Origin of the sequence: Mucilaginibacter sp. 22184 (assembly GCF_052045695.1) — a bacterium.
Taxonomy (GTDB): domain Bacteria; phylum Bacteroidota; class Bacteroidia; order Sphingobacteriales; family Sphingobacteriaceae; genus Mucilaginibacter.
Genome location: NZ_JBQEPI010000006.1, coordinates 403,699 through 461,369, shown reverse-complemented (window position 1 = coordinate 461,369; position 57,671 = coordinate 403,699). Strand labels below are relative to the sequence as shown.

Sequence of the window (57,671 nt, the reverse complement as noted above, 5' to 3'; positions counted from 1 at the left end):
CGAAAAAAATTAAAAGGGAATGATAGCTTAGCTGTCATTCCCTTTTTTTGTTAAAAGCACACATATAAAATAAAGGCAGATAAGTAAAATATATGATATGAATAAAATAATGCTATACCATTTACAATTGGATTTTATAACTTAGTGAACCCAATTATATAGTGTAATATAAACACCTAATCCATGCGTAATAAAATACAGTTTTTGTTTTTTAGCCTGCTTTGTTTTATTATTCTTGTTAACCAAAAGGCAATTGCTCAGGCTTCCGCAATCGGGATATTTGACGGGCATACCGATGTAGGTCTGGTAAAACACCAGGGCAATGTGCAATACGATCCTAAATTGCAGCAGTATCACCTCGAAGGATCAGGCGCAAATATCTGGGCCACAAGCGATGCTTTTCATTTTGTGTGGAAACGCATAAAAGGCGATTTTATATTACGCACCAATGCCGCTTTTATAGGCAAAGGTGTTGAGGATCATCGCAAAATTGGACTGATGATACGCAGTACGCTCGATTCTAACTCCAAACATATCAACGCGGTTGTTCATGGCGATGGTTTAACATCCTTACAATACCGCAAAACGGTAGGGGGGATCACCGAAGAGAAAAAATCAACAATAACCGCTGCCAATGTGATACAACTGGAGCGGAAGGGTAATACCTATACCATGTCGGTAGCGCGCAAAGGCGATATGTTTGTAACCGAAGAAGTAAGCGATCTTGACCTGGGCGACGAAGTATACGTAGGCATATTCATCTGCTCGCACAATGCCAATGTTACCGAAAAGGCCATCTTTAATAATGTACGTATTGTAGTGCCTGCCCCGGCAACGCTTGTGGCATACAAACAATACCTGGGCAGCAGTATCGAATTGCTCGATCTGGCTACGCAAAACAGTACTGTCGTTTATCAATCCCCCAAATCATTACAGGCGCCAAACTGGATGCATGACGGGCAATCACTTATTTATAATAGCGAAGGCTCTTTGTATAAATTCAACCTTAAAACAAGGCAGCCTGTTGTGCTGAACACCGATCCGGCAAAAAATAACAATAACGATCACGTTTTATCTTTCGATGGAAAAATGCTGGCCATCAGTAGTGGAGATGGCGGGCCGTCCATTGGGTATACTGTGCCGGCTACGGGAGGTAGGGCCAAGAGGATATCTGCTGTAGGCGTTGGCGCGAGCTATATGCACGGCTGGTCGCCTGATGGAAAGTACATCGTTTTCTGCGGCGAACGTAATAGGGAATTTGATGTATACCGAATTCCTTCGGTTGGTGGCAAAGAAGTAAGGTTGACCAATAGTCCGGGTTTGGATGATGGTCCGGAGTATACACCCGATGGTAAATACATTTATTTTAATTCGGTACGCAGCGGACTGATGCAGGTTTGGCGTATGAAAGCCGATGGCAGCGAACAAACGCAGATCACCAGCGATGATTATAACAACTGGTTTCCGCATGTATCGCCCGATGGTAAGTGGATCTGCTACATCACCTTCCTCAAAAACGAGGTAGAACCCGGCGATCACCCTTTTTATAAACATGTATTCATCAGGGTGATGCCTGCAGGTGGTGGGCCTTCCAAAGTGGTGGCTTATTTGTATGGCGGACAGGGTACTATCAACACACCTTCGTGGTCGCCAGATAGTAAACACATTGCGTTTGTGAGTAACTCTCAATAAAGAGGCAAGAGATAAGAATCAAGAACCAGGAAAAGAATAGAATAATCAAGAAAAAAAGGCAAGAGATAAGAATCAAGAACCAGGAAAAAATTGAAGATTGAAAAATATGCGAAAATCACCTTTATGATGACAGAATGATAAATTGAATTAAATGCAATTAAAAAGAAAAATATGTAGTTATCTTGTCTCTTGATTATTGTTTTCTTGACTCTAATCAAATATCCCAATTATAACCTTAAATATATCATTTCCATGCAAACCTCCCGCAGATCATTTTTAAAAACAAGTGCAGTAGCCTTAGCTGGCGCAGCTTTATTACCCGATAGTTTACTAGCATCACAAAAACGCCTGCAACGTGTGGGTGTACAGTTGTACAGCGTACGCGATGCCATGAAGGTAGACCCAAAAGGAACGCTAAAAAAGCTGGCCGACGCCGGTTATCATCATGTAGAGCATGCCAACTATGTTGATCGTAAATTTTATGGTTTTACCCCCAAGGAATTTAAAAAGATACTTACCGATCTGGAACTTAAAATGCCAAGCGGCCATACGGTAATGACTGCCCAGCACTGGGACGATGCCAAAAACGATTTTACCGACGCCTGGAAATATACGGTAGAGGATGCCGCCACTGTTGGTCAGCGTTATGTAATCAGTCCATGGCTGGATGAAAGTCTGCGCCATGATACCGATAAATTAAAACGCTTTATGGAGCAGTTTAACAAAAGCGGCGAACTGTGCCAAAAGTCGGGGATGAAGTTTGGCTATCATAACCATAACTTTGAGATCAGCACCAAGGTAGGGGATATTACCCTGTATGATTTTATCATCCAGAATACCGATCCAAAACTGGTAGCTCAGCAAATGGATGTTGGCAATATGTTTAGCACCGGTGGTGTAGCGCTTGATTTTATTAATAAATATCCGGGTCGTTTTGAATCGCTGCATGTTAAGGACGAGATCAAAGTAGCACCAAGAGCCGATGGTGATGATACCGAAAGCACGATACTGGGTCAAGGGGTATTGCCGGTTAAAGAAATTGTAAAGGCGGCTAGCAAAAAAGGGGGCACGGTTCTGTTTATCATTGAGCAGGAAGCTTACCAGGGAAAAGACCCGGTTGATTGTGTAAAAATTGATTTACAAACCATGAAAAAATGGGGTTATTGATATTATTAAGGTAATTTCACCAAGGCAATAAATTTCCAGACCTACTCTTTTTTTAGTAGTGAAAATTATTAAGTTTGGAAATCTTTTATAGGCCCGACACCCCAGTTAAATAATAAAAAATGTTTGCATCAAATGGTCACTGACATATTTAACAAGGTTTTGCTAAAACAATTTACCAAAATATGTACAGGCGTATGGCTGCCAAAAAATGTAGCTTTTACAGTTTATGCAACCAAAATGCTGTTAATGAAGTAAAAAAAGAGGATATACAGGTGAAGATACAGCTTAAATTGTATTTATATTTTTTTGATCCTGTTTTTTTAAAACTTATTGATATATAATACTTTGTGTTTTTTAAATGTGTTTTTATTTTAAATTTTCGGTATACAAATAGGTAATATAATAGAGTGATTTTACTTTAGGCTTGTGGGAATATGAGTTCCTAAATGCCAGGCCAAAAAACTTAAATTGATAAACCGAATTAAATTATTTCAATGTGTAAAAAAAACACAATGACATATTGTAAAATAATTTTTATTCATACATTTAGCCGGATAACCAAGTATTAAACAATTTCATTTTAACCGAATAAATATGTCTGCAAACACTTATGACGCTATAGTCATTGGCTCAGGAATCTCAGGCGGGTGGGCTGCCAAGGAACTAACAGAAAAAGGTTTAAAAACCATTATGCTGGAGCGTGGTCGTAATATCGAGCACATTAAGGATTATGTGAACGCTAACAAAGCGCCGTGGGAATTCCCGCATCGTGGTGGGCGTACGCAAAAAATGATCGAAGATTACCCGGTATTACAGCGGGATTATCCGCTTAATGAAACCAACCTTGATTATTGGGCAAGTGATAAAGACAGTCCATATACCGAGGTTAAAAGATTTGACTGGTTCCGTGGTTATCACGTGGGCGGCCGTTCACTCATGTGGGGCAGGCAATCATACCGTTGGGCCGATGTTGATTTTGAAGCCAACCTGAAAGATGGTATCGCTGTGGATTGGCCTATCCGTTATAAAGATATCGCCCCGTGGTACAGCTATGCCGAAAAGTTTGCAGGTATATCTGGCAATAAAGATGGCCTGGCCATTTTACCGGATGGCGATTTTATGCCGCCCATGGAAATGAACGTGGTTGAAAAAGATGTAGCCAAACGTTTAAAAGAATATTATAAAGAAGAGCGGGCCATGATCATTGGTCGTACAGCCAATATCACCGTGCCACATAATAACCGTACTAATTGCCAGTACCGTAACAAATGTTGGTTGGGTTGTCCGTTTGGCGCTTATTTCAGTACACAATCGGCTACTTTGCCAGCGGCTATGGCTACGGGTAATTTAACCGTTCGGCCGTGGTCAATCGTAACCAAAATCTTGTATGATAAGGATACCAAAAAAGCCAAAGGTGTAGAGGTACTGGATGCCGAAACCAACAAAACCTATGAGTATTTTGCCAAAGTTGTGTTCCTGAATGCATCTACCATTAACTCTGCCTGGATCCTGATGAACTCGGCAAATGATGTTTGGGAAGGTGGTTTAGGCAGCAGCAGCGGCGAACTGGGTCATAACCTGATGGATCACCACTTAAATGTTAATGCCTGGGGCCATGTAGAGGGCTATGAGGATAAGTACTACTTCGGGCGCCGTGCAAACGGATTTTATATTCCCCGTTTTGCCAATCTGGGTAACGATAAACGCGATTTTATACGTGGTTTTGGTTACCAGGGTGGTGCAAGCCGCGAAGGATGGAGCCGTGACATTGCCGAACTGAGCATTGGCGGAGCCTTTAAAGATGCCTTAACCGAACCAGGCTCATGGTCTGTTGGTATGGGTGGTTTTGGCGAAACCCTGCCTTACCATGACAATAAGGTTTTCATCGATAAAACCAAAAAAGATAAATGGGGCCTTCCGGTTATCGCTATTGACGCGGAACTGAAAGACAACGAGAAAAAAATGCGTATCGCTATGGAAAGCGAAGGTAAAGCCATGCTGGAGGCCGCAGGTGTTAAAAATGTACAAACAAGCAGCAAAAACCCATACCTGGGCCGTGGTATTCATGAAATGGGAACCGCACGTATGGGCCGCGATCCAAAAACATCGGTACTGAACCAGTGGAACCAGGTTTGGGATGCCAAAAACGTATTTGTTACCGATGGTTCATTCATGACCTCGGCCGCATGCCAGAACCCATCACTTACTTATATGGCCATGACCGCCCGTGCAGCCAACTACGCGGTTGAGGCCTTAAAGAAAAACGAGATCTAATTAACCGGATATCCAAAATATACAAACCAATGACTGAAGAACAGGACAAAAGTACTCCCGACGCCTCCAGACGGGATTTCCTTAAAAAAGGCACATTAGCCGCGGCAAGTTTTATGATCGTTCCACGTTTTGTGTTGGGCGGCAAAGGCTTTACAGCACCCAGCGACAAACTGCTTATTGCCGGTGTAGGCGCAGGCGGTAAGGGCCAGAGTGATATTGCCAACTTTTACAAAAGCGGAAAAGCCGAGATCGCTTTTCTGTGCGATGTAGACGACAGAAGATCAGCAAATTCACGTGCTAAATTCCCTAAAGCCAAGTATTACAAAGATTGGCGCGAGATGTATGATAAAGAGTCGAAGCATTTCGACGCGGTATCAGTGTCTACACCAGATCATAACCACGCTTTAATTGCCTACCATGCTATGCAACTGGGCAAACACGTGTATGTTCAAAAACCATTAACGCATGATATCTGGGAAGCTCGTTTATTAACCGAGGCTGCCAAGAAATATAAAGTAGTAACCCAAATGGGTAACCAGGGATCATCAAATGATGGTACCCGTTTAATGTCGGAATGGTATGATGCCGACCTGATTGGTGATGTGCATACTATTTACTGCTGGACAAACCGTCCGGTATGGCCGCAGGGTATTGCCTGGCCTCAGCCGGCAAAAGAAATCCCGAAAGAACTGGATTGGAACCTGTGGTTGGGTACAGCGCCTAAAAAAGATTACGTAGATAAACTGGTGCCGTTTAACTGGCGCGGATGGTGGGATTACGGAACCGGCGCCCTGGGCGATATGGGCTGCCACTTGGTTGAAGCTCCGTTCCGCGTTTTGGGTTTACAATATGTAAAAGATGTACAAGCCAGCGTAGGCAGTGTGTATGTGGATGAGTTTAAACAAGGCCACTTCCCTGAAAGCTGTCCTCCATCAAGCCACATTACCTTAACTTTCCCTAAAACCGAGAAAACAAAAGGTGATGTTACCATGCACTGGATGGATGGCGGTATTACACCAGAAAGACCTATTGAATTAGAAGCCAATGAAAAATTTGGTGGCGAAGAAGGTAATGGTACATTATTTATCGGTACAAAAGGTAAAATGTATGCCAGCACTTATTCAGATGCGGCTACACTGTTACCGAAATCATTAACTGCAAGCGCCAACGCGCCTCAGAAATGGAAACGTGTACCGGGCGGTGCCGAAGGCCACTATGCGCAATGGGTTGAAGGTTGTTTAGCCGGATATGGTAAAACCGAACTGAGCTCATCATTTGATAAGGCTGGTCCGCTTACCGAGGCCTTGTTGATGGCTAATTTGGCTGTTCGTGGTCATGATCTCCAGGGCGGTCAGGTAAAACTGTTATGGGATAACAAAGCCATGAAAGTGACCAACTTTGACGCCGTGAACCAATACATCCAAAGGGATTATCCTGATGGATTTAAACTGAAAGCATAAATTAATTTTGAATTAGCGATTTAGTGAATTAGTGATTGGAAAAAGTAAATTTTACCGATCACTAATTTTATATTTAGGCTCACTAATTCAATATTAAAATTCACTAACTCACTAATTCAATAAATCAATAAATACCATGAATAGAAGAGAAGCTTTAGGCAGGGTTGGATTGATACTGGGAGGTACCATTATCGGCGCTGAGTTTTTTATCTCGGGCTGTAAACCAAGCTCCAAAAAAGTGAACGAATTGTTTGATGAAAACAACGTTGCTTTATTTGATGAAATTGGCGAAACCATTTTACCTGCTACCAGCACCCCAGGAGCCAAAGCCGCCGCTATAGGCAAATTTATGGCCCTGATGGTTCAGGATTGCTATAAACCAGAGGATCAGAAGATATTTGTAAAAGGTATATCTGATCTTGATGAGGCCAGCAAGAAAAAATTCAGTAAATCGTTTATGGAAGCCGATGCTAAACAACGCACCGAATTGCTTACCGAGCTGGATGCCGAACAAAAGAACTACACCAAAAACAAAAAGCCCGAAGATCCGAACCATTACTTCCGTATGATGAAAGAGTTAACCCTGCTGGGTTACTTTACCTCGGAAGTTGGTGCAACTAAAGCCCTGCGCTACATTGCTGTACCCGGACGTTATGACGGCAACGTGCCCTACAAAAAAGGTGATAAAGCCTGGGCTACCTGATAAATTAGTTTTTAGTTTCAGGTATCAAGTAGCTAGTATCAAGTATCAAGACGAGGAAAACAACGTCTTGATATTTGACATTTATAGCAGATCCTGATACTTGGTACTAACTACTTGATACTAACACATTAAACTACAAATGAAACTAAGATTAGGAATGATCGGTGGTGGTCAGGGCGCGTTTATTGGCGCCGTGCACCGCATAGCCGCACGTATAGATGGTGAATATGAACTGGTTTGCGGCGCTTTTAGCAGCAATGCCGAAAAATCACAAGCCAGCGGTTTGTTATTGGGATTACCCGCCAACCGCATCTACAACTCATACACCGAACTCATCGAAAAAGAAAAACAACTGCCAGAGGACCAGCGCGTACAGGTGATCAGTATTGTAACACCCAACCACGTACACTTCGCCCCAACAAAAATGGCGCTGGAAAATGGCTTTCATGTTGTTTTAGATAAACCCATGACTTTTTCTTTAGCCGAAGCCAAAGAGCTGGATAAAATAGTTAAGGCTACAGGTAAATTATTTTGCCTTACCCATACCTATACCGGCTACCCGATGGTAAAAGAAGCCAAACAATTAATAAAAGCAGGAAAATTAGGGGCCATCCGTAAAGTGTATGTAGAATATCCGCAGGGATGGCTCAGCAGCTTTTTGGAAGGCGATGATAATAAACAGGCTTCATGGCGCACCGATCCGGGTAAAAGTGGCATAGCAGGCGCCATGGGCGATATCGGTACCCACGCCTTTAACTTGGCCGAATATGTGACTGGTTTAGAGGTTACTAAAATTTGTGCCGATATAAATATCGTAGTTGAAGGTCGCAAATTGGATGATGACGGTGCCGCGCTGCTTAAATTCAACAATGGTGCGAGCGGCGTACTAACCGCTACCCAGATTGCCGCTGGCGAAGAAAATAACGTTAAAATACGCGTTTACGGCGAAAATGGCGGACTGGAATGGCACCAAAGCGATGCTAACTCATTAACCGTGATGTACACCGACAAACCGATGGAGGTATGGCGCACAGGCGGTGGTTACACCAGTTCGTTCGCGCAGCATAATACCCGTACACCCGCTGGTCACCCCGAAGGTTACCTGGAAGCCTTTGCCAACCTTTACCGCAACTTTGCGTTAACCGTTAAAGCTGGTATTGAGGGCAGAACTGCAACACCCGAAGAACTGGATTTTCCGGGAGTAAAAGAGGGGGTACGAGGCATGGCATTTATTGAAAATGTAATAGCCTCGGGCAAATCAGATAAAAAGTGGACTGAATTTTCTATTTAAAAAAACTATGACAACTATAAAAGGACCTGCCATATTTTTAGCGCAGTTTATAGGCGATACAGCGCCATTTAACAGTTTGGAGTCTATTTGTAAATGGGCCGCAGGCCTGGGTTACAAAGGCGTTCAGCTGCCAACCAATGATGCCCGCTTTATCGATCTGCAAAAAGCTGCCGAAAGCAAAACTTATGCTGATGAGATCAAAGGCATTGTGAACGCTGCCGGTTTGGAGATCACAGAACTATCAACCCACTTGCAAGGTCAGCTGGTAGCCGTAAACCCAGCTTATGATTCGCTATTTGATGCTTTCGCACCGGAGGCTGTTCGTAATAACCCGGTTGAAAGACAAAAATGGGCTGTGCAGCAAGTAAAATATGCCGCGCAGGCTTCCAAAAATTTAGGACTAAACGCCTCTGTAACTTTCAGCGGAGCTTTGCTTTGGCCAATGGTTTATCCATGGCCGCAACGTCCTGCAGGTATAGTAGATACCGGATTTGATGAGCTGGCTAAGCGCTGGAAACCGATCCTGGATGTGTATGAAGACAACGGCATCGACCTTTGCTACGAAATTCACCCGGGCGAAGATCTGCATGATGGGATCACCTATGAAATGTTCCTGGAAAAAGTAAACAATCATAAACGCGCCAACCTGTTGTATGATCCATCGCACTTTGTACTACAATGTCTGGATTATCTTGAATATATCGACATCTATCACGAGCGCATCAAAATGTTCCACGTAAAAGATGCCGAATTTAACCCTACTGGCCGCCAGGGTGTTTATGGTGGTTACCAGAACTGGGTAGATCGCGCGGGCCGTTTCCGCTCGCTGGGTGATGGCCAGGTTGATTTCAAGGGTATATTTAGCAAGTTAACTCAATATGATTATAAAGGGTGGGCCGTATTAGAATGGGAATGCGCGCTTAAACATCCGGAAGATGGGGCAAGAGAAGGTGCCACATTTATCAAGGATCATATCATCAGGGTTACCGAGCGTGCTTTCGACGATTTCGCGGCATCAGGTTCTGATGAAGCTTTTAACAGGAAAACGCTGGGGATATAATCACCCCTTGTCCTAAAATACTTTGTCATCCTGAGCGTAGCGAAGTATCTGCTCGTCTGCATACATGTTCACGAATAGATACTTCGCTACGCTCAGCATGACAAAACATAAAGGTGATAAGTGAGAAGGTAAAAGCATTATATTTGGTAACCAATTAACCAATTAAATTAAAACCTAATTATCTTTAAATGCAAACCATTAACCGTACACAGCTTTTCAGGGCCAGTTGTTTATCTCTGTTAGTAACATCACTATCCTTTGGTATCCGTGCAGGTATATTGAACGATCAGGGCGTCAGATTTCACCTTAATGGCTCAGAACTGGGCACTATTGCTGCAACAGCTTTTTGGGGCTTCCCCTTAGCTATCATTGTGGGGGGCTTTATTGTAGATATCATCGGCATGAAAAAATTGCTGGTATCGGCTTTTGTTTTTCATTTGATAGGTATCCTGCTTACCATTTTCGCTAATGGATACTGGACCCTGTTTCTGTCGACACTGATGATCGGTATCGCCAACGGAACGGTCGAGGCTTCCTGTAATCCGTTGGTGGCTTCTTTATATACCGACAATAAAACCACCAAGCTTAATCACTTTCACTTGTGGTTCCCGGCGGGTATCGTGATCGGTACATTGGTTGTGTTTGGGCTGGATACAGCGCTGGCGCATGGTGTATCTCCAAAGCCTTACTGGATATCGCAGTTAGAAGTAGCCATTATGCTTATTCCAACATTGATTTATGGCTTCCTGTTCTCCAAACTGGAGTTCCCGGTTACCGAAAGGGTATCAGCAGGTGTAAGCACAAGCGATATGTATGTTTCTTTGATGAACCCTTTATTTCTGTTCATGATCATCTGTATGTTTGGTACTGCTATAACAGAATTATTTACTAATCAATGGACGGATGTGTTGTTCAAAACAGTTACGGATAATGCTATCCTGATTCTCACTTTCGTGGCATCGGTACAGGTATTGGGCAGGGCGTTTGCTGCTCCTATTGTGCATCGCCTGGCTCCGCAGGGCGTGCTGCTTATTTCGGCCATCTTATCTGCACTGGGAATTTACCTGATGATTCATTTGCACGGTGATGCCATTTATTTTGCCGCTGTTGTTTTTGGATTGGGTGTAGCCTTTTTCTGGCCATGTATGATAGGCTTTGTAGCCGAAAATCTGCCACGTACCGGAGCTGTTGGCTTAAACCTGATGGGCGGTGCAGGCATGTTCGGCGTATCTATTTATATGATATTTATGGGCGGCCATTATGATGCTATCATGGCTCAGAAACTTCCGGCCGGAGCCAGTCTGGACGCTTATCGATCAGCAGCGGCAGGTACGGATATGGCCAAGGCTTTTGATGCTGCCCGGTCAGCCGCCGGTCCCGAAGTACTGAATACCACGCTCATTATTCCTGTAGCATTGATAGTTGCTTTCGGCGGTTTGGTATTATATATGCGCGGCAGAAAAAAAACAACGCCATTAAATACAGTTACCGTGTAAAAAGTACACTGATTATGATAAAAAATTGTATTTTTCGGCCGTATTATTCACCAATCCCAAAAAAACAGAAGTAAACCGGGCAGCTTAGTAAAAATAAAACAGATATGACCCTGCCAGGTTATTATTAAAAAAACAAAAAACTCATGAAAAAGGCTTTTTTTATTCTTTGTATCAGCGCGGTAGTTACAGCTTGCGGTAGCAATTCATCAAACAAAGGCGGTAGCGACAGCACCAGCGCGGCAAACCAAACCGCAAAAGCGGCTGATGCTAATGCTGATACCGTTGTAGCAAAAACAGGTACAGAAGCGGCTGGCGGATCAGCAGGTTCAGCCAAAGGCGAAAGTTTAATTGCTGCAGCAGATTGCAATACCTGCCATAAGGTTGATGTAAAAATAATAGGTCCTGCGTTTCAGGATGTAGCGGCTAAATATCCAGCTACAGAAACCAACATTGAAACCCTGGCTAAAAAAGTTATTGACGGTGGTAAAGGTAACTGGGGCGATATCCCAATGACACCACACCCAACTGTATCTTTAGATGATGCTAAAGAAATGGTTAAATACGTTTTATCCCTGAAAAAATAACCTGATTTCATCTACTTAAAAAACAACTATGACCACTGGAATCAGGGTAAAACTTTCTGCCATGATGTTCCTCGAATTTTTTATTTGGGGAGCATGGTTTGTAACATTAGGAGCATTCTTAGATAAAACACTACATGCCACAGGCGTTCAGGCCGGATCTGTATTTTCTACCCAATCATGGGGTGCTATCATAGCGCCTTTTATTATTGGCTTAATTGCCGACAGGTATTTTAACGCCGAAAAAATATTAGGTATACTGCATATAGCAGGCGCTGTACTCATGTATCAGATGTACAAAGCATCAGATGTAGGCGCGTTTTACCCGTATGTATTGGGTTACATGATATTGTATATGCCAACGCTTGCGCTGGTAAATTCCGTTTCATTTAACCAGATGACCGATCCGGAGAAGGAGTTTTCTTCTATCCGTGTTTGGGGAACTGTAGGTTGGATATTGGCGGGGGTATCGATAAGCTATTTGTTTAACTGGGATTCACCCAATGGCATTGCTCAGGGCTTTTTAAAAAACACCTTCCTCATGGCAGGAATTGCTTCCCTGGTTTTAGGTTTATTCAGTTTCACACTGCCAAACACTCCGCCTAAGGTTGCCAAAGGCGAAAAAGTTAGCGTTTCGCAGGTACTTGGTCTTGATGCATTGAAACTGCTGAAAGACAAGAACTTTGCGGTGTTCTTTGTGGCTTCTATCCTGATCTGTATTCCATTGGCGTTCTACTACCAAAATGCAGGCGCCTTTTTAGCCGATATTAAGGTTGATAACCCAACCGGGAAAATGGCTATTGGTCAGGGTTCGGAGGTGTTGTTCCTGCTTTGCCTGCCTATCTTCTTTAAGAAATTCGGGTTTAAAAAAACAATCCTGGTAGGTATGCTGGCATGGGCGGTTAGGTACGCGATGTTTGCTTACGGTAACGCCGGCGAATTAAGCTTCCTGTTGCTCACAGGTATCGCGCTTCATGGTGTTTGTTATGATTTCTTCTTTGTTTCCGGACAGATCTATACTGATTCAAAGGCGGGTATTCAATATAAAAGCGCCGCGCAGGGTATGATAACCCTGGCTACTTATGGTGTAGGTATGTTGATCGGCTTTTATATTGCCGGGTTAATTTCCGACAGTTATAACAGTCCTGCCGGGCATAATTGGAAAATGATATGGCTGATACCTGCCGGTATAGCGGCTGTAGTGTTTATCCTGTTTGTGCTGTTCTTTAAGGACAAAAAAGATAGTGAAGCTATTAATCAACCTGCAAATAACTAAACAATGGCATCAAACCAAAACCGGAGATCGGCTATCAAAAACATGCTTGCGGGCACGGCGGCAATCACAGCGTCGGGCGTGCTTACCTCATTTACATCAACCGAACAAGATAAACAGATGTTACCTGATACGCTTAAAGGAAATATTAACCACGCGGTTTGCCGCTGGTGTTATGGCGATATAAGTGTGGAGCAACTTTGCATAGCTGCCAAAGATATCGGCATCAAAGGGATCGACCTGGTTGGCCCTGCCGACTGGCCTACGCTTAAAAAGTATGGCCTGTACTCATCTATGTGTAATGGTGCCGAGATAAACCTCACCGATGGTTTTGGTGATAAGCAGTTTCATGCCCAATTGCAGAAGAACTATACGGAAATGATCCCTAAGGTGGCAGCTGCAGGGTATAAAAACCTTATCTGCTTTAGTGGTAGCCGCCGTGGTAAGGATAACGAAACCGGCTGGAACAACTGTGTGGAAGGTCTGAAACCCTTGGTAGCTCTTGCCGAAAAGCATAATGTAGTATTGGTAATGGAACTGCTGAACAGTAAGATAGACCATAAAGATTACCAATGCGACCGTGTATCATGGGGGGCTGAGCTTTGCAGAAGACTCGGCTCCGAAAACTTTAAGCTGCTGTATGATATATACCACATGCAGATAGATGAAGGCGATGTGATCCGTAATATCCGAGACAATCACCAATACATCGCGCACTATCATACCGGTGGTGTACCCGGTCGTAACGAGATTGATGATACACAGGAATTATATTACCCGGCCATCATGAAAGCTATAGTAGGCGTAGGGCATAAAGGCTTTGTAGCACAGGAATTTATTCCGAAGCAGCCAGATCATATCGCTTCTTTACGTAAAGCGGTACATATCTGTGATGTTTAAACCTTATGGTTTGCAGCTGCTCTAACAATACACTAACCAAATAATTATACATGACAACCAGAAGAACATTCTTAGCACAAGCCGGATTAGTTGCGGCAGGTGTAATGATAAAACCTAATTTACTATCGGCCAAAAGCACCAATGGTGTCGGGCTGCAATTATATAGTCTGCGCGATCAATTACCAAAAGACGTAAAAGGCGTGATAGCGCAGGTAGCGAAAGCTGGATATAAAGAAGTAGAAACCTTTGGTTTTAATCAGCAAACCGGTTACTGGGGTTTACAAGGTAAAGATTTTGGTCAGCTGTTAAAAGATAACGGCTTGAGCACACCAAGCGGGCACTATGGTCTTGACCAGTATTTTGGCAGCGGTAAAACCGACGATCTGAAAGCTTATATCGAAGTAGCCAATACCATCGGTCAAACGTATATCATCATCCCTTCGCTGAATCATAACTTCATCAAAACCGTTGACGACTGCAAAGGCGTTGCCGAAAAGATGAATAAGATTGCAGAGATATGCAAGGCATCCGGCTTAAAGCTGGGCTATCATAACCATAATTTTGAATGGCACCCGGTTGGCGATACTACTTTTTATGATGTAGTATTGAACAATACCGACCCTAAACTGGTGAACATGGAAATGGACTTGTACTGGGTGGTTCGTGCCGGTCAGGATCCGTTGGCTATATTCCAGAAACATCCGGGTCGTTTTACCTTTGTACACATTAAGGACCGTGATAAAACCAATGCCGAACTGAACACCGAAATTGGCAATGGCGATATTGATTTTAAAACCATTTTAGGCAAAGCCAAACTGGCCGGCATTAAACATTTTATTGTTGAGCAGGAAAACTATACCAATATCGATCCGTATGTGAGCATTGCCAAAAGTGCATCGTATTTGAAAAATACACTACATGTATAAGAGGGAGGCAAGAATCAAGAGCCAAGAATCAAGAAAAAAGCACTCGCTGCTATATTCTTAAGTCTTGATTCTTGACTCTTACATCTTGATTCTCAATTTAAAACCAACTATAATACTGATATGAAATATCCAATTGTATTAACAGCGCTTTTAGCAGGAAGCTTTTTTGTAGCCAGCGCGCAACAGGCAAAACCAGAAGATACCGAAACCTGGGAACCAATACCAAAAGTAGTTGTTCCGGGAAAAGTATTGGGCGAGGCCCCGTCTGACGCTATTGTTTTATTTGATGGCAAAAATCAGGACGAATGGGTTTCTGTGGCTGATCAAACACCGGCAACATGGGTGGTTAAAGGCGGTATTTTAACCGTTGATAAAACCAAAGGCAATATCGAAACCAAAAGAAAATTCACCAATTACCAGTTGCATATTGAGTGGCGCGTACCTGCCAACATTGCCGGCGAAGGACAGGCCCGCGGTAATAGCGGTATTTTCCTGGCCTCATTAGGCAAAGGCGATGCCGGTTATGAGCTACAGGTTTTAGATTCATACCAAAACAAAACTTATGTTAACGGTATGGCTGGCAGTTTGTACAAACAAGCTATCCCATTGGCAAACCCTTGCCGTAAACCAGGCGAATGGAACGTGTATGATGTAATCTGGACCGCACCAGTATTTAATGAGGATGGTTCATTAAAATCAGCAGCCAAAGCTACCGTATTCTTTAACGGTGTACTGGTTGAAAATAACTTTGAACTATGGGGCCCAACCCAATACATTGGCAAGGCATCATACGAAGGTAAAAAACATGGTGCCGCTCCAATCAAATTACAGGCACACGGTGATAAAAGCGAACCGCTTAGCTTCCGGAACATCTGGGTACGCGAGTTGTAATATCTCATATTCGTTTAAAAAAAATCCAGGGCCCGTAAGCGATAGCTTATGGGCTTTTTTGAATAATAGCCATGATTCATTACTTATAAAAACATGTCATTGCAAGCGCAGCGTGGCAATCTCCTCGCATGCATATTGAACGCGATGAGATTGCTTCGTCGTTCCTTCTCGCAATGACATAAAGGGAATATGCCATGAGTAGTAGCGTCAAAGGGCGACACCCTTTTAATATTGTTTATTCCTATTTTCTACTTATTAAAAAAACAAAAAATCACCAGATTTGAACCTATCTTTACCGCATTTAATAAACTCATGAAATCACTTTACCAAACCCGTTATTCACTGTTCGCGTTGATATTATTTTTTATGCTGGGGCTGTCGGCTTCCTCGGCTATGGCAGCTAAAAGGTCTTATTATCAGCTTAAAATATATCATTACAAAACCGCAGCGCAGGAGGGAAGGATTGAGCGTTACCTGGAGCAAGCCTATGTGCCGGCTCTGCACCGGGCAGGTATAAAAAACGTGGGTGTATTTAAACCGGTTAAGCAGGATACTGCCGATATGCGTATTTATGTTTTTATCCCTTTCGCCACTTTTGATAAACTGGTGAATATGGGTAAAAAACTGCAAGGCGATACCGAATATTTAACCAATGGCGACGACTATATCAATGCCGATTATAAAGATGCACCTTATACCCGTATAGAAACCATTGTATTGCAGGCTTTCCCGGGTATGCCCTCCCCGGCTGTACCCAATTTAACAGGCGCCAAAGCCGACAGGGTATATGAACTGCGCAGCTATGAAAGTGCAACCGAAAAGTATAATTTTAACAAAGTGCGTATGTTTAATGTAGGCGACGAAGTAGGCTTGTTTAAACGCCTTGGTTTTAATGCTGTGTTTTACTCCGAAGTGATTGCCGGCAGCCGTATGCCCAACCTTATGTACATGACCACTTTTAACAACAAGGCCGACCGCGACAAGCACTGGGAAGCTTTTAATAATGACGCCTACTGGAAAAGCCTCGTAGCCAAACCGGAATACCAGAACAATGTATCGCATGCGGATATTATATTTTTGTATCCGGCAGCCTATTCGGATTTTTAAATTTATTTTCCATCATGTCATTTCGACCGTAGGGAGAAACCTTATACGATTAGTTCATCCCGCGCAAAAGATTTTTCGCTCCGCTCAAGAGATAGTTTCTCCTCGTACCTCGTTCGAAATGACATTTTGTTATTTAATTCTTCACACAAAAACAGATTTGTAATGCTGAACGGAGTGAAGCAGCTATTCACCAACAAGCATGTGGATTAATAGATCCTTCGTTCCTCAGGATGACAGAATATTTAAAGACTTACGAAGTTTTCAAAACTTCGTAAGTCTGGATTCCCACTCCCCACACCCAATCCCACCTGTCCATTATCATCAAAAATGTCCGGAATCGATCATTTTTTGAAAATATAAAATCAGTAATTATTTGATAGCCAATATTTTAATATTGGTATAGCTCTTGCAAATCCCTATCCAAAAAGTATCAAAATGGATAAGGAAATAGCCCTTGAAGTAACTACGCAAAAACGCCGGAAAGCCGTACTGATCGTGATGATCGTAATCAGCGGTTTGGTGCTGGCTGTATGGATACTGAGGGGATTCATCAAGTCATCAATAAACAGATCACAAATTACTGCTTCGGCTGTTCAGGTGGGTAATATCGAAAACACTATCAATGCTACCGGTGAGGTTTTACCCGAGTTTGAAGAGATCATCACCAGCCCCATCAATGCCTCCATCAAAAACGCCCTGATGGATGCCGGTAATAAAGTAAATGTGGGGCAATCCGTCATCACACTTGATAAAACCGCTACTCAAACCGAGTATGATAAGCTCAACTTTCAACTGGAATCAAAACGCAACGAGATCAGCAAACTAAAACTCGACCTCGGCAAAAGTTTTTATGATATCAAGTCGAACAACGATATCAAACAACTACACATCAGCAACCTGGCCGATGCGGTTGAAAACGCCAAACGCCTGTATAAGGCAGGCGGCGGTACCCGCGAAAATATTGAACAGGCAGAGCTTAACCTGAAGGTGGCCCAGCTGGAAAAAAAGCAGCTGGAAAACGAGATCAAAAATAAGCAGCAAACCATGCGGATAGAGATCAAGGAGGCCGAGATTGCCGCCGCCATTCAGCAAAGCGACCTGAGCGCCCTGCAACGCAAGCTTAACCTGGCTAACATAGTGGCTACCCGCAAAGGGGTGATTACCTACGTAAACAAAAACATAGGTGCCAATATACATGAAGGTGAAACGCTGGCCCGCATAGCCGATCTGGGCAGTTTTAAGGTGCAAGGCAGCATATCTGATAATTCGGTTGATCAGTTACATGCCGGAATTCCGGTTATTGTGAGGGTGAATGATAACCAGCTGCGCGGTCACGTGACCAATGTATCGCCATCCATTCAAAACAGCATTATTTCTTTTGATATCCAGCTGGACGATCGCTCCAGCAAGCTGCTGCGACCCAATATGAAAGTAGATGTTTTTTTGGTAACTGCAGCACATAGCAAGGTAATGCAAGTGGCCAATGGCCCGGCATTTAAGGGATCATCGCTCCAGGATATTTTTGTGATTAATGGCTCAAAAGCCGAGCGCCGGACGGTTCATATCGGCCTCAGCAATTTTGATTTTGTGGAGATTAAAGGCGGTGTAAAACCTGGCGATGTGGTGATCACCTCGGATATGAGCGAATATAAAAACTCAAAAGAGGTAACTATTAACTGATAAACCACTCAGCTCCTGTGGGAAGGGAGTTCTTCATAACATTAATCCTCCTGCCAGAGGGCGGGAGGATTGAGTGGATAGCAGATCAATATATTAAAGGAAAATGAGGATTCTATACATCATAAGTTTGTTAACCATGAGCGCAGGGGCATTTGGCCGCAGTAACAGCGATACACTGCGGCTAACCCTGCAGCAGGTGGTTGAAATGGCCAAGGCAAACTCCATAGCGGCTAAACAGGCGGCTACCGTACGCGAAACCAAGTACTGGGAATACCGTACCTATAAATCAAACTATCAGCCGCAGCTGGCCCTGAGCGGTACCCTGCCAGATTATAATAAAAACTTTACCCAGGTACAGCAGCCCGATGGTACCATATTGTTTCAGCCTGTGCATAATGATAACTCATCCCTACAATTGGATTTTAGCCAGAGTATTACCGCTACCGGCGGTACTATTTACGGCAGAACCCAACTACAGCGTTTTACCGATTTCGACAGACATAACGCCTTGTATAACGGTGTTCCGTATAGTATTGCTTATACACAGCCGCTTTTTCAGTTTAACCAACTCAAATGGGATAAAAAAATTGAACCGCTAAAATATAACGAGAGCAAACAGAAGTATATCGAAGACCAGGAAAATATAGCGGTTACTGTTGAAGGGTATTTTTTTGATCTGTTGCTGGCGCAGGTTAACTTGCACATTGCCGAAACAAATTATACCAATACGCAAAAAATAATGGCTATAGCCAATATCAAGCTCGATTTAGGGAAAGTATCAAAAAACGAAATATTGCAATTACAGTTGGAACTGATCAACGCTAAAAAAGCAGTAGGTACCGCCAAACGCGATATTGAAGTGGCTACCCTCAATCTTCGTAGCTACACCGGACTGGAAGATGACAGCAAAATTGTATTGGCAATACCCCAAAATATCAGCCAGATGACGGTTACATCAGATAAGGTTTTGGCCGAGGCCTATGCCAACCGGGCAGATGCTATAGGGTTTTTACGGAAAGTAGCAGAAGCTAAAAGGGATGTAGCTAAAGCCAAAGGCGAAACGGGTTTGAAAGCAACGCTTAATGCTAACCTGGGTTTTTCAAATACGGCCACCAGTATTACCGGGGTTTACAATAACCCGCAAAACCAGCAGATAGTACAGTTAACGCTGTCGGTACCTATATTGGATTGGGGCAGGTCAAAATCGCGCACCAAAACGGCGCTGGCTAACCAGCAACTTACGGAGTATACGGTGGAGCAGGATAAGCAAACTTTTAAACAACAAATTGTAACGCAGGTATCCCTTTTTAATATGATGAAAGAGCAACTGGTATATACCGCCGAGGCCGACAGCATAGCCTCAGAAAAATATAAAATAGCCCGCGAACGCTACGTGCTGGGCGATCTGGGCATCACCGATCTGGGCATTGCCTTCCGTGAAAACGATCAGGCCAAGCGCGATTATATCACCTCGCTCCGCGATTTCTGGGGAGCCTATTACCAACTGCGCCAGCTGTCGTTATATGATTTTGAAACCAACCATAAGATAACGTACCAGTAGGGGAATAAGTCAAAAGTAAAAAGTCAAAAAAATAAACAAATCACTAATTCACTAAATCACTAATTCACTAAATAATTACCTAAGCCTTATCACTAATTCACTAAATCAATAATTCACTAATTAAAAAATATGATCCGTTTACAAAACATTGAGAAAGTATACCGTACAGATACTATCGAAACACTGGCCCTTAACAGCATTAGTCTTGATGTGGCCAAAGGCGAATTTTTATCCATTATGGGGCCATCGGGCTGCGGCAAAAGTACGCTGCTTAATATCATGGGATTGCTGGATACACCGTCCAAAGGCGACATCAGGATAAGCGATCAAAAGACCGATCATTTATCCGATAAGCAACTGGCGCAGTTCAGGAACCAGAAACTGGGTTTTATTTTTCAGAGCTATCATTTGATCAATGATCTGCAGGTGTTGGATAACGTAGAGCTGCCGCTATTATACCGTAACACTACCGCCAAAGAGCGCAAAGAATTGGCTACGGAAGCGCTGGCTAAAGTAGGATTGTCTAACCGTATCAAACACTTCCCAACGCAGTTATCGGGTGGTCAGCGGCAGCGTGTGGCTATAGCTAGGGCCATTGTTGGCAGGCCGGAAATTATCCTGGCCGATGAGCCAACCGGCAACCTGGACAGCGCCATGGGCAACGAGATCATGGATATCCTTATCAACCTTAATCGTAACGAGGGTACCACCATTGTGATGGTAACACACGATGAAAATATGGCCCACAAAACGCACAGACTTGTGCGCTTATTTGACGGTTCGCAGGTTCAGTAATACATCAGCTAAAAATTAATATCATGCTTAAAAATTATTTCAAAATAGCCATAGCGGTATTAAGGCGCAGAAAGTTCTTCACCTTTATCAGTCTGTTTGGCATTAGTTTAACACTTACGGTATTGATGGTGCTTGCCGCTTTTATTGAAAAGGTTACCAACCCGGTTTATCCGGGCGATAAAAATAGCCGGTCGCTGTATATCAAACGGTTAACCTACACCTCAAAAAAAGGATGGATAAATAGTGGTGGCTCCTCCTTTTATTTTTTAACCCATTATGCAGGCAGTTTAAAAACGCGGGTTAAAATGGCTATTGTTTCCAGCAATACTTCATCAAATGCGTATGTGAATAACAAAAAAATAGTGATCGACATGAAGTACACCAATGCCGATTTGTGGAATATTGCTAATTATCAGTTTATAGAAGGAAAGCCATTTACCCCTGACCAAATTAACAAAGCCGACCGTGTAGCCGTAATCTCCGAGCGTACCCGGAACGAATATTTTGGCGATGCTGTTACCGTAGTTGGTAAATACATTGAAGCTGATAATATAAGCTACCGGGTAACAGGTGTAATTAAAAACGTGCCAGAGATTGAGGAAGTTTTTTATGCCAATATGTTTTTGCCTTATACTGTAGCTAAGAGTGATTACCGGAATAAGGACTTTTGGGGCGATTACTCCGCGATATTACTTGCGCCATCTGAACAACTGGTAACGAAGATGCACACCGAGTACGAGCAAATGGTTACCCGGATACCCATACCCGATAACATGAAAAAGGATTTTGATACCCTGCATTCCGATGCCGACACATACTTTGAAACCTTTACCCGCGGTTTTTTTGGCAATGCCGATAATGCAGGTTATGCACGCTTTTTGCTTTTCATGAGCCTGTTTGTTTTGTTGTTTATGTTGCTGCCCACCGTAAACCTGGTTAATGTAAACATCACCCGCATCATGGAGCGCTCGTCTGAAATTGGTGTGCGCAAGGCTTTCGGGGCTTCATCAAAAACATTGGTTTACCAGTTTATTACAGAAAATATCATACTCACCATATTGGGCGGTATTATTGGTGTTATACTGACCATAATTATTTTACAGGTTATTAACAGCAGCGGATTTATACCTGATCTTGATCTCACTATCAATCCCGCGGTATTACTGTATAGTTTACTGGCTTGCTTGTTTTTTGGCCTGTTATCCGGCGTGTATCCAGCCTGGCGAATGTCAAGACTTAATGTGGTAACCGCCTTAAAGGCGCAATAATTAAACCTTTAATCAAAACTTTTATGATAAAGCATTTATTCAAACTCATCTGGAATAAAAAGAAGCAAAACTTTTTATTGATCACCGAAATATTTATTTCGTTCCTGGTCATCTTTGGGGTGTTTACCTCCCTGGTCTATTATTACCGCAACTACAAAAAACCAATGGGCCTTACTTATAATAACGTTTGGGTTATTAATTTTCAAAACAACAAGCAGTTTCACACTACCGACTCCGTAACGCAGTATTACGCCACTCTGACTGCTATGCTCAAAAATATGCCGCAGATAAAAACGCTCAGTTATGCATCAAGCAATATTCCGTTTACCAGTAGTACAAATACAACCAGGCTTATTTATAAGGGACGGGAAATAAGGCCCATTAACTTTTACCGTACCGGCGATAACTATCGTGAAGCTTTCAATATGAATTTATTGGAGGGCCGTTGGTTTAACCAGGATGACGTGGTAAGCATCAATAGGTCGGTAGTTATCAATGCTTCGCTTAGGGAAAGTTTATTTGGAAATGGCCGGGCCTTAGGGCAATTAATAGACGATAGCCAGGACGATAAACATGTTAGAAAGATAAAAGTAATAGGTGTTGTGCAGGATGTTAAAGACAAGGGCGACTATTTACCATCGGGTATGGCTATGTACAATCGTGTAGATACCGGCGACATGCGCTATATAAGTAAGTTGGTCATCAAAGTATCGCCCGATGCAGATGCGGCTTTTGAGAGCAAATTGTATAAAACCGTGGCCAGCTATATGAAGGAAGCATCGGTAGAGATAGAGCATTTTTCAAAGAAACGGGAAAGCACCAACAGGAGTACTTTAATCCCCATCATCATATTCTCTATTGTAACCGCTTTTCTTATTATTAATGTATCATTGGGTATTTTTGGCGTGTTATGGTATAATATCAACCGTCGCCGGGGCGAGATTGGGCTGCGCAGGGCAGTAGGAGCGTCAGGCGGCTCGGTTTCATCACAGTTGATCACCGAATCGTTGATATTGGCCACTCTATCTTTAATTATCGGTGTGTTTTTTGCCGTGCAGTTCCCTTTACTTCATGTGTTTAATATGGAGGCGGGCATTTATGTAACCGCCATATTCCTGGCTATCCTGTTCATTTACACGCTGGTATTACTGTGCTCGTTATACCCGGGCAGGCAGGCCGCGGCAATTTACCCGGCGGTGGCTTTACATGAAGAATAATTACGATATTAACCTGCTGTTATGATATTGGTTATTGATGATGATTTAGCGGTACGCACCTCGCTGGTATTGTTGCTCAAAGGCGAAGGCTATGATGTGCAGTGTACCGAAGGCCCGGCCGAAGCATTGAAGGCTATCCGGAAGCAAAATCCGGAGCTCATTATACTCGATCTTAATTTTTCTATAGATACATCCGGTCGGGAAGGGCTTGATCTGCTGGCTAAAATAAAACAAATCAACAGCAGTATACCCGTGATACTGATAACCGGCTGGGGCAGTATTGAACTGGCGGTAGCCGGTATGAAAATAGGCGCCAGCGACTTTATCAATAAACCCTGGAGCAACGAACACCTGGTGCAATCGGTAAAAACCCTGCTCGATCTGCAGGATAATAAAGCCGGTCACCGCACCCGCTCACAGCTCGACAAAAGCTACAACTTTCAGCACATTATAGGCCAGGACCCTAAAATGCTGGATATACTGGAAACCATTGGCCGCGTAGCTCAAACCGATGCTTCGGTACTCATCATGGGTGAAAGCGGAACGGGTAAGGAACTGATTGCCGAAGCTATCCATCAAAACAGCCTGCGCCGTAACAAGCCATTTATCAAGGTTAATCTGGGTGGTATCAGTACCTCCTTGTTTGAAAGTGAGATGTTCGGCCATATCCGCGGGGCGTTTACCGATGCCCGGTTTGACAGGATCGGTCGTTTTGAAATGTCCAATAAGGGCACCATATTTTTGGATGAGATTGGTGATCTGGATGCCAGCAGCCAGGTAAAACTGCTGCGCGTATTGCAGGACCGTACCTACGAGGTGCTGGGCAGCAGCCGCACTAAAACAGTTGATGTACGTATTGTCTGCGCTACCAACAAAAACCTGAACGACATGGTGAGCAAGGGTACTTTCCGCGAAGATCTGCTTTACCGCATCAACCTCATCACGGTTTACCTGCCCGCCCTGCGCGACAGGCCAAAGGACATCCCTTTACTGGTGGAGTTTTTTATCAATAACTTAAAAGATATTTATAATCGGCCAAAGCTATCCGTAGCGCCGGCCGCTATGAAATGGTTGCAGCAATTACCGCTGCCCGGCAATATCAGGCAATTGAAAAACCTGGTGGAGCGCTCTATCCTGGTGAGTAAAAAAGATGAACTTGGTATTGATGATTTCCGCTCACAGCTGGAGCTATCGCCGGTAAAAAAAGGTAATATGCAGCTGCCCGGTGTAGGGACCCTCACACTGGAAGAGGTAGAGGTAGAGATGATCAAACGCGCTATGGATCACCATAAAAATAAAATAAGCCGGGCCGCCGCCGCGCTGGGCCTCACACGCAGCGCCCTTTACCGCCGCCTGGATAAATACCAGATCCCTTACGATGAAGCTGAGGACTAAATATATTTTATTTGTGGTTACCCTGCACCTGTTAACACTGGTGCTCACTTACTTTATTTTTAACGATAATAAGCTATTCTTCATTGCCTCAGAGGTTGTTGTCATCATTTCGGCCATCATAGCCTGGCAGCTTTACCGCCAGTTGATACAACCGCTAAAACTGTTAATGCAGGGCGTAGATGCCATTAAGGATAAGGATTTTAACGTAAAACTAATCTCCACCGGTAAACATGAGGTTGATGAACTGATTGGGGTATATAACCGGATGATGGATGAGTTAAGAAAGGAGCGTACCATGCAGGAACAGCAGCATTTTTTTTTAGAAAAACTGATATATACATCCCCAACGGGCATCATCATTCTGGATTATGATAACCGTATACAACAGGTAAATCCCAAGGCGCTGCAACTGCTGTCGGTTAATGAGGAAGCCCTAAAGGGACACTCCATTTATGAATTAGAGCATCCACTGATACAACAGATCCGGAACTTACAGTCGGGCGACACGGTTGTGGCCCGGATTGATGGTATAAGTTCCTTTAAACTGCAAAAATCACACTTTGTGGATAGGGGATTCTCGCGCCATTTTATCATGATCGAAGATCTGACCGCCGAGATCCTGGCCGCCGAAAAACAGGTGTACGGCAAGGTGATCAGGATGATGGCACACGAGGTGAACAATACCATCGGTCCGGTGAATTCCATTATGCAGTCGGCTATGCATACCGATCAGCTTTGGGAGGGTCATGAATTTGATGTGCTGAAAGATGCCCTGCAGGTAGCTATGGACCGAAACCAGAACCTGAACCATTTTATGCGCAATTTTGCCGATCTGGTAAAACTGCCCCCGGCCAACAAGCAACCCGTTGTACTGCAAAAAATAATCAATTCGGTAGCGGCTCTCATGAGCGCCAAAGCCCGCGAAAACGACGTGGTATTTGAGTTGGAGCTACCCGCAGATGATATCCACCTCAAAGCCGACGAACAGCAATTAGAGCAGGCATTCATCAATATTGTAAAAAACGCGGTGGAAGCTATAGAGGATGGGGGTACCGTGAAATTTACCATCATCCCCGCCAAACGCTTACTGCTCATCACCGATACAGGCAAAGGCATTAGCGCCAGCGAGCATACCGGCCTCTTCTCCCCATTTTTCAGCACCAAAAAAGACGGGCAGGGGATAGGTCTTACCCTGGTGCGGGAGATATTGCTCAACCACGGCTTCGAATTCAGCCTCAAAACTGTGGCTGATAAACAAACGGAGTTTAGGATACATTATAGTTAAGGCATCTGTTTAAAGGGAGACACATGTGATGTGCCTCTACGAAAAAGAAAATTGTAGAGACGCATTACATGCATCTTTTTGTTAATTCACTCTCCACAGTCGTCCGGCTCCAGCCGAGTGACGATTATCAACAGGTCGCCGGCCTGCGATTCAAACATAACCTTGCTTTTTACGGCGGCCAGAGGCCGGGTAATAATGGTCACTCGGCTTGAGCCGAGCGACTGCATAGGGGGTAATTACCTCCACGTCATTGCGAGCGTAGCGTGGCAATCCCCAATTAGCAGGGCCGTTCTGTAAGTAGGGGATTGCCACGTCGTTCCTCCTCGCAATGACGGATAGTTTTATGGTCGAAAAGAGGCCAACCCACCATGCTTCGACGATGCTCAGCATGACAGCTTTTTCTCTTTTTCCACCCCAAATATTTTTATTAGCTGAATCCTTTTAGTAACGTTGTAATACCAATTCACAACTATGCAAAGGCGACACTTTTTAAAACTTTCTTCAGCGGCCACCGCGGCTGTACTCTTTAGCAGGATCACGCATGCTACATCAACCCAAATCACTGCCATCAACGTTCCCGACGAGGTGTGGGCGCAATCTGGCGAGGAATGGTTTCAGTTGAAAGGCAGCAATGGCTCATCGTTTACTTATAAAGATATCAGCGTTAGTTTTAAAACTACGGGTAATGCCAAAGGTGTGTTTGTAAACTCGCCAACACAGCAACTCAACGCGGTTCGGCTGAAATGGAAGCATCACCTGAGTCCCAACTCCAAATTCCTGGGCGACCATTGGGAACGCTCTTATGGAGACCTGCAATGGAAAACTAATCCGGATAAGGTTAAAAATCCATGGTATGTAATTATCCATGATGATAAACAAACGGCCTGTTTCGGCGTAAAAACCGGTTGCAAAGCTATTTGCTGGTGGGGATTGACCAACGATAGCCTGGAACTTACTTTAGATACGCACTCCGGCGGTAACGGGGTAATATTAGGTTCGCGCCAGTTGCATGCTGCCGATATTATTACCACCAACGGCAGGCCTGGTGAGGATGCTTTTTATACCACCCGCAGGTTTTGCGGTATGATGTGCCCCAATCCGCGCTTACCCAAGCAGCCCGCTTATGGTATTAACGACTGGTATTTTGCCTACGGCAATAACTCGTTTGATCTGATCAAGAAAACAACGGCCATGATGGCCGATCTGGTGACCGATACCCATAACCGCCCGTTTTCGGTAGTGGACGCGGGCTGGGCAACCTATTCGCCCTTATTGCCGGGCGATGGCGGCTGGAACGATGATTTCTCGAAGCCTAACGATAAGTTTAAAGATATGCACCTGCTGGCCAACGAGATTAAGCAGTTGGGCATGCGCCCCGGCTTGTGGATGCGCCCGCTTTGTGCCCGTCATGATGAAAAAGCCAGTTTGCTGGCACCTAAAATACCAGGCCGCGACGATCCGAAAAACCCGGTACTTGATCCTACCATCCCCGAAAATATAGCTCGCATTAAGCATAATTTTGATGTGTACAAGCAATGGGGCTATGATATGGTTAAGCATGATTTCAGCACCTACGATATTACCGGCAGATGGGGTGCCGGTATGAAGGACAGCATCACCGCGCCTGGCTGGAATTTTAACGACCGCAGCCGAACCACCGCAGAGATCATTAACGACTTATACGCCGCCATTCGCCAGGCCGCCGGCGATGGCATCTACATTATAGGCTGCAATACCATGAGCCATCTATCCGCAGGGGTATTTGAAATGTGCCGCATTGGCGATGATACCAGCGGCCATGAATGGGAACGTACCCGTAAAATGGGCGTGAATACGCTGGCCTTCCGGCTGCCGCAGCATGATAAATTTTATGCTGTGGATGGCGATTGCGTGGGCCTCACTACCGATATTTCCTGGGAACGCAACAAGCAATGGCTGGAGCTGCTGGCCGGAAGCGGTGCGCCGCTCTTTATATCGGCCCAACCCGAAGCCCTTGGCACGGAGCAAAAAGCTGCTATAAAACAAGCCTTCGCCCAGGCCGCCAAGCCCCAACCCATCGGCGAACCCCTGGACTGGATGACCAATACGCAACCCCAAAAATGGAAACTAAACGGTAAAACGGTGGAGTTTGACTGGAAGTAATTTAATTATTGAATTATTGAGTTAGTGAATTAGTGATTGAAATTATTTAGGTCTTCCTCCGTCAGCAGATAAGCTTCGGGCGAAAAACGGGCAGAACAATGATGGGCGGTGCGGTTGCAAGGACATAGCGAACCTTACCTGAAGTATGGGTGATGAGCGAACGAAGTAGAGGTAAGGTTTAGCAGTCCGTGGTTCTGATCGTTTTGCAGGGCAATGGCCTGTGCGCAAAGAAGCCTCTCTGCTGAAAGCCCTTTGGTTACTTTGTGGCTACAAAGTAACTGGCCCTCCCGCGGCCAAGAGCGGGTATACGCCAGGATGGTTTCCGCGTTATCACGAGATTTTTAAGCTTTGATACTACCCTAATTTTTCGTACATTTATACAAATCACAGCCCGGTACTCTAAACCCAAGAGAACCGGGCTGTTTTGTTAAGAGAAAAACAGGGCCAAAAATCGACCGTTTGGTATGTAGCTATTTGACAATCAATAATTTAATACTTTTTAAACCTTTCAAAACCCATCAAAAATTTGTTAAAAAGTGTTAAAATGGGGTATTTTAAATGAAAAATGAGCTGTTTTTGAGCCGTTTTTACCCTGTTTTCTACTAAAAAAGTGTTAAAATTGAAGGTTTAAAAAGTTCCGGCGGAGCCAATCCGGTGTTTTTTATTTTATAAACAATGGAATTATTATCTTGTTCCACTTTTACATCACCCCGAAAATCTGCCATGAAGAAATTACTGCTTTTTGCACCTATATTGTTTATATTCTCGTGTAAAATGGATCCAGCCCGCGACCGTGAAAATCAAAAACTCAACAGCCTGGCTGCCAAATATGTAAAACTGGGGCTCACCATAGGTCAGTATGATTCCGATTTTGTGGATGCATACTATGGGCCCGATTCGCTGAAACCCAAAACAGAGCCAGTCAAGGAGTTCCCGAAGGACAGCCTGCTGGCCGATGCCAATATTTTGATGAATGAGCTGAGGTCGGTATCGTCATCATCTGTAGTAGATTCCAATAAGTTACGCGCCGACTGGATGTCTGATCAGTTGCTGGCTTTTAGTCGCCGGATACGCATTTTTTCTGGCGAGGAACGCCCTTTTGATGAGGAATCACGTGAACTGTTTGGTGTAACGGCCCCGGTTTATACCGAAGACTACTTTAAGGCCCAGATAGCCCAGCTGGACAGTATTTTACCCGGTAAAGGCCGCGTGAACGATCGATTCCAGAAGCTGGCTAATAAGTTCATCATCCCCAAAGATAAACTCGACCCGGTAATTAAAGCAGCCATTGCCGAGGCTCGCAAACGCACGCTGGCACATTATAAACTGCCTGCTAACGAAACCTTTACTCTGGAGTATGTAACCAACAAACCCTGGAGCGGTTACAACTGGTACAAGGGCGGCTATAAAAGCACCGTACAGATCAATACGGATTTAAAAATATTTATCGATAGGGCAATTGACGTGGGCAGCCATGAAAGTTATCCCGGTCACCACGTGTACAATATGCTGCTGGAAAAGAATTTGTATCATGACAAAGGGTGGGTAGAGATCTCACTGTATCCGTTGTTTAGCCCGCAGTCGTTGATTGCAGAAGGAAGTGCTAATTATGGTATCGAGATGGCCTTCCCGGGAGATGAAAAGGTGAAATTTGCCAAGAGCGTGCTACTGCCGCTGGCTGGTTTAGATACGGCTGGTGTCGAACTGTATTTTAAGGCTTTAGCCATTAAGGGTAACCTGAACTATGCCCGTAACGAGGCCGCCAGGGGGCTGGTAAACAATACGATGTCACGTGACAAAGCCAGAACATACTTAACCAAATACTGCCTTATGAATGATGAAACAGCTGATAAATCGCTCAGCTTTATCAAAAAATACCGCAGCTATGTGATCAACTATAATTACGGATTGGACCTGGTGAAAAATTATATTGAAGGTAACGGCGGCACGGCCAAAGATCCTCAAAAACGCTGGGAATTATTTGGACAACTGCTAAGCCATGAGGTAGCGCCGGCAAGTTTGGTGAAAAAGTAGGGGAATAATGCTGGCTTTAACCAACTTTCAATTCCAAATGAATATCCTCCGGTTCAAGGGCAAACAGTTCCGGGTCGATCTCTTTGGTGATAACTGCGCCGTTCTTTAAATAAAAATCAACGGTGTTTTTGGTTGGAGTGGCGGATATGTATAGCTTTTCTGCTCCCAGGTTTTTTGCAATGATTTTGCATTGCTCCAGCAGATTTTGCCCTGCTTTTTGTCCACGAATGTTTTTGCTTACGTATAAGATATCCATTTTAAGATAGTTATTCCGGGCACCTCGTTTTACTCCTTCCACAGAGGCAACGCCAACAAGCGTATTTTGGTTAAAAGCGCCGATAACCCTTCCGCCGGTGTCTATCAGTTTGTGCTGCCGACGGATGATCTCCTCGAGTTCATCTTTGTCAAAATGAGTAACTATTTGCTGGTCGGGCCTAAGCTGTAACTCACCGTTCTGCATATAGTACCGTTCCAGTATTTCCTCGGCGCGGTCAATTTCAGCTATACGGTGAAGTTCGGCTGAGTGTAGGTCTCTGTAAATAATGCCCATGATAATTGGGGTTAACAAATGGTGGGTCAAGATAATGATTACTGTACAAAAAATGGGGAGCGTAGCAACGGTTTACCCTAAGTGGAATATATTGCTTGCAAATCCGATCAAAATTTGCATTTTTACTGCCAGCCAACTTTTATAATTACCTTTTATGAAATTCAGAATTCTACCTGTTATTGCTTTTGTATTTTTATTTTCGACGTTCGGCGCAAATCTGCACGCGCAAGATAATTTTAAGCCGCAGAAACAATTGTCATCCACCATCAAAAAAAACTTTAAGGATGCGGATGAGCAATATAAATTTCTGGCGAAACAGATAGGTCCGCAGGATTTCCCAAAAACATATCACCCCGATACCAAAAAGCAAGAGAACAGCAATTCGGGCTGGTGGTGCAGTGGTTTTTACCCCGGTAGTTTATTGTATCTGTATGAGCAGGATCATGATCAGTGGTTACTAACCGAAGCTAACCGCATATTAGGTGTACTGGCTAAGGAGCAGTTCAATACGCATACCCATGATTTGGGTTTTATGATGTATTGCAGCTTTGGCAATGCCAATAAGATTGAGCCTAAACCGGAGTATAAACAAATTTTAATCAATAGCGCTAAATCGTTATCAACCCGGTTTAACCCAACTGTAGGCTGTATTAAATCATGGGACTCAAAAAATCCGTCGGATTACCTGGTGATCATCGATAATATGATGAACCTGGAGCTGCTGTTCTGGGCCACGCATGAAACCGGCGATTCCAGCTATTATAAAATAGCAGTTACGCATGCCAATACCACCATGAAAAACCATTTCAGGCCCGATTATAGCTCCTACCATGTGATCAACTATGATGCACAGACCGGTGCGGTTAAAGAAAAGAAAACCGCGCAGGGCTTTGCCAATGAATCGGCATGGGCCAGAGGGCAAGCATGGGGACTGTATGGTTACACCGTAATGTACCGCGAAACCAAAGACAAAAAATACCTGGAGCAGGCGCAAAACATAGCCCGGTTTATACTGACCAATCCCAATCTTCCGGCGGATAAAATACCTTATTGGGATTACAACGCTACTAATATTCCAAATGCGCTTAAAGATGCTTCGGCTGCTGCTATAGCGGCCTCGGCTTTGCTGGAGCTTTGCCGCTATGCGGATAATGATAAGGGACAGGAGTATTTCAATACGGCCGAAACTATTTTAAAAACTTTATCATCACCCACCTATAAGGCACCCATCGGAACCAATGGTGGTTTTATACTGGAGCATAGTGTAGGGCATTTACCAGCCAAAAGCGAAGTTGATGTACCTTTAACCTATGCCGATTATTATTTTATTGAGGCGATGAAGAGGTACCAGGATTTTAACATGAAAAAGAAAAATTAATCATAAGTACTGATCGATGGCATTTGGCAAATCCAGGATAGAAGCTTTTAGTGATGGCGTTATTGCCATTATCATTACTATAATGGTGTTGGAGATGAAAGTGCCCCACGGCGAAAGTTTTGCCTCGTTAAAACCACTCATACCTGTTTTTTTAAGTTATATAATAAGTTTTATTTATGTGGGGATATACTGGAATAACCATCATCACATGTTCCACATTGTAAAATCGATTAATGGAGCAGTATTATGGGCCAATCTTCACCTGCTTTTTTGGTTGTCGCTGATACCCTTTGTAACCGGATGGATGGGCGAAAATCATTTTACCCAGTTACCGGTAGCCTGTTATGGATTTGTATTGGCTATGACCGGTACTGCTTACACGATACTGGAAAAAGTGCTGATCAAACATAGTGGAAAAAATTCGCTTATTGCCAATGTGCTGGGGCGCGATTGGAAGGCAAAAAGTTCTGTAGTTATATATGCCGCGGCAATTGGTATATCCTGGCTAAGTCCTGTTATTAGCTTTGTGTTATATGGTGTGGTTGCCGCGCTTTGGTTTGTGCCCGACAAAAGAATTGAAAATAAATTAACACGCGAAACAACCGAAATTAAAGAGTAATCATATTAGTTTAGATACCCCTGTAAATAAGTAAAAGATCACCAGTTCGCAAGGAACGGTTTTCCAGAAAGAATAAACTTTATCACACAAATACTGTTATAGCACTTTGTTGTTAACATAATGTAGTGCATTTAAGGATTTAATAAAGTTTAATTATTCGACATTATTACACATTTACTTATGTTTGAAATTACTCATGCTGATGAGAAAGATTTGTTGATGCAGGTGGCTTCGGGTAATGAAAATGCCTTTCGCCAGCTTTTTATGTTGCATCACCAGCAATTGGGGGTACACATGCTGCGTATAACAAACTCCATTGAACTGGCCGAAGAAGTGGTACAGGATGTATTCGTGAAAATATGGTTCACACGCGAATCATTGGTACGTGTTGATAATTTTAAAGCATACCTGTTCGTGATATCTAAAAATCATGCTTTAAACTGTTTAAAAAAGCTGGCAAAGGAGCGTGCCATGATCAGGCAATTGGAAGATGCCGATCGCCCTAACCTCGAAGTGGCTGGTACAGATATGTATTATAACCTGTTGGATGAAGCTATCGACCAGTTACCTCCTCAACAACAAAAAGTGTATCTACTGAGCAGACACGGCCGTTTAAAATATACCGAAATAGCCGATCAGCTGGAGCTATCGCGCGAAACCGTAAAAAAATATTTACAGATAGCAACCCTTTCTATAACAGAGTATGTGCATGAGCACCTGGAAGTTATGGCGTTTTTGTCTATCGCGCTAAAAAGTTTTTTTATTTTTTTTAAGAAGTAATACCCCCTTTTTACCCTGCTTGTTGTCATGTATATGAGGTGTTCCTAAAATCCTCATTTGCCAATTATTTACTATGATAAACAATTACACGGTATGAGTGCATTGAATGCAAGATTACATTATCTTTTTAGCAGTTATTATAATCAAACCGCTACCGAGCAGGAGCGGGATGAGCTGTTTCAAATTATAAATGCCTCAACCAATGATGCTGAACTTACCTCCCTTATTCAGCAGGCATGGAACAATCTGGAAGTAAATGAACCACTTTTTGATCATTCAAAAAGTATGGATATGCTCAATAATATCCTTAAAAATGGCAATCAGGACGATATACATATTATTAAGCCTCCAGACGATCATAAATTATGGCTGCGGTTAGGTACGGCTGCTGCCTTGATGATCTTTTTGGGTTTAGGGGCCTATGTTTTGATCAATAAAAAAAAACCATCCGACCAAAAAAAGAATATAGCTAAAATGCAGCACAGGCATGATGCTTTACCTGGTGGCAACAGGGCTTTATTGACATTGGCAAATGGTAAAACGATTTATTTAGATAATGCGCAAAACGGCGTTTTGGCAAAAGAGGGGAGTACACAAATCAATAAAACACATGATGGGCAATTGGTTTATGAAGGAGGTAAAAATGGTGGAGATAGTGGAACGATACCAATGAATACCATTGCTACACCAAGAGGTGGGCAATATCAATTGGTACTTAACGATGGGAGCAAGGTTTGGTTAAATTCGGCATCGTCATTAAGCTTTCCTGCAGTATTTACCGGTAAAACCAGGGACGTGGAAATTACCGGCGAAGCTTATTTTGAAGTAGCCAAAAACGCGGCGATGCCTTTCAGGGTAAAAACCAATCATACCGTTATCGAGGTATTAGGTACCCATTTTAATACCATGGCTTATAATGACGAAGCTGTAATGAAAACCACTTTGCTGGAAGGATCTGTTAAAATAAGCAATAACAACTATACCAGCATTTTAAAACCAGGCCAACAAGCCTCACTAAATCAAAATGGTGCGATCCACGTGGTAAATGATGCTGATGCTGATGATTCGGTAGCCTGGAAAGATGGTTTGTTTCAGTTTACGGATGCCAGTATTCAATCGATCATGAGACAGGTTGCGCGTTGGTACGATGTAGAGGTAAGTTACGAAGGCCAGATCCCGGTTAAGGAATTTACCGGGCGCATATCCCGCAATGTAAAAGCATCAGAACTTTTAGGGATGCTTAAATACGCGGGTGTTAATTTCAAAATAGAAGATAAGCACATTACTATAATGCAATGACCCTGTTTAAAAAAATAAATAAAATCAAAAGACAACTAAACCAAAATATAACTAACCAATTATTCACCTTAAACAACTCTATGATGGAAGAAATACAAAAAATAAGTTAGCTCCGGCATGGGGGATCCGCAACTTATTATACCTGTTTTTGCCCGGTGTAGTCATACCGCGATGAACATGGCATAGAGGTACATGATATAAAAAAACCGGGAAGTGTTCGCTGCACTTTCCCGGCTAAAATTATCTGGGGTCCCAAAAGAATGCAATCAACGAATTGAATTTAATGTTTAACCCAAACACAACAAACTTATGAATTTTAATTCTAAGGCCACGCCCTTGGCATGGCCTCAATTATCCAAAATAATACTGGCTATGAAGCTAACGGCTATTATTATAATTGCAGCTCTTACCAATGTAAGCGCGAAAAGTTATAGTCAGGTGGTGACCTTGCATCAGAAGAACACTACTGTTGAAAAAGTTCTCAGATCGATCGAAAAACAAACTGGCTATCATTTTTTATATGATAAAAAGGATGTATCAAATACAGGTGGAATAAATGTTGAGGTATCCAATGCCTCGCTTCAGGAAGCACTTGATCAGTGTTTTAAAGATCAGCCCTTAACCTACAAAATATTCCAGGAAACTATTGTTGTTAAAAAGAAGGATGTTACCGCAGTAATCACTCCCGCTGCATTTAAGGTGCAAGGTACCGTGAGTGATGATAAAGGACCGCTCCCGGGTGTAAGTGTCAGGGTGAAGGGCTCAAACGTTGGGGTAGTTACCGATGTGAACGGTAAGTATACTTTGAACGCGCCCGATGCCAATGGAACCCTTGTGTTTAGCTTTGTTGGTTATGTTACACAAGAAGTGCCTATCGCTAATAAAGCTCAGCTTGATGTAAAACTGGTTGAAAGCCCCAAAGCATTAAGCGAAGTGGTGGTTGTAGGTTACGGTACCCAAAAAAGGGTCGACCTTACCGGCTCTGTTGGTAGCGTTGGTGCAAAAGCTTTGCAGGAACGTCCCGCAATTAACGTGGAGCAGGAACTGGCAGGTAAAATTGCCGGTGTAAACGTATCGACTAACTCTGGGGCACCAGGTGGTGAAACCAAGATCCGGATACGTGGTTACAGCTCTATCAATGCCGCAACAGATCCGCTGTATGTAGTAGATGGAGTGGTATGGACAGCAGGCGGCGCGGCGTTGAATCCTAATGATATTGAAACTATTGATGTTTTGAAAGATGCATCATCAACGGCCATATACGGTACCCGTGGTGCCAATGGTGTGATCCTGGTAACTACTAAACGTGGTAAAAAGGGGGGTAGTGTAAGTTATGACGCTTATGGAAGCATCAGCTACATGGCCAAAGAGCTGCCCGTGTTAAATTCAAAAGAGTTTTTATCAGTTGAAGACCAATCATATGCCAATATTCCTAAATATGACCCTACTGGCTGGGCTGCAGGAAAATATGTAGATGATGATCCTAAAAAGATACGTACGGCATTGATAGGTAAATTATTTGATCAGAATTTAAATCCGTTATATGACGTTGATTGGCAAAAAGCCACTACGCGTACAGCTTACAGTCAAAATCACAATGTTACGTTTACCGGCGGTTCTGATAATCTTACTTACGGTTTGTTCCTGAATTATGCAGATGATGAAGGTATTATATTGAATAGTTATCAAAGACGTTATAATGCACGATTAACCATTGATCACCAGGTAAAGCCATGGTTAAAAGTTGGTGCTACCATAAACTATAACAGCTCCGAGCAGCGTACAGCAGATGACGGTACAGGTGGTAATAATATTCCGCGCATGCTGATTGAGATGATTCCGATTGTACCTATAAAATACCCAGATGGTACTTACGGTAAAAGAACCGATTATCCAAACATGGAGGGTGGTGACAACCCGGTTGCACAGGCTAATGAGGTAGAAAATCTTTACAGAAAACGTGTATTTAGTGGGAATGGTTATTTAAACTTAAACCTTGCACCAGGCCTGGAGTTCCGCAGTACTTTAGGTGTTACTACGCAGGCTAATTACAACCCACATTTCCAGAGTGGTTTAGTTGGTGGGGCAACGGCAGATCAAAGCAATAGCTCGGCTTCTATAAATGAATATAATGATACTTTTTGGCAGTGGGAAAATCACTTTACCTATAACAAAACATTTAATAAAATACATTCATTAAACGTAGTTTTAGGTACAGAAAGGCAAAACTTTAATGAGCTCAGTGTTGGCTCATCAACATCGGGTTTGGCAGATAATTATTTCCAGTTTTACAACCTTGGAGCAGGGTCAGTACCAGGTACACCGGCATCAGGTTATTACGCCTGGCAGATACAATCGTATTTCGCGAGGGTAAACTATGGTTATAAAGACAAGTATTTGTTAACATTAACTGGTCGTGAAGATGGTTCGTCGCGCTTTGGTACAGGTAAAAAATATGGCTTCTTTCCATCAGCAGCTTTGGCCTGGCGCGTATCTCAGGAAGATTTCATGAAGGATAATAAAACCATTTCAGACCTGAAACTTAGATTTAGCTATGGCTTAACCGGTAACTCTGAAATTGGCCAATACAGATCACAAGCCTCATTACCTATCGGTAGCTATCCGTTTGGTGGAAACCGCAATTCAGCTACAGTAATTGATATCGGCAGCCCTGGTAACCCTGATTTGCAATGGGAAAAAACCTCGGAGTATAACTTCGGCTTGTCATTTGGGGTATTGAATAACAGAATCACCCTTGATGCTGATGCTTATTACAAAAAAACCAAAGCGTTGTTGTTAAATGCACCACTACCTGAAACCAGCGGATTTAATAGTGTTTATAAAAACATTGGTAGTCTTGAAAATGAGGGTATTGAGTTAACGTTGAACACGGTTAACATTAAAACGGATAATTTTAGCTGGAATTCTACATTTAATATCTCCTTCCTGAAAAATAAGATACTACACTTAGGTGCAGCAAATGATGATATTTATCTTGATCCAACGTTCCTTTCACAGTTTAACTTACTGCGTGTTGGTCAGCCTGCCAGTGTTTTTTATGGTTACAAAGTGCTGGGTACCTGGGGTACTGCAGAGGCAGCTGAAGCAGCCAAGTTCAACCTGTTGCCTGGAGATTTGAAAATTCAGGATACCAACGGCGATGGCAAAATCACTGTTGCTGACAAACAGATACTGGGTAAATCTACCCCGTCTGGATACGGAACATTTAGCAACACCTTCCGTTACAAAGCTTTTGATTTGGGTATCGAGCTGCAGTTTAACTATGGCAACCAGATCATGAACTTAACCCGCCACTCTGGTCAGGACCGTACCGGTCAGGCAAACAGCTACGCTACTGTGTTAAACGCATGGACGCCTACTAACCAAAATACCAGTATAGCACAGGATCGTCCGGCTTATGTTTATTATCAAACAGAGATCTATTCAACCAAGGTAGAGAGCGGTAACTTCATCCGTGGCCGCAACGTAACCTTAGGCTATAATTTCCCGGATAATCTGGTTAAGAAAATAAAACTAAGCCGTTTAAGAGTGTATGCACAAGGACAAAACCTGTTCCTGATCACCAAGTACACTGGGTATGATCCTGAAACTTCAACCTATAACGGCAGCAGTAACTTTACCCAGGGTATACAATTTTATGATTATCCAAAGCCAAGAACCTTCTTATTGGGTTTAAATGCAAGTTTTTAATTAAATACCTCAATACGTATAATTATGAAATTTAATTTAAAAAAATACAGGATCGGTCTTTCAGCACTGATTGTTATAGCAAGTGTATCTGGTTGCAAAAAATATCTTGATGAAGATAACCGCAGCAACTTTACGCAAGAAAATTATTTTACCTCCGCCAACCAGGCCCGTACTTTTGTGAACGGCATTTATGGAGGTTATATTAATAACATTAATTACGGTCTTTACTTTTTTCAAAATGGAGATGCTTATGGCGAGGCCCCGTTTATTACATTGGAACTTTTTGCCGGACATACCACAACATTGGGGCAAAGCGTAAATAATAAAAAAGTAATAAACGAAAATACCGACCCTACCAACCCTGGCTTTGAAACTGTTTGGAAAAGCTGTTATACGGCCATTGAAGAATCCAATCTTGCTCTGGCCCGCATTCCGGCTATCAGTATGGATGCTAACGTTAAAAAGTCGTTATTAGGAGAAGTTTACTTTTTGAGGGCTTTTTATTATTACCACCTGGTAAGGCTATATGGCGATGTTCCATTGATAACACAACCAGTTGATTTATCAAGCCCGCTTTTATACCCGGCTCGTACACCACAGGCACAGGTTTATGACTTGATTGTTAGTGATCTGCTTGCTGCAGAACAGTCTGGTTTACCTAATACCGATCAAACAGGTAAGGTGTCATTAGGCGCTGTACACACCTTGCTTTCAAGTGTTTATTTAACTATGGCCGGTTATCCGTTGCAAAAAACAGAAAACTACCAGAAAGCCGCCGATGAAGCTAAACAAGTATTGCCTTTATATACGCTGTTTACAGATTATGCCTATTTGCATGACAATCCTCACAAAAACCAGGGCGAATTGATATTTCAAAGCCAATACCTGGTAGGTGTTGCCACTAATGCTATAACCCAGTTAACAGTGCCTTTCAATTTACAGGTTGGTGCTTATGGAGACCACCTGGGAGCAATGATCCCGACAGACGCTTTCTTTGCGAGTTATGAGGCCGGGGATAAACGTACACAGGAAAAGCAATTCTATTTTTCTAAATATCCGGATGCCAATAATCCTGCCGATACCATCACTTTTGGCGAGCACTGCCTGTATAAATATTTCCAGGTTGAAAGCTCGGTATCTGGTACTGCTAACAGTGGTAAATGCGATGAAAACTGGACGCTTTTACGTTTACCTGAGGCCATGCTGATTTATGCCGAAGCATCAAATGAGGTAAATGGACCGACAGCCGACGCTTACGACGCGGTTAACCAAATACGTACCCGTGCAAAATTGGCACCATTGAGTGGGTTAACCAAAGATCAGTTTCGTGTAGCTATCTGGAAAGAGCGCTATCATGAATTGGCTTATGAAAACAAAGCTTATTTTGATATTCAACGCACCCATCAGATATATGATGTGAAGAACAATGTGTTTGGTCCGGCAACCTCTACTGCAAATGAGCAAGGGGTGACCATGAAGGATCAATACTATTTGTGGCCGATCCCACAACGCGAGATCGCTACCAATAGTAAATTAACACAAAACACGGGCTGGTAATATTGATCATTAGCATAACAAAAAAGCCCTCCGGTATTCCGGAGGGCTTTTCTATTTAATGCCATTCTTCGTTGTAAACAAATTTGGGCATTTGCCATTTATAACGGATAGATAACAAGCGCAATGCTAAGCCAATAACACATGCCAGTACTATGGCCAATTCAGAACTTCCGCCCATATACTCTATACCTAAATAAGCAGCGCCGGTAACTATCGAAGCGCTGGCATATATCTCCTTATGAAACAGCAGCGGGATATCATTACACAGCACATCCCGAAGCACGCCGCCTGCGCAGCCGGTGATCATTCCACTGAACATCACAATAATGGGAGGGAGGTTTATTTGCTGCGCTATCTGGCAGCCAATAATGGTAAATACTACCAGGCCCAGGGCGTCAAGATATAAGAATAGCTTTTTGAGTTTGGTCATTAACGAGGCGATGATGGCAGCCAATATGGCGGCTCCCGCGGTGATGAGCAGGTATTCGGGGTGCTCAACCCAGCTCATGGGATAATGATTGAATAAAATATTACGTACGGTGCCTCCGCCCAGGGCGGTAACCCAGGCAATAATACAAACGCCCACCCAATCCATATTACGCCTTCCGGCAGATAACGCGGCCGTCATGGCCTCAGCAATAATGGCGATGATGTATAATATATGCAGCATAATGATCCTAGAATTTTAAGCGCGATTAATAGAGACCAAATATAATTATTCGGGATTACTAAATAAACGACGTTTGAACAGACAGTCAAAAGTGGGTTTACATGGTTTACATTTTTTATGGTTTGCATTATTTTAATTAATTGATATACAGTGACTTAATTGTTATTTATCGATATATTATGGGTTTTTATGTAAACCCACTTTTGGGGCTTTTGCGAGGGGGATTATAGAGAAGATAATATTATTGAGCGAAGGAATTTTGCAAACCCCATCGGGGTTCAAGCTTTGTAGAAAAAGGCCAGCCCCGATGTCAGTGCCGTAGGTACTGCACTCAGGTTGCATACCTACGGCGTGCTAAATGCTTATTGTTTGTTCTCTACAAAGCTTTTACTCCTACGGAGTATACTTAACTTGCTGACAATTTGATGGTAATGAGGTGTTTTAAGCTGCTTGCATCATGAAAAAACCGTATAATCCATGGTTTGCTGGCGATCTATTCCTCGGCCTTATTGAGCCAGTTTTTACCCTCGCTGAAGCGGGTTACCAACATGGCCGCGACAGTGTCGCCTGTGGCGTTTAAAAGGGTAGCCATGGGATCAACCAGCGTACCGATGATCATGGCAGGAGGGAGCGCTTCGGGCGGGAAACCGTAGGCGGATATAAACAGCAGCTCGCCGATGTACCCTCCGTTGGGTATACCGCCTTCAACCAGGCTCACCAGCACCGTCATAGCCAGTGCCAGCGCAATAGTATCGGCGCTATTAAAGCTTTTGCCGAACAAGGCAAACACTACTACCATTTTTACGATGGATGAAATGCTTGAGCCATCCTTATGCAGTGTGCCGCCAAGTGGTATAGTAACATTGGCTATCATATCGGGGATGCCCATTTTTTTTGCGGCATCCAGGTTGGCTGGTATGGTAGCTATGCTGCTGCAGGTGCCTACCGCCGTTGCCGATGGTATGATATTATTGCGCCAGTACTTTTTTATTCCTTTTACGCCACCGGCTATAAAAGCGTATAAGCTAAAGATCACCACAAAATAAAAGGCTCCTACACCGTAATACAAACCCATAGAACGGGCATAACCCCCAAACAATTGCGGCCCGAACACACCTACCTGGTAAGCAAAATAGGCCCCCAGGCCAATAGGGCCAAGTTCCATGATGAGGATGAAGATATTTTTAAATACCTCGTTACCGCTATGCAAAAAACGGGCGAATGAAGCTCCTTTTTCGCCCGAGCGCAGAGTGGCAAAACCTATCAGTATCGAAAAAATGATAGCAGCCAGCATACTTTTTCTGGATAGGAGCTGGTAAAATTCGCTGGTGGTAAATAACTGGGTGAGCTGATCTCCAAAAGGTTTTTTAACAATGGCTTCGGTTATGGGGCTGGCCACCAAATGCTGATGAATAGGAAATATCCATGTAGCAATAATGGTTATGATAGCCGCTACAAGCACGGTTGATAAAAAAACCAGGGAGGTGATACCCAGTAAGCGACCAAGACGGTTTGATCCGTCGAGCCCGGCAATGGCCGATGCTATGGCAAAAAATACCAGTGGTACCACCGCCGTAAATAACAGGTTCAGGAAAATATCGCCGATGGGTTTTATCAACTCCACCTTGTTGCCCAAAAGCAATCCGGCTATACTGCCCGCGATAATACCGATCATGAGCATGATAATGCCCTTGTAGTTTTTGAACCAGCTATTCATTGGGCTAATATAATTCTTATATGCCGAAATATACCTGAATGGAGTGTAATGGGGTATAAATCATTCTAAAAAAGGGTGTCATGCTGAGCTCCGTCGAAGCATGGTGGGAAGGCCTCTGCGCTCTGCCCTTCGACAGAGCTCAGGGTGACAGCCCTATTTTTTGGATAACTATTTGTTTGCTATATCTACGCTGCGGGCTAAATACAAGCAGAATTGTGATCAGTTATTAACGAAATCGTATTAGTATTTTTTTATTTGGATTTATTCTAAATAAAAATAACTTTGCGGCGTTTAACCACTATCCGTTTAAACACACATAACTATTGATCTCACACCACTAGCCCCTAACGCAATGACGCATTTTTTACAAAAAAATCATCCCCCCACGTTAAGTTTTATATTTTGGATCTTCTTTTTAACGCTTTGCTTTAGTAGCCACGTTGCATCGGCACAAACACCAACAGGCAGCATAAAAGGTATCGTTAAAACCGGCGATAACGAGCCTATAGGTCTGGCCACACTGCTCATCAAAGAAACCAATCAGCGCACCATGACCAGCGTAAATGGTCGTTTCAACTTTAAAAAAGTAAAACCTGGTACCTATACCTTAGTTGCTTCCTATGTAGGCTCAACCACCAAATTGCAGCAGATCACCGTAGCGGAAAATGCTGAGGCAGTTGCCGAATTTATACTGGAGGATGACAGCAAAAACTTACAGGAAGTAAGTGTGAAAGGTCACAAAACCAATAAATTCCTGAAAAAAGAAACTGAAGATGTGGCCCGTTTACCACTCAAAAACCTGGAGAACCCACAAGTATATAGTGTAGTAACCAGCGAACTGATGAAAGAGCAGGTTGTAACCAGTTATGTTGATGGCTTTAAAAATATCCCTGGTACAGGTGTGCCATTAGTATACAACAACGGGCGTACAACACTTTTGTCACGCGGTTTCACTACCGGTAACTTTATCCGTAACAGCGTAGCCGGCTATAACTTTAATGCGATTGACCCTGCCGACATTGAAAAGATAGAAGCTATCAAAGGTCCTACAGGCACACTGTTTAACAGTAGCTTAGCCTCATTTGGCGGTTTATTTAACCGCGTTACTAAGCAGCCTTTTGGTACACCGCGTACCGAGATAAGCTACAATACCGGCAGTTTTGACCTGAACCGCTTAACCGCCGATATAAACACGCCATTGAACCAGGATAAAACATTATTATTTAGGGTTAATACCGCCCTGCACACCGAACACAGCTTTCAGGATGCCGGTTATACCCGCAGCTTTTTTGTAGCGCCGAGCATCACTTACATCATTAATGACCGTTTATCTGTTGATGTTGATGCGGAGATAGGTAACGGCAGCGCCACATCTGCTTACCGCCTGGCACCGGATCCTAAAGCTAAAATATACAATATTAAAGATCTGGGTATTGATTATAAACGCTCATTTGCCAATAATAATCTGGATTACCAGAGTAGGCAGATCGATCTATACGCCTTGGTAAACTATAAAATATCTGACAGCTGGAAATCACAAACCATGTTTAACAAAACCTTCTCTACAACCAAGGGGTATGTTACGGCAATGACTATAGCTGATACGGGTATAAGAAGGCAAGTAACTAAAGAGGATTATCCGTATTACATCACCAACGTACAACAGAATTTTATTGGAGATTTTAAGATAGGTAAATTCCGCAACCGTATTGTTACTGGTTTTGAGTACTACAGCCAAAAAAGCAATTTTACGAATGCCGTAGTAAATATGCCATTGATCAATTACAAAAATCCAGGAGCAGCTTACAATAATTATACCCCAGAAAAGGTTTCGGCATTGATCAATGCTCAGGCCCCTAAAGTTGGCGACTATGTACAAAATAACCAAAGCTCATTCGCGGCTTATGTGTCTGATGTGTTCAACATTACCGACAGACTGAACGCCATGGCCAGTCTGCGTATCGACCGTTTTATAAACAAAGGTGCTTATACGCCTGCTGATGGTAAAACCACGGGTAACTTTAACCAAACCGCATTGTCGCCAAAATTTGGTTTGGTTTATCAATTGGTTAAAGACAAGGTATCGTTGTTTGGCAACTATATGAACGGTTTCAACAATGTTACAGCAACCAGCTTTGATAATACGCCATTTAAACCTCAATACGCCAACCAGTGGGAAGGCGGTGTAAAAGTTGATGTGTGGGATCATAAGATCAGTTCAACGGTTAGCTACTATGACATTTCGGTAACCAACACTACGATGGATGATCCGGCACACCCGGGATTTTCAACCCAGGCCGGTACGCAGTTAAGTAAAGGTATTGAGGCTGAATTGATAGCTAACCCTTTTGCCGGCTTTAACATTGTGGCGGGCTTCGCCTATAACAATAGTAAAATAACTAATGCAGCAGCTGGTACAGGTATACAAGGTTTACGCCCAGCTGCATCAGGTCCGGCACGCTTGGCTAACTTATGGGCAAGTTACCGTATTACCAATGGTAAGATGGAGGGTTTGGGGTTTGGCGTTGGTGGTAACTACGGCAGCTCTTCATACCAAACCAACACAGCAACGTTTAAATTTACTATACCATCCTATACCACGGTTGATGCGACAGCTTTTTATGATCAGCCTAAATACCGCATTGGTGTAAAACTGGATAACTTGACTAACGAAAAATACTGGTCGTTTCGTTTAGCACCGCAAAACCCAACCCGGTTTACGCTTAACCTAACGCTTAAAATGTAAGCTGTTTAAATATGATAAAAAGCCTGCTGATCGTCAGCAGGCTTTTTTGTTTTTATCTTATTGGAGACGCAGATATGCGTCTCTATGTCTTGTTTTTAATGTAGAGACACATATTTGTGTCTCCCGATAAACCAAATTATTATATTAGCGATCAATTTTAACCACCGATGCAGATTGAACAGGCCCGGGAATTTATACTGGATAAACTAAAAAAAGAGCTTCCTGAATGTTTTCATTATCATAATGCCGATCATGCTGTGGATGTGTACACCGCGTCGAAACAACTGGCGCAAAGTGAGGGAATAGGCGAGGAGGAAATCCAACTGTTGCTTACTGCGGCTTTGTTTCATGACTCGGGATTTTTAGCAGGGCAAAAAGATCATGAAAGTAAATCATGCGTTAATGCCCGTTTATACCTACCCAACTTTGGTTATACCAGTGAAGAGATAGGCAGGATATGCGATATTATTATGGCGACCAAAATGCCGCAAAATCCTCAGGATCATTTAGGTGAAATTATTTGTGATGCAGATTTGGATTATTTAGGCCGGAATGATTTTTTTGTACTCAGTAAAAAGCTATTTTCGGAACTTGTAATAACCGATGGTTTGAAGACCGAACAGGACTGGGATAAACAGCAGATCGTTTTTCTGAAAAGTCATCATTATTTTACCAAAACAGCCATCGAATTGCGCGGCCCGGTGAAGCAGCTGCATTTAGAAGAGATCATTAAAAGAACAGTTTAAAATATAATTCATGACCAAACCGGAACACAGTTTACCCGAAATAATTAAGGATGTTGTAACCGTAACCATAGGGATATTATTTTGCGGTTTTGCCCTCAAAGGTTTTTTGGTACCCAACAGCTTTTTTGATGGTGGTGTTACCGGTATATCGCTGCTGATACATGAATTGTATCATAAGAATATCGCATTTGTTATTGTAGTAGCTAATATTCCCTTCATTATTATGGGGATGTTCCAGGTTAATAAGACATTCGCGCTTAAAACCTTTGCCTGTGTGGTTGCACTGGGCATTTGTTTGCATTATGTACCATACCCGGTTATCACTTCTGATAAACTACTGGTATCTATATTTGGCGGGGTGTTCATGGGTTTAGGTGTAGGCCTGTCCATCCGAGGCGGCTGCGCATTGGATGGTATCGAAATATTAGCTCTTTATACCTTAAAACGGAGCAGTTTTACCATCAGCGAGATCATCCTGGGTATTAACATTATCATTTTCTTAATAGCAGCCTTTAAGCTTGGATTGCCAACCGCGCTGTATTCCATATTAACCTATTATACTGCCTCACGCACCATCAGCTTTGTGATTGATGGCCTGGAGGAGTACACGGCCGTAAACATCATATCAGGCCAAAGCGAGATCATTAAAGAAAGGCTGGTGATGGAACTGGGCCGGGGAATCACCGTTTACAAAGGCGAGCGTGGCTTTTTAAAAGAAAGCTTTGACGTTCACCAACCGGTGGATATCATCTTTACCGTAATAACCCGCTTTGAAGTACGCAGGCTAAAAAACCTGGTTCACAGCATCGATCCCAAAGCCTTCGTATTTACCAACAGCATCAAGGAAGCAGCCGGCGGTGTATTGAAGAAACGGGTTAGGGAGCATTAAATAAGTCAGAAGTCAAAATTAAAAAGTCAAAACTATTTGATTCTTAAAGTTGACTCAAAACTCATCACTCACTACTCAAAACTAACTCACCACCTCGTATATCTCCACCGGTTTAGCTTTGTTTTTCAGACTTACTTCGCCAATTTTGTTGAGTTCGAATGATTCTTTTGCCTTTTCGTAAACATCGTGGGTAACGATGATCTGGTTGGCTTGCGCAACCGACTGTAAGCGTTGGGCCAGGTTAACGGCATCGCCTATTACGGTATAATCCAGGCGTTTTAAAGAGGCCGAACCGATATTGCCGGAAATCATTTCGCCAGAATTGATACCTATGGAAACTTCGGGTTTAAATGTTTTGTCGCCATAAACTATGGGTTCGGCAGCATGCATTTTTTCACGAACAGCAAGAGCAGCGTCGATAGCCCTATCGAGGTGATATTCACCCCGGAAGACAGCCATTACGGCATCACCCATAAATTTATCGATATGTCCGTTTTGCGCTATGATCTCCTTCACCATAGCATCAAATAATTTATTAATCAACCCCACCACGGTATTGGCGGGTACATGCTCAGAAATGGCTGTAAAACCGCATATATCAATAAATATAACAGTTCCGTCAATAGTTTCGTTAGAGAGCAGGCTGGTTTCAAACTCCTTATGAGTCATAAAGTTCAACACATTCTCATCCACATACATACGTAATATGTTGTTCTCTTTGATAGCCTGCATGGTTTTTTTGAGTTCGATAACATGCAACAGTGTTTTTTCGATAGTAATATCCAGATCTTCGAAATTAACAGGTTTCACCACAAAATCAAATGCTCCCCGGTTCATGGCCGTGCGGATGTTGTCCATATCGCTATAGGCCGATACCATAACTGCTTTCAAAATAGGGTTGGCCTCAGGCAGTTTGGTAAGCAGGGTAAGGCCATCCATTTCGGGCATGTTGATGTCGCTTAAAACCACATCAATATCAGGTTGTTCGGCCAATTTTTTTAGCGCGTCGTAACCATTCTGGGCAAATACAAAATCAAATACCTTTTCTCTGATCTTTTTCCTGAATTTCTGTTTGATGAGTAATTCCAGGTCCGATTCATCATCAACCACCAGTATCTTGGCCATTATTGTTCTATGTGTTTTAGTTTGTCTTTCAAATTATTGAAATCAAGGGGCTTGGTTAAAAAATCATTGGCACCCAGCTCCATAGATTGTCTGTAGTTCTCGTCATCGCCATAGGCGGTTATCATCATCACTACCGGTGGTGGTTTTTCGTAAGTGCTCCTGATATTCCTGAGCAATTCCAGCCCGCTCATGCCCGGCATATTGATATCTGATAAAATAAGGATCACTTCAGAGTGATTTTGCTCCAGGTATCCCATGGCCTCTTCACCTGATAGCGCGAAGGTAAACATCATTTCGCCGCTTTTGATCTCCTTGCGGAAACGCTGGGTAAATAATGGCTGTACATCGGCCTCATCATCAACAACAAGTATCTTCAATTTAGTTAGTGAATTAATTTAATTAGTGAATTAGTGATAAAAAAAAATATCATGCTATATTCGTTGTTTTTCAAGTTCTTGTCCTAAGTCCTTGCGCTTTGTTCCCCAAATCCTTACTCCAAAATCCTAGCCATTTAGCGGTATGGTGATGGTGAATTTGGCAAATTCTCCTTCCTGGGTATCTACCTTTAATTCGCCGTTATGGGCTTTGGTGATGATATCATAGCTCATGGATAAACCCAGACCGGTTCCCTGCCCGGTAGGTTTGGTGGTAAAAAACGGCTGATAGATCTTATCCAGCACTTTTTGAGGGATCCCCATGCCATTGTCACTTACCGTGATTTCAACCGCGTTGTGGCCATTGGCGAGTGTTACGCGTTTGGTGGTCACATTTACCATGGGCTCATAGCCTTCGCCTTTAAGTCTTTTCTTTTCGGCCACGGAGTAAAACGAGTTGTTGTACAAGTTAAGCAATACCCGCCCAAGATCCTGTGCCATGGCATCCACCTGGCCAATGGTTTCATCAAAACTGGTTCTCATGCCGGCGTTAAATGATTTGTCCTTAGCGCGCAGACCGTGATAGCTTAAACGCAGATACTCATCGGCCAGGGCATTAATATCAGTAGGCTCTTTTTTACTGGTTGACGCGCGCGAGTGCTGCAGCATACCTTTCACAATAGCATCGGCACGTTTACCATGCTGGTTTATTTTTGAAAGGTTTTGGGTAAGATCGTTGATGATGTCGTCCGCCTCTTCTTTGGCATCATCTGATAGCTTGCTTAAAATATCTTCTTTAAGCTCATCCAGTAGTTCGATACTTACCTCGCTAAAGTTATTAACAAAGTTTAATGGGTTTTGTATTTCATGAGCAATACCGGCGGTAAGCTCGCCCAGTGATGCCATTTTCTCTTGTTGTACCAGTTGTGCCTGAGTGCTTTTGAGTTCGGCCAGGGTTTGTTGCAGTTCTTCTTTTTGTTGGGTAAGTTCGGCGGTACGTTCCCGTACCTGGCTCTCCAGGTTAACCTTCATGGCCGCCATCATACGGTTCTGCTCTTCCTCGTTACGGCGTTTGGTGCGCTCAATCTCCAACGCTTTGTTTTGCCGGCGATTGATAAACCACATCGCACAAAACCAGATTACCGCAAACCAGATGGCACTCTCCATAAAAGTGTCGATGCTCTCGTAAAGCTTGGGGAACAAGTGCTCGCAGGCAAAAGTAAGAAAGCCAACCGCAACAATAGGGATCACCGCGTTAACAAGAGACCGGCTCGATTTAAATTCCTCTACCGTATAAGGAAGCGCCGTAACCCCGGCAGCTAATACATAAATAAGCAACTGAAAAATTGGCCTGCTCTCATAATTAAAGCTCATGCCCATAAGCGCGATCGCGGTACACATCGCGTACAGCAGGTATTGTGACCACGGTGAATTGATACCATCCCGCTTTAGGTTTTTACGTAGTTGTGTACATAAGAAAAAGGTAATAAGCGCCGAAAATCCCGCCATATGTCAATTCAGTTAGTGCTGGTATGGTTAATAGTGATCAGTTTTTAAAACTAAATATTTAATTTGAATATATTAAATGTATAGCTCTCTGATGTTATGTTTTTGTTACTCCGTCATCCCGGTTTTATACGTACAGTGTGGTGATCCGGTTTATGTTTTTAATTGCCTGCGAAAAATACAAGTTTTCGAAACGTGTTTTGTTATCATTTTTTAAAATCGTACGCATAAGTATTTTCTTTTTTTAGGTGATGATGAATTGATAATTTGAGAGAAAATACATTACCTTAGCATTATGTTCATACAATAGAACAATTATAAACCCATGGAGAAATCGAGAAGAAATTTTATAAAGAATTCGGCCATTGCATCCGCCCTGGTTGCCGCCGCGCCTGCTAAAAGTTTTGCTATATTACATCAGGATATGAAACCAAACGACCAAACTATAGGCCAGGGAGAGTTTACCTACAAGGCCGATAAAAACTGGGCCAAGATCAGCGTAAACAGTAACCCGCTGGCCAATTGCCACGAAATGGTACAAGACAGCAAAGGCCGCCTCATTATGCTGGGCGACCATACCCACAACAACATCCTGATATTTGATAAATCGGGCAAACTGCTTGATTATTGGGGCACATCGCTACCCGGGGGGCATGGTTTAAGCATCAGCAAAGAAGGCGGCGAAGATTTTTTATTGCTGACCGATTGCGGATGGGCCCTGGACAGAACGGGCAATAACTATGGTCAATCGGGCCAGGTGTTGAAAACCACGCTCGATGGTAAGCTGATCTTCGCGATAGGCCACCCACGCACCATTGGTATTTATAAGGATGACGAGCCTTTTAAACCCACCGAAACCGCAGTAGCCCCTAATGGCGATATTTACGTGGCGGATGGTTACGGCTCTGATTATATTATCCATTACAACAGCAAGGGGCAATATATTAATCACTTTGGCGGGCATCACAATACCAATAAGGATCATAACCTGGTGAATGCGCATGGTATAACGGTTGACACCCGTGACAAAAATAATCCAACACTGATATGTACCTCGCGCGAGGAAAACTGCTTTAAAATATTTACGCTCGATGGTAAATTCATCAAACGCATCGATTTGCCGGGTATGTATGTATGCCGCGCGGTGATCAACGAACAAAATATTTATGCCGGTGTATGCTGGTCGAAAGACGCGGCTGGGAAACGTTTTGATTACTCGGGCTTTGTAACCGTATTGGATGCGAACAATAAAGTAGTATCAAATCCAGGCGGAGCTGCTCCTGTTTACAAAAATGGCGTATTACAGCAAACTTTACAGGCGGTCAACCCAGTTTTTCAGCACGGCCATGACGTTTGTGTGGATGAGGATAAAAACGTTTACGTATGCCAGTGGAATGCTTATCACACCGCTCCGGTGAAGTTGACACGGGTGTAAAAGAGCTCCTTGGATTTATATCACCCCTTGTCATTCTGAGGAACGAAGAATCTATTCTCCGTGAAGCATGGTTCATGAATAGATGCTTCGTTCCTCAGCATGACAAACTTTTTGTAATCACCCCACATTCATTGTAAAAAAGACGTTAATAACAACCCGTAGTACCATAAAACCGGGCTAAATCATAAATTTGCTATCGTTTCCATATATAATCCATCAACATCGTGTTTTAATCTATGTCGGGCAATTGGGTTCGGGTATATTTTTACCAACCGTTAAATTGTTAAACAAAAGCACACGGTGCCGGTCGGTTATCAAAAACCTTAGTAAATAAAACATGCTCAAAAAGAACATATTAAAAATTGCAGGTATCAGCCTGTCGTTATCTGTCAGTACCACTTTATTCGCCCAGCAAAAACAACTGGCCGACTATGTGAACCCCTTTATAGGCGCCAGTACCAATATGCAATCGGCGGGCAATCCGGCCGGTTTGGGTAAAACTTTTCCGGGGGCTGCCGTACCGTTTGGCATGGTGCAGGTAAGTCCCAACACCATCACGGGTGGCGATAATGGGCCGGGTTATAGTTATGAGCATAAAACCATAGAAGGCTTTGCCCTTAACCAAATGAGCGGCGTTGGCTGGTATGGCGATCTGGGGAATTTCCTGGTGATGCCTACCGCAGGCACGTTAAAAACCAGCGCGGGTAAGGAGGGCAATCATGATGGATACCGGTCTTATTATGATAAAACCAGCGAAAAAGCATCTGCCGGTTATTATTCGGTATTGCTCACCGATCATCAGATCAAATCTGAACTTACGGCTACGCCGCATTGCGGTATCATGAGGTTTACGTTCCCTAAAGGCAGTGGCTCGCGGATTCAGATAGACCTGGCACGCCGTGTTGGTGGCACTTCGGTTAATCAGTATGTAAAAGTGGTCGACGATCATACCATACAGGGCTGGATAAAATGTACACCCGAAGGTGGTGGCTGGGGCAATGGTGCCGGGCATGCTTTTTATACCGTTTACTTTTACGCTCAATTCAATAAGCCGCTAAAAGAATACGGTGTTTGGAGTGCCAATATCCCGCAGGGCCAAACCCGCAAACTGGAAGATATTGAAAGTGCTAAATATCAGGACATTATCGCTCATGCTGCCATATTGCCCGGCACAAAAGAAAAGCTAGGCAAACACCTGGGCTTTTATACCGATTTTGATACTAAAGCCAATGAACAGGTGATATTAAAAACGGGTATTTCCTATAACAGTATTGAAGGGGCAAAAAATAATCTGGAAACCGAAATTAAAGACTTTGATTTTGACAAGGTACATCAACAGGCCCGGGCCTTGTGGAACAAGGCCTTATCGAAAATACAGGTAACCGGCGGCACAACCGAAGAAAAATATAATTTTTATACCGCCATGTACCACACGATGATAGATCCGCGCACGTTTCAGGATGTTGACGGGAAATATCCCGGCGGTGATCTGAAAGCTCATGTGGCCGATCATTTTACCAAGCGTACTATCTTTAGTGGCTGGGATGTGTTCCGCAGCCAGATGCCTTTGCAAACGCTCATCAATCCGGGTTTGGTAAATGATCTCATCAATTCGCAGGTTACGCTGGCGACCGAAAATGGCTCACATTTTTTTGATCGATGGGAGTTGTTGAACGCGTACAGTGGTTGTATGATCGGTAGCCCGTCCATATCTGTTATTGCCGATGCCTACGCCAAAGGCATCCGCGGCTATGATGTGAACAAAGCGTATGAATACAGTGTGAATACCAATACTAAGGACGGCAATGGTACCCGCGGTTTTACCACCGGTGGTAACAGTATATCCGGCACGTTGGAGTATGCTTATTTTGATTGGTGTATAGCCCAACTGGCCAAATCGCTCGGTAAAAAAGAAGATGCCGCTAAATACACCGAAAAAGCCCTGGCCTATAAAAATGTATGGGATAAAGATAAAAACTGGTTCCGCCCGAAAAAGGATAATGGCGACTGGCAGGAGTGGCCCGCCGCCGGCAGGTTGCAGCAGGGTTATGGTACGGTAGAAAGCAATCCATACCAGCAGGGCTGGTTTGTTCCGCAGGATGTTGAAGGCCTGGCCAAACTACTGGGCGGCAATGAAAAAGCCATAGCCGACCTGACCAACTTTTTTGAAAAAGCCCCCGCCAATTTGCTTTGGAACGATTATTACAACCACGCCAACGAACCGGTGCACCATGTGCCATTTTTATTTAACCGTTTAGGCGCGCCATGGTTAACTCAAAAGTGGACAAGGATCATTTGCCAGCGTGCTTATCATAACAAAGTGGAGGGTTTGGTAGGTAATGAAGATGTGGGCCAAATGTCGGCCTGGTATGTGCTGGCGGCAAGCGGGATAGCGCAGGTATGCCCCGGCGATACGCGATACGAGATTACCAGCCCGGTATTCAGCAAAGTAAAAATCAACATTGATCCTAAATATGCCAAAGGCAAGGCGTTTACTATAGTGGCTAAAAATAATTCGGCCGCTAATCTGTATATTCAAAGCGCTACGCTCAACGGCAGGCCGTATCGTCACTGCTATCTGGATTATGCAGCTATCGCGTCAGGTGCTACATTGGAACTGGTGATGGGGCCTAAGCCTAATAAGGCATGGGGGAGGTAGGATGTAGACTCACCCAGCTTGGGCGAGGGTGAATCCTTTTCCCCACGCGTCATTGCGAGGAGGAACGACGTGGCAATCACCTATTTACAGAGCGGTCCTGCTAATTGGGGATTGCCACGCTGCGCTCGCAATGACGCGGGAGGAGACTTGTCCTTGTTCCTTTCATCCTTGCTCCTTTATCATCTTATCACCCCGTATTCTTCGCCGTAACCCGATAAGCTTCCGGTGAAGATCCCACATACTTCTTAAATATCCGTGAAAAGTAATAAGGATCATCATAGCCAAGATCGGCAGCTACGGCCTTTATTTTATCATCATGAGCATAAAGCAGCTGACAGGCCTTTTGCATTTTCAGGTGGATAAAATAATCAATAGGAGGCATACCTGTTGCCTTTCGGAAGATGTTGGAAAAATGCGATACCGATAAGCTATGCCTGATGGCCATATCTTCTACCGTAAGTTTTTGATTGATATTACCACGCATATGGTTAATGGTTTTAGTGATCATATCACCATCGTTCTCTTTATCATGTTGCACATGCCGCTGCGGAAACAGAAACGTGGCTACCAAATGGTGCAGGCAAAAAGCAGCGTTACACAGGTTCTCGATGCTGTAACCCATTTCCAGGGTTTGGTAAATGTTTTGCCATATCTCTATAGCTTTTTCATTAAAAGGTATGGGTATGGGGCCTTTATTTACATATAGGTTGAGTGACTGATTAAGGGCCCGGATATTTTCACCGGTATAATGTACCCAGTAAATTGTCCAGGGATCATCCTTATCAGCCCAATAGCGGATGTATTGATCTGTAGCCGGTATAATGATAAACTGGTTTGATGTTACCTCATAGCGTTTATTATCCAGTATATAATGCCCCTTGCCTTGCAGGCAATAGATCAGGATATTATCCTCGCATCCCTTCCTGCGCTCGCGGTAATGCGCGGCCGCTTTTGGGAAATAGCCTATGTAAGTAATATAGATCCGAAAAAGTTCAGGGTTTTTGTCTTTCGCATCCCGCAGTATTTTTTGGGGGATTGCCAACATCTTTTCTCCTATAAAGCCGTCCCGTCTTTTTAAGCTGCCATTCATGAAGGTAACAATTGGTTTATAATGGAATATTACATCATTGATGGATCTGTGTGTAATATCTAACGCTATTATAGATAAAACAATCTGCAAATACAATCATTTAGGCCTTATTGAATACCCGTGATAGCATTTTGCCAATATCCGATACTTATCTGCTTATTCTTAGTTGAATAATCCATTAAAAAAAATGTTTTGCCTATTATAAACAATAGCGCAGGACTTTACTTTTGAATTGTTCTGCAAGCACCAATTTAACCAGACGACTAATAAATTTCGGGGAAACACGGTCACGCGATAGCTGATGCTCTGCCTTGATTTTAACTATAATATATATGATCCTCAAAAACAAAGTGATTTTTTTAACCGGGGGTACCGAAGGGATTGGTTTGGAGTGTGCCAAAGTATACAGTGCTGCCGGAGCCCGCTTGAGTATCATCTCCAATAACGAAAGCAGTATTGAACACGCTACAGACAAACTACCGGCAACCGAAGTATTGTTTATAAAAGCTGATGTATCAATAACTGATGATATGCAGCGGGCCATTGCCCAAACCGTAGCACATTTTGGCGGGATAGATGTGATCCATAATAATGCGGGTATATCAAACCCTTCAAAAGCTGTACATGAAACTACCAGTGATGAGTGGGACAGGCTGTTCGATGTGAATGTGAAAGGCATCTATAACACCACCCGTTTTGGTATTGATGAGCTCAAAAAAACGAAGGGCAATATATTAAATACCAGTAGTCTTGTAGGGGAGATAGGGCAGGAGATCCATGCAGCATACAGCGCCACCAAAGGGGCCGTTAATGCGCTTACCAAATCTATGGCACTTGATTACTCCCCTTACGGTATCCGGGTGAACGCCGTTGCCCCCGCAGGTGTATGGACGCCCATGTTACGCAGCTGGAGCCAGCAGCAGCCCGATCCGTTGACTATTGAAAATTATTTGGATGGGATCCATGCCTTAGGCTATTGCCCCGAGGGTGATGTGATAGCCGATGCCTGTTTGTTCCTGGTATCTGAACAGGCCCGTTTTATTACAGGCTGCATTTTACCGGTGAGCGGCGGGGCCGAATTAGGTTACCGTCGTGTAATTGATCCATCAAATCCATTAAAACATAACTGAAATATATGATAAAAAATATTCAAGTTGAAGACGTACGCTATGCCCTTGATGGTAGCGCCGGAAGTGATGCCATACATACCAACCCAGTTTACTCCTACGCAGTAACCCGTTTGTTTGATGACAGCGGACTAACAGGCACCGGCTTTGCCTTTACCCTGGGCGAGGGCAACGACCTGGTTTGCAAAGCCGCCCATTATTATGCCAGCAAACTGGCGGGGAAAGATATTGAAGAAACCATGGCCGATTTTGGTCGCCTGTTTAACCAGCTTTCGAATGATCAGCAATTCCGTTGGCTGGGGCCGCATAAGGGTGTGGTGCACCTGGCCCTGGCTTCGGTTACCAATGCCTGTTATGATCTTTGGGCCAAAAAGAGGGGCGTCCCCTTGTGGAAATTATTGATCGATCTGTCGCCCGAGCAAATTGTGGCTACGCTTGATCTTTCGTACCTCGAAGATGAACTGACCCATGCGCAGGCTATCCAAATGCTGGCCGACCAAAGGTCAACCAGCCGTCAGCGGGAAAATATTTTGCAAACCGGCTACCCGGGCTACGATACCTCTATCGGTTGGTTCAACTACTCCGACGAGAAAGTGCGCGAGAACTGCAAAAAAGCGTTGGAAGAAGGTTTCACCGCCATGAAACTCAAAGTAGGTTCCGTTGATCCGGAAAGGGATATCCGCCGGGCGCATATTGTACGTGAGGTTGCGGGCGACGGCGTAAAAGTAATGCTCGATGCCAATCAGCAATGGAATTTGCCGCAGGCTATCTCCATCTGCAACAAATTCAAAAGCATGAACCCTTACTGGGTAGAAGAACCCACCCACCCGGATGATGTACTGGCCCACAAAACCCTGGCCGATGCCGTAGCCCCGGTAAAATTGGCCTTGGGCGAGCACGTACCCAATAAGATCATCTTTAAAAATTACCTGCAAACCGGCTGCGCCTCCTTTATCCAGGTAGATGCGGTAAGAGTAGGCGGCGTAAGCGAATTTATAACGGTAAGCCTGTTATGTAAAAAATATGGTGTACCCGTAGTACCGCATGTGGGCGATATGGGGCAATTACACCAGCACCTGGTACTATTCAACCATATATCCATGGGGCACGAGGCTTTGTTTTTGGAACATATACCACATTTACAACAGCATTTTGTAAACCCGGTGCATATCAGCAATGGTGTATACATCACCCCGCAGGAGCCCGGCAGCAGTTGCGATCTGATAGCGTTAGGGTAGAATCAAGAATCAAGAGACAAGAATCAAGAGTCAAGAATTAAGAAAAAATGAAAATATAAAGTCGAGATATAGGGATGAAAAGAATTAAGGTAAACCATAAGTTTTTGTCTTAATTCTTGATTCTTATCTCTTGATTCTAAACAAAAAAACATGATCCACACTCCCGATTTGATCATCAGCGCCTTGTACATCGCCTTTATTTTTGTAATAGGGTTGTGGTCGGGTATCCGTCATCAGCGTAAAACGCGGAATAATAA

General features: G+C 43.5%; 44 protein-coding genes (1 of these 44 running past the window's edge). 37 read left to right on the top strand and 7 right to left on the bottom strand.

Features of this window, described 5'->3' with window-relative positions; translation table 11 throughout:
• Positions 1 to 183: 183 nt before the first annotated feature.
• The 23 genes from ACTJKG_RS15785 to ACTJKG_RS15675 all read left to right on the top strand — a co-directional run bounded on the left by ACTJKG_RS15785 (position 184) and on the right by ACTJKG_RS15675 (position 30,198).
• Positions 184 to 1,692, top strand: a complete 1,509-nt coding sequence (locus ACTJKG_RS15785) for a TolB family protein (RefSeq protein ID WP_440739783.1) — start codon at positions 184 to 186, stop codon at positions 1,690 to 1,692.
• Positions 1,693 to 1,944: 252 nt separating this feature from the next.
• Positions 1,945 to 2,859: a sugar phosphate isomerase/epimerase family protein gene (locus ACTJKG_RS15780; protein ID WP_440739782.1), complete on the top strand. Its 915-nt coding sequence runs from the start codon at positions 1,945 to 1,947 to the stop codon at positions 2,857 to 2,859.
• Positions 2,860 to 3,453: 594 nt separating this feature from the next.
• The gene (locus ACTJKG_RS15775) at positions 3,454 to 5,133 is read left to right on the top strand and encodes a GMC oxidoreductase (RefSeq protein ID WP_172336868.1); all 1,680 of its coding nucleotides are present in this window, start codon (positions 3,454 to 3,456) and stop codon (positions 5,131 to 5,133) included.
• Between the two features lie 29 nt (positions 5,134 to 5,162).
• Positions 5,163 to 6,593, top strand: coding sequence for a Gfo/Idh/MocA family protein (locus ACTJKG_RS15770; RefSeq protein ID WP_172336869.1), 1,431 nt, complete (start codon positions 5,163 to 5,165; stop codon positions 6,591 to 6,593).
• 136 nt (positions 6,594 to 6,729) lie between these two features.
• Positions 6,730 to 7,296, top strand: a complete 567-nt coding sequence (locus ACTJKG_RS15765; protein ID WP_172336870.1) for a gluconate 2-dehydrogenase subunit 3 family protein — start codon at positions 6,730 to 6,732, stop codon at positions 7,294 to 7,296.
• Between the two features lie 139 nt (positions 7,297 to 7,435).
• On the top strand, positions 7,436 to 8,587 hold the full coding sequence (locus tag ACTJKG_RS15760) for a Gfo/Idh/MocA family protein (RefSeq protein WP_440739781.1): 1,152 nt from the start codon (positions 7,436 to 7,438) through the stop codon (positions 8,585 to 8,587).
• 7 nt (positions 8,588 to 8,594) lie between these two features.
• Positions 8,595 to 9,647 carry a sugar phosphate isomerase/epimerase family protein gene (locus ACTJKG_RS15755; RefSeq protein WP_440739780.1) on the top strand — a complete coding sequence of 351 codons (1,053 nt, stop codon included), beginning with the start codon at positions 8,595 to 8,597 and terminating at the stop codon, positions 9,645 to 9,647.
• A gap of 188 nt (positions 9,648 to 9,835) precedes the next feature.
• Entirely contained in the window at positions 9,836 to 11,143 is a 1,308-nt protein-coding gene (locus ACTJKG_RS15750; protein ID WP_440739779.1) for an MFS transporter, read from the top strand.
• A gap of 143 nt (positions 11,144 to 11,286) precedes the next feature.
• Positions 11,287 to 11,727, top strand: a complete 441-nt coding sequence (locus ACTJKG_RS15745; RefSeq protein WP_172336873.1) for a c-type cytochrome — start codon at positions 11,287 to 11,289, stop codon at positions 11,725 to 11,727.
• A gap of 28 nt (positions 11,728 to 11,755) precedes the next feature.
• Positions 11,756 to 13,000 (top strand): nucleoside permease, encoded by a 1,245-nt coding sequence (locus tag ACTJKG_RS15740; protein ID WP_440739778.1) that lies wholly within the window; start codon positions 11,756 to 11,758, stop codon positions 12,998 to 13,000.
• A gap of 3 nt (positions 13,001 to 13,003) precedes the next feature.
• A complete protein-coding gene (locus ACTJKG_RS15735; RefSeq protein WP_440739777.1) occupies positions 13,004 to 13,897 on the top strand; it encodes a hydroxypyruvate isomerase family protein in 894 nt (297 codons plus the stop codon).
• 50 nt (positions 13,898 to 13,947) lie between these two features.
• Positions 13,948 to 14,823: a sugar phosphate isomerase/epimerase family protein gene (locus ACTJKG_RS15730; RefSeq protein ID WP_172336876.1), complete on the top strand. Its 876-nt coding sequence runs from the start codon at positions 13,948 to 13,950 to the stop codon at positions 14,821 to 14,823.
• Between the two features lie 120 nt (positions 14,824 to 14,943).
• Entirely contained in the window at positions 14,944 to 15,714 is a 771-nt protein-coding gene (locus tag ACTJKG_RS15725; protein ID WP_440739776.1) for a 3-keto-disaccharide hydrolase, read from the top strand.
• 312 nt (positions 15,715 to 16,026) lie between these two features.
• Positions 16,027 to 16,821 (top strand): NIPSNAP family protein, encoded by a 795-nt coding sequence (locus ACTJKG_RS15720; RefSeq protein WP_440739775.1) that lies wholly within the window; start codon positions 16,027 to 16,029, stop codon positions 16,819 to 16,821.
• A gap of 435 nt (positions 16,822 to 17,256) precedes the next feature.
• The gene (locus ACTJKG_RS15715; RefSeq protein WP_172336879.1) at positions 17,257 to 18,501 is read left to right on the top strand and encodes an efflux RND transporter periplasmic adaptor subunit; all 1,245 of its coding nucleotides are present in this window, start codon (positions 17,257 to 17,259) and stop codon (positions 18,499 to 18,501) included.
• Between the two features lie 103 nt (positions 18,502 to 18,604).
• Positions 18,605 to 20,062 carry a TolC family protein gene (locus tag ACTJKG_RS15710; protein ID WP_172336880.1) on the top strand — a complete coding sequence of 486 codons (1,458 nt, stop codon included), beginning with the start codon at positions 18,605 to 18,607 and terminating at the stop codon, positions 20,060 to 20,062.
• 129 nt (positions 20,063 to 20,191) lie between these two features.
• The gene (locus ACTJKG_RS15705) at positions 20,192 to 20,857 is read left to right on the top strand and encodes an ABC transporter ATP-binding protein (protein ID WP_172336881.1); all 666 of its coding nucleotides are present in this window, start codon (positions 20,192 to 20,194) and stop codon (positions 20,855 to 20,857) included.
• Positions 20,858 to 20,880: 23 nt separating this feature from the next.
• Positions 20,881 to 22,125: an ABC transporter permease gene (locus ACTJKG_RS15700; RefSeq protein ID WP_440739774.1), complete on the top strand. Its 1,245-nt coding sequence runs from the start codon at positions 20,881 to 20,883 to the stop codon at positions 22,123 to 22,125.
• A gap of 23 nt (positions 22,126 to 22,148) precedes the next feature.
• Positions 22,149 to 23,342 carry an ABC transporter permease gene (locus ACTJKG_RS15695; RefSeq protein ID WP_440739773.1) on the top strand — a complete coding sequence of 398 codons (1,194 nt, stop codon included), beginning with the start codon at positions 22,149 to 22,151 and terminating at the stop codon, positions 23,340 to 23,342.
• Positions 23,343 to 23,363: 21 nt separating this feature from the next.
• Positions 23,364 to 24,737, top strand: coding sequence for a sigma-54-dependent transcriptional regulator (locus ACTJKG_RS15690; RefSeq protein WP_440739772.1), 1,374 nt, complete (start codon positions 23,364 to 23,366; stop codon positions 24,735 to 24,737).
• Entirely contained in the window at positions 24,721 to 26,022 is a 1,302-nt protein-coding gene (locus tag ACTJKG_RS15685) for a sensor histidine kinase (RefSeq protein WP_440739771.1), read from the top strand. Before ACTJKG_RS15690 ends, ACTJKG_RS15685 begins: the two co-directional genes overlap by 17 nt.
• A gap of 471 nt (positions 26,023 to 26,493) precedes the next feature.
• Entirely contained in the window at positions 26,494 to 28,164 is a 1,671-nt protein-coding gene (locus ACTJKG_RS15680; RefSeq protein WP_440739770.1) for a hypothetical protein, read from the top strand.
• 723 nt (positions 28,165 to 28,887) lie between these two features.
• Positions 28,888 to 30,198, top strand: a complete 1,311-nt coding sequence (locus tag ACTJKG_RS15675) for a hypothetical protein (protein ID WP_440739769.1) — start codon at positions 28,888 to 28,890, stop codon at positions 30,196 to 30,198.
• A gap of 16 nt (positions 30,199 to 30,214) precedes the next feature.
• Here the strand turns inward: ACTJKG_RS15675 and ACTJKG_RS15670 are convergent, their stop codons facing one another.
• Positions 30,215 to 30,748: a GNAT family N-acetyltransferase gene (locus tag ACTJKG_RS15670; protein ID WP_440739768.1), complete on the bottom strand. Its 534-nt coding sequence runs from the start codon at positions 30,746 to 30,748 to the stop codon at positions 30,215 to 30,217.
• Between the two features lie 154 nt (positions 30,749 to 30,902).
• Between ACTJKG_RS15670 and ACTJKG_RS15665 the strand changes: the two genes are divergently transcribed.
• The 6 genes from ACTJKG_RS15665 (at position 30,903) to ACTJKG_RS15640 (ending at position 40,092) form a co-directional block, all read left to right on the top strand.
• A complete protein-coding gene (locus tag ACTJKG_RS15665; protein WP_172336890.1) occupies positions 30,903 to 32,126 on the top strand; it encodes a glycoside hydrolase family 88 protein in 1,224 nt (407 codons plus the stop codon).
• Between the two features lie 16 nt (positions 32,127 to 32,142).
• Positions 32,143 to 32,745, top strand: a complete 603-nt coding sequence (locus tag ACTJKG_RS15660) for a TMEM175 family protein (RefSeq protein WP_440739767.1) — start codon at positions 32,143 to 32,145, stop codon at positions 32,743 to 32,745.
• Between the two features lie 180 nt (positions 32,746 to 32,925).
• The gene (locus tag ACTJKG_RS15655; protein WP_172336892.1) at positions 32,926 to 33,525 is read left to right on the top strand and encodes an RNA polymerase sigma factor; all 600 of its coding nucleotides are present in this window, start codon (positions 32,926 to 32,928) and stop codon (positions 33,523 to 33,525) included.
• A 93-nt stretch (positions 33,526 to 33,618) separates the two neighbouring features.
• On the top strand, positions 33,619 to 34,824 hold the full coding sequence (locus ACTJKG_RS15650; RefSeq protein WP_172336893.1) for a FecR family protein: 1,206 nt from the start codon (positions 33,619 to 33,621) through the stop codon (positions 34,822 to 34,824).
• Positions 34,825 to 35,133: 309 nt separating this feature from the next.
• Entirely contained in the window at positions 35,134 to 38,535 is a 3,402-nt protein-coding gene (locus ACTJKG_RS15645) for a TonB-dependent receptor (RefSeq protein ID WP_172336894.1), read from the top strand.
• Positions 38,536 to 38,559: 24 nt separating this feature from the next.
• Positions 38,560 to 40,092 carry a RagB/SusD family nutrient uptake outer membrane protein gene (locus ACTJKG_RS15640; protein WP_172336895.1) on the top strand — a complete coding sequence of 511 codons (1,533 nt, stop codon included), beginning with the start codon at positions 38,560 to 38,562 and terminating at the stop codon, positions 40,090 to 40,092.
• Between the two features lie 55 nt (positions 40,093 to 40,147).
• Here ACTJKG_RS15640 and ACTJKG_RS15635 read toward each other — a convergent pair whose 3' ends face one another.
• Together ACTJKG_RS15635 and ACTJKG_RS15630 are read right to left on the bottom strand one after the other, a co-directional pair.
• Positions 40,148 to 40,762 (bottom strand): trimeric intracellular cation channel family protein, encoded by a 615-nt coding sequence (locus ACTJKG_RS15635; protein ID WP_172336896.1) that lies wholly within the window; start codon positions 40,760 to 40,762, stop codon positions 40,148 to 40,150.
• Between the two features lie 493 nt (positions 40,763 to 41,255).
• Positions 41,256 to 42,479, bottom strand: coding sequence for a dicarboxylate/amino acid:cation symporter (locus ACTJKG_RS15630; RefSeq protein WP_172336897.1), 1,224 nt, complete (start codon positions 42,477 to 42,479; stop codon positions 41,256 to 41,258).
• Positions 42,480 to 42,831: 352 nt separating this feature from the next.
• Between ACTJKG_RS15630 and ACTJKG_RS15625 the strand changes: the two genes are divergently transcribed.
• The 3 genes from ACTJKG_RS15625 to ACTJKG_RS15615 all read left to right on the top strand — a co-directional run bounded on the left by ACTJKG_RS15625 (position 42,832) and on the right by ACTJKG_RS15615 (position 46,860).
• Positions 42,832 to 45,225, top strand: a complete 2,394-nt coding sequence (locus ACTJKG_RS15625) for a TonB-dependent receptor domain-containing protein (protein ID WP_440739766.1) — start codon at positions 42,832 to 42,834, stop codon at positions 45,223 to 45,225.
• 167 nt (positions 45,226 to 45,392) lie between these two features.
• A complete protein-coding gene (locus ACTJKG_RS15620) occupies positions 45,393 to 45,971 on the top strand; it encodes an HD domain-containing protein (protein ID WP_172336899.1) in 579 nt (192 codons plus the stop codon).
• 10 nt (positions 45,972 to 45,981) lie between these two features.
• Positions 45,982 to 46,860 carry a YitT family protein gene (locus tag ACTJKG_RS15615; protein WP_172336900.1) on the top strand — a complete coding sequence of 293 codons (879 nt, stop codon included), beginning with the start codon at positions 45,982 to 45,984 and terminating at the stop codon, positions 46,858 to 46,860.
• Positions 46,861 to 46,941: 81 nt separating this feature from the next.
• Here the strand turns inward: ACTJKG_RS15615 and ACTJKG_RS15610 are convergent, their stop codons facing one another.
• The 3 genes from ACTJKG_RS15610 to ACTJKG_RS15600 form a co-directional block, all read right to left on the bottom strand.
• Positions 46,942 to 47,985: an adenylate/guanylate cyclase domain-containing protein gene (locus tag ACTJKG_RS15610; RefSeq protein ID WP_440739765.1), complete on the bottom strand. Its 1,044-nt coding sequence runs from the start codon at positions 47,983 to 47,985 to the stop codon at positions 46,942 to 46,944.
• Positions 47,985 to 48,362 (bottom strand): response regulator, encoded by a 378-nt coding sequence (locus ACTJKG_RS15605; protein ID WP_440739764.1) that lies wholly within the window; start codon positions 48,360 to 48,362, stop codon positions 47,985 to 47,987. The genes ACTJKG_RS15610 and ACTJKG_RS15605 overlap by 1 nt, the downstream gene beginning before the upstream one ends.
• A gap of 126 nt (positions 48,363 to 48,488) precedes the next feature.
• The gene (locus tag ACTJKG_RS15600) at positions 48,489 to 49,868 is read right to left on the bottom strand and encodes an ATP-binding protein (RefSeq protein ID WP_172336903.1); all 1,380 of its coding nucleotides are present in this window, start codon (positions 49,866 to 49,868) and stop codon (positions 48,489 to 48,491) included.
• Between the two features lie 322 nt (positions 49,869 to 50,190).
• Between ACTJKG_RS15600 and ACTJKG_RS15595 the strand changes: the two genes are divergently transcribed.
• The gene (locus ACTJKG_RS15595; RefSeq protein ID WP_172336904.1) at positions 50,191 to 51,300 is read left to right on the top strand and encodes a twin-arginine translocation signal domain-containing protein; all 1,110 of its coding nucleotides are present in this window, start codon (positions 50,191 to 50,193) and stop codon (positions 51,298 to 51,300) included.
• Positions 51,301 to 51,637: 337 nt separating this feature from the next.
• Positions 51,638 to 53,959, top strand: a complete 2,322-nt coding sequence (locus tag ACTJKG_RS15590) for a GH92 family glycosyl hydrolase (RefSeq protein WP_440739763.1) — start codon at positions 51,638 to 51,640, stop codon at positions 53,957 to 53,959.
• A 187-nt stretch (positions 53,960 to 54,146) separates the two neighbouring features.
• Here ACTJKG_RS15590 and ACTJKG_RS15585 read toward each other — a convergent pair whose 3' ends face one another.
• Positions 54,147 to 55,049 carry an AraC family transcriptional regulator gene (locus ACTJKG_RS15585; protein ID WP_440739762.1) on the bottom strand — a complete coding sequence of 301 codons (903 nt, stop codon included), beginning with the start codon at positions 55,047 to 55,049 and terminating at the stop codon, positions 54,147 to 54,149.
• A gap of 332 nt (positions 55,050 to 55,381) precedes the next feature.
• Here ACTJKG_RS15585 and ACTJKG_RS15580 point away from each other — a divergent pair, with 332 nt between their 5' ends.
• The 3 genes from ACTJKG_RS15580 to ACTJKG_RS15570 all read left to right on the top strand — a co-directional run.
• Positions 55,382 to 56,179, top strand: a complete 798-nt coding sequence (locus ACTJKG_RS15580; protein WP_440739761.1) for an SDR family NAD(P)-dependent oxidoreductase — start codon at positions 55,382 to 55,384, stop codon at positions 56,177 to 56,179.
• Between the two features lie 5 nt (positions 56,180 to 56,184).
• On the top strand, positions 56,185 to 57,414 hold the full coding sequence (locus ACTJKG_RS15575) for an enolase C-terminal domain-like protein (RefSeq protein ID WP_172337430.1): 1,230 nt from the start codon (positions 56,185 to 56,187) through the stop codon (positions 57,412 to 57,414).
• Between the two features lie 150 nt (positions 57,415 to 57,564).
• A protein-coding gene (locus tag ACTJKG_RS15570) for a sodium:solute symporter (protein ID WP_440739760.1) crosses the window boundary here: on the top strand, positions 57,565 to 57,671 show its 5' end (the start). The gene runs 1,549 nt beyond the window's last position; only the first 107 of its 1,656 coding nucleotides appear in the window; the start codon lies at positions 57,565 to 57,567; its stop codon lies off the right edge, out of view.

Excerpts from the sequence above, each read along its gene's own strand:
- ACTJKG_RS15755 (WP_440739780.1), top strand. The coding sequence starts at position 8,595 with ATGACAACTATAAAAGGACCTGCCATATTTTTAGCGCAGTTTATAGGC.
- ACTJKG_RS15665 (WP_172336890.1), top strand. The coding sequence starts at position 30,903 with ATGAAATTCAGAATTCTACCTGTTATTGCTTTTGTATTTTTATTTTCG.
- ACTJKG_RS15660 (WP_440739767.1), top strand. The coding sequence starts at position 32,143 with ATGGCATTTGGCAAATCCAGGATAGAAGCTTTTAGTGATGGCGTTATT.
- ACTJKG_RS15715 (WP_172336879.1), top strand. The coding sequence starts at position 17,257 with ATGGATAAGGAAATAGCCCTTGAAGTAACTACGCAAAAACGCCGGAAA.
- ACTJKG_RS15745 (WP_172336873.1), top strand. The coding sequence starts at position 11,287 with ATGAAAAAGGCTTTTTTTATTCTTTGTATCAGCGCGGTAGTTACAGCT.
- ACTJKG_RS15695 (WP_440739773.1), top strand. The coding sequence starts at position 22,149 with ATGATAAAGCATTTATTCAAACTCATCTGGAATAAAAAGAAGCAAAAC.
- ACTJKG_RS15655 (WP_172336892.1), top strand. The coding sequence starts at position 32,926 with ATGTTTGAAATTACTCATGCTGATGAGAAAGATTTGTTGATGCAGGTG.
- ACTJKG_RS15650 (WP_172336893.1), top strand. The coding sequence starts at position 33,619 with ATGAGTGCATTGAATGCAAGATTACATTATCTTTTTAGCAGTTATTAT.
- ACTJKG_RS15580 (WP_440739761.1), top strand. The coding sequence starts at position 55,382 with ATGATCCTCAAAAACAAAGTGATTTTTTTAACCGGGGGTACCGAAGGG.
- ACTJKG_RS15720 (WP_440739775.1), top strand. The coding sequence starts at position 16,027 with ATGAAATCACTTTACCAAACCCGTTATTCACTGTTCGCGTTGATATTA.
- ACTJKG_RS15600 (WP_172336903.1), bottom strand. The coding sequence starts at position 49,868 with ATGGCGGGATTTTCGGCGCTTATTACCTTTTTCTTATGTACACAACTA.
- ACTJKG_RS15760 (WP_440739781.1), top strand. The coding sequence starts at position 7,436 with ATGAAACTAAGATTAGGAATGATCGGTGGTGGTCAGGGCGCGTTTATT.
- ACTJKG_RS15730 (WP_172336876.1), top strand. The coding sequence starts at position 13,948 with ATGACAACCAGAAGAACATTCTTAGCACAAGCCGGATTAGTTGCGGCA.
- ACTJKG_RS15680 (WP_440739770.1), top strand. The coding sequence starts at position 26,494 with ATGCAAAGGCGACACTTTTTAAAACTTTCTTCAGCGGCCACCGCGGCT.
- ACTJKG_RS15675 (WP_440739769.1), top strand. The coding sequence starts at position 28,888 with ATGAAGAAATTACTGCTTTTTGCACCTATATTGTTTATATTCTCGTGT.
- ACTJKG_RS15775 (WP_172336868.1), top strand. The coding sequence starts at position 3,454 with ATGTCTGCAAACACTTATGACGCTATAGTCATTGGCTCAGGAATCTCA.
- ACTJKG_RS15770 (WP_172336869.1), top strand. The coding sequence starts at position 5,163 with ATGACTGAAGAACAGGACAAAAGTACTCCCGACGCCTCCAGACGGGAT.
- ACTJKG_RS15610 (WP_440739765.1), bottom strand. The coding sequence starts at position 47,985 with ATGGCCAAGATACTGGTGGTTGATGATGAATCGGACCTGGAATTACTC.
- ACTJKG_RS15700 (WP_440739774.1), top strand. The coding sequence starts at position 20,881 with ATGCTTAAAAATTATTTCAAAATAGCCATAGCGGTATTAAGGCGCAGA.
- ACTJKG_RS15740 (WP_440739778.1), top strand. The coding sequence starts at position 11,756 with ATGACCACTGGAATCAGGGTAAAACTTTCTGCCATGATGTTCCTCGAA.
- ACTJKG_RS15635 (WP_172336896.1), bottom strand. The coding sequence starts at position 40,762 with ATGCTGCATATATTATACATCATCGCCATTATTGCTGAGGCCATGACG.
- ACTJKG_RS15785 (WP_440739783.1), top strand. The coding sequence starts at position 184 with ATGCGTAATAAAATACAGTTTTTGTTTTTTAGCCTGCTTTGTTTTATT.
- ACTJKG_RS15615 (WP_172336900.1), top strand. The coding sequence starts at position 45,982 with ATGACCAAACCGGAACACAGTTTACCCGAAATAATTAAGGATGTTGTA.
- ACTJKG_RS15765 (WP_172336870.1), top strand. The coding sequence starts at position 6,730 with ATGAATAGAAGAGAAGCTTTAGGCAGGGTTGGATTGATACTGGGAGGT.
- ACTJKG_RS15575 (WP_172337430.1), top strand. The coding sequence starts at position 56,185 with ATGATAAAAAATATTCAAGTTGAAGACGTACGCTATGCCCTTGATGGT.
- ACTJKG_RS15630 (WP_172336897.1), bottom strand. The coding sequence starts at position 42,479 with ATGAATAGCTGGTTCAAAAACTACAAGGGCATTATCATGCTCATGATC.
- ACTJKG_RS15590 (WP_440739763.1), top strand. The coding sequence starts at position 51,638 with ATGCTCAAAAAGAACATATTAAAAATTGCAGGTATCAGCCTGTCGTTA.
- ACTJKG_RS15585 (WP_440739762.1), bottom strand. The coding sequence starts at position 55,049 with ATGAATGGCAGCTTAAAAAGACGGGACGGCTTTATAGGAGAAAAGATG.
- ACTJKG_RS15625 (WP_440739766.1), top strand. The coding sequence starts at position 42,832 with ATGACGCATTTTTTACAAAAAAATCATCCCCCCACGTTAAGTTTTATA.
- ACTJKG_RS15645 (WP_172336894.1), top strand. The coding sequence starts at position 35,134 with ATGAATTTTAATTCTAAGGCCACGCCCTTGGCATGGCCTCAATTATCC.
- ACTJKG_RS15685 (WP_440739771.1), top strand. The coding sequence starts at position 24,721 with ATGAAGCTGAGGACTAAATATATTTTATTTGTGGTTACCCTGCACCTG.
- ACTJKG_RS15640 (WP_172336895.1), top strand. The coding sequence starts at position 38,560 with ATGAAATTTAATTTAAAAAAATACAGGATCGGTCTTTCAGCACTGATT.
- ACTJKG_RS15750 (WP_440739779.1), top strand. The coding sequence starts at position 9,836 with ATGCAAACCATTAACCGTACACAGCTTTTCAGGGCCAGTTGTTTATCT.
- ACTJKG_RS15710 (WP_172336880.1), top strand. The coding sequence starts at position 18,605 with ATGAGGATTCTATACATCATAAGTTTGTTAACCATGAGCGCAGGGGCA.
- ACTJKG_RS15690 (WP_440739772.1), top strand. The coding sequence starts at position 23,364 with ATGATATTGGTTATTGATGATGATTTAGCGGTACGCACCTCGCTGGTA.
- ACTJKG_RS15620 (WP_172336899.1), top strand. The coding sequence starts at position 45,393 with ATGCAGATTGAACAGGCCCGGGAATTTATACTGGATAAACTAAAAAAA.
- ACTJKG_RS15735 (WP_440739777.1), top strand. The coding sequence starts at position 13,004 with ATGGCATCAAACCAAAACCGGAGATCGGCTATCAAAAACATGCTTGCG.
- ACTJKG_RS15725 (WP_440739776.1), top strand. The coding sequence starts at position 14,944 with ATGAAATATCCAATTGTATTAACAGCGCTTTTAGCAGGAAGCTTTTTT.
- ACTJKG_RS15705 (WP_172336881.1), top strand. The coding sequence starts at position 20,192 with ATGATCCGTTTACAAAACATTGAGAAAGTATACCGTACAGATACTATC.
- ACTJKG_RS15670 (WP_440739768.1), bottom strand. The coding sequence starts at position 30,748 with ATGGGCATTATTTACAGAGACCTACACTCAGCCGAACTTCACCGTATA.
- ACTJKG_RS15780 (WP_440739782.1), top strand. The coding sequence starts at position 1,945 with ATGCAAACCTCCCGCAGATCATTTTTAAAAACAAGTGCAGTAGCCTTA.
- ACTJKG_RS15595 (WP_172336904.1), top strand. The coding sequence starts at position 50,191 with ATGGAGAAATCGAGAAGAAATTTTATAAAGAATTCGGCCATTGCATCC.